At 66.5% G+C, this 55663-nt stretch carries 55 protein-coding genes (2 of these 55 running past the window's edge); 25 read left to right on the forward strand and 30 right to left on the reverse strand.

All coding sequences use genetic code 11. The features are described from left to right. The 3 genes in view from J2805_RS03485 to J2805_RS03495 are tightly spaced (at most 59 nt apart) and all read right to left on the reverse strand, a layout consistent with a single transcriptional unit that may run on beyond the window. On the reverse strand, nt 1-185 hold the 5' end (the start) of the coding sequence (locus J2805_RS03485; RefSeq protein WP_309969272.1) for an ATP-binding cassette domain-containing protein. The gene continues 760 nt to the left of window position 1, outside the view; only the first 185 of its 945 coding nucleotides appear in the window; the start codon lies at nt 183-185; the stop codon falls past the left edge of the window. A gap of 59 nt (nt 186-244) precedes the next feature. Continuing rightward, nucleotides 245-1108, reverse strand: a complete 864-nt coding sequence (locus tag J2805_RS03490) for a DUF4097 family beta strand repeat-containing protein (RefSeq protein WP_309969275.1) — start codon at nt 1106-1108, stop codon at nt 245-247. Next, entirely contained in the window at nt 1108-1623 is a 516-nt protein-coding gene (locus J2805_RS03495; RefSeq protein WP_309969278.1) for a histidine kinase, read from the reverse strand. Before J2805_RS03495 ends, J2805_RS03490 begins: the two co-directional genes overlap by 1 nt. Before the next feature lie 202 nt (nt 1624-1825). Here J2805_RS03495 and J2805_RS03500 point away from each other — a divergent pair, with 202 nt between their 5' ends. The 5 genes from J2805_RS03500 (at nt 1826) to J2805_RS03520 (ending at nt 8644) form a co-directional block, all read left to right on the forward strand. Then, on the forward strand, nt 1826-3499 hold the full coding sequence (locus J2805_RS03500) for an ABC-F family ATP-binding cassette domain-containing protein (protein WP_309969281.1): 1674 nt from the start codon (nt 1826-1828) through the stop codon (nt 3497-3499). Nucleotides 3500-3703: 204 nt separating this feature from the next. Next, nucleotides 3704-4051, forward strand: a complete 348-nt coding sequence (locus J2805_RS03505; protein WP_309969284.1) for a molybdopterin oxidoreductase — start codon at nt 3704-3706, stop codon at nt 4049-4051. After that, nucleotides 4051-6660, forward strand: a complete 2610-nt coding sequence (nirB, locus tag J2805_RS03510) for a nitrite reductase large subunit NirB (protein ID WP_309969287.1) — start codon at nt 4051-4053, stop codon at nt 6658-6660. Before J2805_RS03505 ends, nirB begins: the two co-directional genes overlap by 1 nt. Beyond that, nucleotides 6657-6974, forward strand: a complete 318-nt coding sequence (locus J2805_RS03515; RefSeq protein WP_309969290.1) for a Rieske (2Fe-2S) protein — start codon at nt 6657-6659, stop codon at nt 6972-6974. Before nirB ends, J2805_RS03515 begins: the two co-directional genes overlap by 4 nt. A 209-nt stretch (nt 6975-7183) precedes the next feature. Further along, nucleotides 7184-8644, forward strand: coding sequence for an amino acid permease (locus J2805_RS03520; protein WP_309969293.1), 1461 nt, complete (start codon nt 7184-7186; stop codon nt 8642-8644). A gap of 173 nt (nt 8645-8817) precedes the next feature. Here the strand turns inward: J2805_RS03520 and J2805_RS03525 are convergent, their stop codons facing one another. Together J2805_RS03525 and J2805_RS03530 are read right to left on the reverse strand one after the other, a co-directional pair. Further along, the gene (locus J2805_RS03525; RefSeq protein WP_309969295.1) at nt 8818-9534 is read right to left on the reverse strand and encodes a dienelactone hydrolase family protein; all 717 of its coding nucleotides are present in this window, start codon (nt 9532-9534) and stop codon (nt 8818-8820) included. Nucleotides 9535-9657: 123 nt separating this feature from the next. After that, nucleotides 9658-9834 carry a CsbD family protein gene (locus tag J2805_RS03530; RefSeq protein ID WP_011693098.1) on the reverse strand — a complete coding sequence of 59 codons (177 nt, stop codon included), beginning with the start codon at nt 9832-9834 and terminating at the stop codon, nt 9658-9660. Between the two features lie 164 nt (nt 9835-9998). Between J2805_RS03530 and J2805_RS03535 the strand changes: the two genes are divergently transcribed. From J2805_RS03535 to J2805_RS03555, 5 genes are all read left to right on the forward strand, one after another. Then, nucleotides 9999-10472: an SRPBCC family protein gene (locus tag J2805_RS03535; protein ID WP_309969302.1), complete on the forward strand. Its 474-nt coding sequence runs from the start codon at nt 9999-10001 to the stop codon at nt 10470-10472. Then, a complete protein-coding gene (locus tag J2805_RS03540; RefSeq protein WP_309969305.1) occupies nt 10472-11158 on the forward strand; it encodes a pentapeptide repeat-containing protein in 687 nt (228 codons plus the stop codon). Before J2805_RS03535 ends, J2805_RS03540 begins: the two co-directional genes overlap by 1 nt. A gap of 129 nt (nt 11159-11287) precedes the next feature. Next, on the forward strand, nt 11288-12517 hold the full coding sequence (locus tag J2805_RS03545; RefSeq protein WP_309969307.1) for a thiolase family protein: 1230 nt from the start codon (nt 11288-11290) through the stop codon (nt 12515-12517). Next, nucleotides 12517-13341: an enoyl-CoA hydratase/isomerase family protein gene (locus J2805_RS03550; RefSeq protein ID WP_309969312.1), complete on the forward strand. Its 825-nt coding sequence runs from the start codon at nt 12517-12519 to the stop codon at nt 13339-13341. The genes J2805_RS03545 and J2805_RS03550 overlap by 1 nt, the downstream gene beginning before the upstream one ends. A gap of 2 nt (nt 13342-13343) precedes the next feature. After that, a complete protein-coding gene (locus tag J2805_RS03555; RefSeq protein ID WP_309969314.1) occupies nt 13344-14261 on the forward strand; it encodes a 3-hydroxyacyl-CoA dehydrogenase family protein in 918 nt (305 codons plus the stop codon). A gap of 26 nt (nt 14262-14287) precedes the next feature. Here the strand turns inward: J2805_RS03555 and J2805_RS03560 are convergent, their stop codons facing one another. Further along, nucleotides 14288-14728, reverse strand: coding sequence for an SRPBCC family protein (locus tag J2805_RS03560; protein ID WP_309969317.1), 441 nt, complete (start codon nt 14726-14728; stop codon nt 14288-14290). A gap of 36 nt (nt 14729-14764) precedes the next feature. Here J2805_RS03560 and J2805_RS03565 point away from each other — a divergent pair, with 36 nt between their 5' ends. Then, entirely contained in the window at nt 14765-15376 is a 612-nt protein-coding gene (locus J2805_RS03565) for a GNAT family N-acetyltransferase (RefSeq protein WP_309969320.1), read from the forward strand. Nucleotides 15377-15454: 78 nt separating this feature from the next. Here J2805_RS03565 and J2805_RS03570 read toward each other — a convergent pair whose 3' ends face one another. After that, nucleotides 15455-16279: an SGNH/GDSL hydrolase family protein gene (locus tag J2805_RS03570; RefSeq protein WP_309969323.1), complete on the reverse strand. Its 825-nt coding sequence runs from the start codon at nt 16277-16279 to the stop codon at nt 15455-15457. Between the two features lie 196 nt (nt 16280-16475). Between J2805_RS03570 and J2805_RS03575 the strand changes: the two genes are divergently transcribed. Both J2805_RS03575 and J2805_RS03580 read left to right on the forward strand, forming a co-directional pair. Continuing rightward, the gene (locus J2805_RS03575; RefSeq protein ID WP_309969326.1) at nt 16476-17186 is read left to right on the forward strand and encodes a tyrosine-protein phosphatase; all 711 of its coding nucleotides are present in this window, start codon (nt 16476-16478) and stop codon (nt 17184-17186) included. A gap of 19 nt (nt 17187-17205) precedes the next feature. Next, a complete protein-coding gene (locus tag J2805_RS03580) occupies nt 17206-19773 on the forward strand; it encodes a trypsin-like serine protease (RefSeq protein WP_309969328.1) in 2568 nt (855 codons plus the stop codon). A gap of 70 nt (nt 19774-19843) precedes the next feature. On the opposite strand, the gene J2805_RS03585 is transcribed toward J2805_RS03580, so the two are convergent. The 3 genes from J2805_RS03585 to J2805_RS03595 form a co-directional block, all read right to left on the reverse strand. Continuing rightward, nucleotides 19844-21070: a globin domain-containing protein gene (locus J2805_RS03585; RefSeq protein ID WP_309969331.1), complete on the reverse strand. Its 1227-nt coding sequence runs from the start codon at nt 21068-21070 to the stop codon at nt 19844-19846. Between the two features lie 143 nt (nt 21071-21213). Beyond that, nucleotides 21214-22140 (reverse strand): anti-sigma factor, encoded by a 927-nt coding sequence (locus tag J2805_RS03590; protein ID WP_309969334.1) that lies wholly within the window; start codon nt 22138-22140, stop codon nt 21214-21216. After that, nucleotides 22127-22702: an RNA polymerase sigma factor gene (locus J2805_RS03595; RefSeq protein WP_309969338.1), complete on the reverse strand. Its 576-nt coding sequence runs from the start codon at nt 22700-22702 to the stop codon at nt 22127-22129. Before J2805_RS03595 ends, J2805_RS03590 begins: the two co-directional genes overlap by 14 nt. Nucleotides 22703-22909: 207 nt before the next feature. Between J2805_RS03595 and J2805_RS03600 the strand changes: the two genes are divergently transcribed. After that, a complete protein-coding gene (locus tag J2805_RS03600; protein WP_309969343.1) occupies nt 22910-23509 on the forward strand; it encodes a ferritin in 600 nt (199 codons plus the stop codon). 168 nt (nt 23510-23677) lie between these two features. Here the strand turns inward: J2805_RS03600 and J2805_RS03605 are convergent, their stop codons facing one another. The 4 genes from J2805_RS03605 to J2805_RS03620 all read right to left on the reverse strand — a co-directional run bounded on the left by J2805_RS03605 (nt 23678) and on the right by J2805_RS03620 (nt 26900). Further along, entirely contained in the window at nt 23678-24385 is a 708-nt protein-coding gene (locus J2805_RS03605) for a DUF4397 domain-containing protein (protein ID WP_309969346.1), read from the reverse strand. Nucleotides 24386-24491: 106 nt separating this feature from the next. Then, the gene (locus tag J2805_RS03610) at nt 24492-25712 is read right to left on the reverse strand and encodes a wax ester/triacylglycerol synthase domain-containing protein (protein ID WP_309970537.1); all 1221 of its coding nucleotides are present in this window, start codon (nt 25710-25712) and stop codon (nt 24492-24494) included. A gap of 94 nt (nt 25713-25806) precedes the next feature. Next, nucleotides 25807-26349, reverse strand: coding sequence for a flavodoxin domain-containing protein (locus J2805_RS03615; RefSeq protein ID WP_309969349.1), 543 nt, complete (start codon nt 26347-26349; stop codon nt 25807-25809). 134 nt (nt 26350-26483) lie between these two features. After that, nucleotides 26484-26900, reverse strand: coding sequence for a PaaI family thioesterase (locus J2805_RS03620; protein ID WP_309970539.1), 417 nt, complete (start codon nt 26898-26900; stop codon nt 26484-26486). A gap of 136 nt (nt 26901-27036) precedes the next feature. On the opposite strand from J2805_RS03620, the gene paaZ reads away from it, so the two are divergent. Continuing rightward, nucleotides 27037-29148 carry a phenylacetic acid degradation bifunctional protein PaaZ gene (paaZ, locus tag J2805_RS03625; protein ID WP_309969352.1) on the forward strand — a complete coding sequence of 704 codons (2112 nt, stop codon included), beginning with the start codon at nt 27037-27039 and terminating at the stop codon, nt 29146-29148. 256 nt (nt 29149-29404) lie between these two features. Then, the gene (locus tag J2805_RS03630) at nt 29405-29818 is read left to right on the forward strand and encodes a VOC family protein (protein WP_309969355.1); all 414 of its coding nucleotides are present in this window, start codon (nt 29405-29407) and stop codon (nt 29816-29818) included. Nucleotides 29819-29956: 138 nt separating this feature from the next. On the opposite strand, the gene J2805_RS03635 is transcribed toward J2805_RS03630, so the two are convergent. The 4 genes from J2805_RS03635 to J2805_RS03650 form a co-directional block, all read right to left on the reverse strand. Continuing rightward, entirely contained in the window at nt 29957-30808 is an 852-nt protein-coding gene (locus tag J2805_RS03635; RefSeq protein WP_309969358.1) for a DUF427 domain-containing protein, read from the reverse strand. 80 nt (nt 30809-30888) lie between these two features. Beyond that, complete coding sequence (locus tag J2805_RS03640; RefSeq protein ID WP_309969362.1) at nt 30889-31494, reverse strand: TetR/AcrR family transcriptional regulator; 606 nt, start codon at nt 31492-31494, stop codon at nt 30889-30891. Between the two features lie 437 nt (nt 31495-31931). Then, nucleotides 31932-33278, reverse strand: a complete 1347-nt coding sequence (gene paaK / locus J2805_RS03645) for a phenylacetate--CoA ligase PaaK (protein ID WP_309969364.1) — start codon at nt 33276-33278, stop codon at nt 31932-31934. A gap of 15 nt (nt 33279-33293) precedes the next feature. Further along, the gene (locus tag J2805_RS03650) at nt 33294-33845 is read right to left on the reverse strand and encodes a hotdog fold thioesterase (RefSeq protein ID WP_309969368.1); all 552 of its coding nucleotides are present in this window, start codon (nt 33843-33845) and stop codon (nt 33294-33296) included. A gap of 154 nt (nt 33846-33999) precedes the next feature. On the opposite strand from J2805_RS03650, the gene pta reads away from it, so the two are divergent. Next, the gene (pta, locus tag J2805_RS03655) at nt 34000-36111 is read left to right on the forward strand and encodes a phosphate acetyltransferase (RefSeq protein ID WP_309969371.1); all 2112 of its coding nucleotides are present in this window, start codon (nt 34000-34002) and stop codon (nt 36109-36111) included. Between the two features lie 79 nt (nt 36112-36190). Here the strand turns inward: pta and J2805_RS03660 are convergent, their stop codons facing one another. After that, nucleotides 36191-36484 carry a hypothetical protein gene (locus J2805_RS03660; RefSeq protein WP_309969374.1) on the reverse strand — a complete coding sequence of 98 codons (294 nt, stop codon included), beginning with the start codon at nt 36482-36484 and terminating at the stop codon, nt 36191-36193. Between the two features lie 125 nt (nt 36485-36609). Here J2805_RS03660 and J2805_RS03665 point away from each other — a divergent pair, with 125 nt between their 5' ends. From J2805_RS03665 to J2805_RS03675, 3 genes are all read left to right on the forward strand, one after another. Beyond that, nucleotides 36610-37779: an acetate kinase gene (locus J2805_RS03665; protein WP_309969377.1), complete on the forward strand. Its 1170-nt coding sequence runs from the start codon at nt 36610-36612 to the stop codon at nt 37777-37779. An 86-nt stretch (nt 37780-37865) separates the two neighbouring features. Continuing rightward, a complete protein-coding gene (locus J2805_RS03670) occupies nt 37866-38585 on the forward strand; it encodes a GAF and ANTAR domain-containing protein (RefSeq protein WP_309969380.1) in 720 nt (239 codons plus the stop codon). 11 nt (nt 38586-38596) lie between these two features. Then, a complete protein-coding gene (locus tag J2805_RS03675; RefSeq protein ID WP_309969383.1) occupies nt 38597-39016 on the forward strand; it encodes a hypothetical protein in 420 nt (139 codons plus the stop codon). 56 nt (nt 39017-39072) lie between these two features. Here J2805_RS03675 and J2805_RS03680 read toward each other — a convergent pair whose 3' ends face one another. After that, a complete protein-coding gene (locus tag J2805_RS03680; RefSeq protein ID WP_309969386.1) occupies nt 39073-39318 on the reverse strand; it encodes a hypothetical protein in 246 nt (81 codons plus the stop codon). Nucleotides 39319-39434: 116 nt separating this feature from the next. Here J2805_RS03680 and J2805_RS03685 point away from each other — a divergent pair, with 116 nt between their 5' ends. Continuing rightward, nucleotides 39435-39992 carry a GNAT family N-acetyltransferase gene (locus tag J2805_RS03685; protein ID WP_309969389.1) on the forward strand — a complete coding sequence of 186 codons (558 nt, stop codon included), beginning with the start codon at nt 39435-39437 and terminating at the stop codon, nt 39990-39992. Between the two features lie 61 nt (nt 39993-40053). On the opposite strand, the gene J2805_RS03690 is transcribed toward J2805_RS03685, so the two are convergent. From J2805_RS03690 to J2805_RS03705, 4 genes are all read right to left on the reverse strand, one after another. Further along, entirely contained in the window at nt 40054-42537 is a 2484-nt protein-coding gene (locus J2805_RS03690) for a hypothetical protein (protein ID WP_309969392.1), read from the reverse strand. Nucleotides 42538-42572: 35 nt separating this feature from the next. Continuing rightward, nucleotides 42573-43274 (reverse strand): peptidoglycan-binding protein, encoded by a 702-nt coding sequence (locus J2805_RS03695; RefSeq protein WP_309969395.1) that lies wholly within the window; start codon nt 43272-43274, stop codon nt 42573-42575. Between the two features lie 211 nt (nt 43275-43485). Continuing rightward, the gene (locus J2805_RS03700; RefSeq protein ID WP_309969397.1) at nt 43486-44688 is read right to left on the reverse strand and encodes an NAD(P)/FAD-dependent oxidoreductase; all 1203 of its coding nucleotides are present in this window, start codon (nt 44686-44688) and stop codon (nt 43486-43488) included. 4 nt (nt 44689-44692) lie between these two features. Beyond that, nucleotides 44693-44899, reverse strand: a complete 207-nt coding sequence (locus J2805_RS03705) for a hypervirulence associated TUDOR domain-containing protein (RefSeq protein WP_309969401.1) — start codon at nt 44897-44899, stop codon at nt 44693-44695. A 242-nt stretch (nt 44900-45141) separates the two neighbouring features. Here J2805_RS03705 and J2805_RS03710 point away from each other — a divergent pair, with 242 nt between their 5' ends. Beyond that, on the forward strand, nt 45142-46326 hold the full coding sequence (locus J2805_RS03710) for a metallophosphoesterase family protein (RefSeq protein WP_309969404.1): 1185 nt from the start codon (nt 45142-45144) through the stop codon (nt 46324-46326). A gap of 129 nt (nt 46327-46455) precedes the next feature. Here the strand turns inward: J2805_RS03710 and J2805_RS03715 are convergent, their stop codons facing one another. Both J2805_RS03715 and J2805_RS03720 read right to left on the reverse strand, forming a co-directional pair. Then, nucleotides 46456-48675 (reverse strand): S9 family peptidase, encoded by a 2220-nt coding sequence (locus J2805_RS03715; protein WP_309969407.1) that lies wholly within the window; start codon nt 48673-48675, stop codon nt 46456-46458. A 351-nt stretch (nt 48676-49026) separates the two neighbouring features. After that, the gene (locus J2805_RS03720) at nt 49027-50061 is read right to left on the reverse strand and encodes an arsenic resistance protein (RefSeq protein ID WP_309970542.1); all 1035 of its coding nucleotides are present in this window, start codon (nt 50059-50061) and stop codon (nt 49027-49029) included. A 198-nt stretch (nt 50062-50259) separates the two neighbouring features. Here J2805_RS03720 and J2805_RS03725 point away from each other — a divergent pair, with 198 nt between their 5' ends. Next, nucleotides 50260-50604 (forward strand): hypothetical protein, encoded by a 345-nt coding sequence (locus J2805_RS03725; protein ID WP_309969410.1) that lies wholly within the window; start codon nt 50260-50262, stop codon nt 50602-50604. A 123-nt stretch (nt 50605-50727) separates the two neighbouring features. Here the strand turns inward: J2805_RS03725 and J2805_RS03730 are convergent, their stop codons facing one another. From J2805_RS03730 to J2805_RS03740, 3 genes are all read right to left on the reverse strand, one after another. Continuing rightward, nucleotides 50728-51093 (reverse strand): response regulator transcription factor, encoded by a 366-nt coding sequence (locus J2805_RS03730; protein ID WP_309969413.1) that lies wholly within the window; start codon nt 51091-51093, stop codon nt 50728-50730. 77 nt (nt 51094-51170) lie between these two features. Beyond that, nucleotides 51171-52316 (reverse strand): LCP family protein, encoded by a 1146-nt coding sequence (locus J2805_RS03735; RefSeq protein WP_309969417.1) that lies wholly within the window; start codon nt 52314-52316, stop codon nt 51171-51173. Between the two features lie 52 nt (nt 52317-52368). Continuing rightward, nucleotides 52369-52983: an arsenate reductase/protein-tyrosine-phosphatase family protein gene (locus J2805_RS03740; RefSeq protein ID WP_309969420.1), complete on the reverse strand. Its 615-nt coding sequence runs from the start codon at nt 52981-52983 to the stop codon at nt 52369-52371. 247 nt (nt 52984-53230) lie between these two features. Here J2805_RS03740 and J2805_RS03745 point away from each other — a divergent pair, with 247 nt between their 5' ends. Together J2805_RS03745 and J2805_RS03750 are read left to right on the forward strand one after the other, a co-directional pair. Beyond that, nucleotides 53231-53875 (forward strand): hypothetical protein, encoded by a 645-nt coding sequence (locus tag J2805_RS03745; protein WP_309969423.1) that lies wholly within the window; start codon nt 53231-53233, stop codon nt 53873-53875. 161 nt (nt 53876-54036) lie between these two features. Beyond that, a complete protein-coding gene (locus tag J2805_RS03750; RefSeq protein ID WP_309969428.1) occupies nt 54037-55299 on the forward strand; it encodes a hypothetical protein in 1263 nt (420 codons plus the stop codon). Between the two features lie 45 nt (nt 55300-55344). Here J2805_RS03750 and J2805_RS03755 read toward each other — a convergent pair whose 3' ends face one another. Next, nucleotides 55345-55663 carry the 3' end of a multidrug effflux MFS transporter gene (locus J2805_RS03755; RefSeq protein ID WP_309970545.1) on the reverse strand. Its footprint extends 893 nt past the window's final position, so 319 of the gene's 1212 nt are visible here — the last part of the coding sequence; its start codon lies off the right edge, out of view; it ends in the stop codon at nt 55345-55347.

The following is a 55663-nucleotide window of genomic DNA, read 5'->3' on the forward strand; positions in this document are numbered from 1 at the left end:
CCGTCGGCGCGGATCAGGGTGGACAGGATGTGGACGATGGTGGTTTTGCCGGCACCATTAGGCCCCAGGAGGGCGAAGATGGTTCCGGCCGGCACGGCGAGGTCAACGCCGTCGAGGACTTGCTTGCTGCCGTATGCCTTGCGCAGCCCGGCCACAGTGATGGCCGCAGGAGTAGCACTTGCCATGATCTTTCCTGCCTTTGGTGGGATTTGGCCCCGGGCCGGGGCCATCAGCGGTGGGATTGCTAAGCGGTTGGAACGGGGGAGCGCCGCACGGTGATGTCGCCGTAGGCGCTGCGGGCGCGGATCTCCACTTTCGCGTCGGCCTCGCCCGGCCCGCTGGCGGCGTCGAGTCCGTTGCGGACGCGGCCGTACTTTGTGCTGAGATCCAGCCACGCGGCGCTGCCGTCGCGGACGCCGATCGCCAGTGAGCCGGCGGCGGTCTGGAGGGTGAGCGTTCCGCGGGCCACCTCGCCGACGGTGATGTCGCCATTGGAGGCCTTGATGGTGGTTGCGGCGCCGGCCCGTTCAAGGGCGACGTCACCGTTGGCGGCACTGACGCGGAGCTCGCCGGCGGCGTCCACGATATGCGTGCTGCCATTGCCGTTTTTGACGCTGGCAACGCCTTCGATTTCGCGGATACGCACCTTGCCCGAGCCGGTCTTGATCTCGGCCCGGCCCGCAACGCGTTCCACGGTCACATCGCCCATGCCTGTGTGGACCCGGAGGTCCGTGCAGTGGTCCAGGCGGACGTGGCCCATTTCCGTCTTCAGGTCCGCGGCGCCGAACTCGCCCTCGCAGCGGAGGTCACCCATGCCGGACTTCAGCTCCAGGCTGCAGCCGATGGGAACTTCCACGGTGATGTCCACGGCACCGCCGTCGCCGAACCAGCTGTAACGGCGCAGCGGACGCAGCTTCACCTGCAGGCGGCCGTCCGAATAGTCCACGGTGGTCTGCTCGGCCACCCGCGCGTCCAGGGCGCGGGTTGCCGTGCGCGGCTGCACGTTGACCACGGTGTCCGTGCGGTTGCCCGCCACGATCAGGATGTCGGCGCGGACAGACACGTCCACGATGACGGCGATTGGCTGGGGGGTCTCGAAGGTTGTCATCAGCGTGCCCATCCTGTGAAGTTCTGTTCGCCGGGGTCCCGGCGAATGGTCCGTTGCGTGGGTTGGTGGTTGAGGGCGTCCGCGACAGCCCGGATCAGCCAGGAGTTCACGGACAGGCCTTCGAGGCCGGCCGCCTCTTCGACCTGCTGCTTGAGGTGATCCGGAAGCCGAAGGGTGGTGCGGGACGTGCTGGCGCCGTCGAGGTCTTCCGCTGCGATGGTGCGCGTCGGCTGGGCCGATCGCTCCGCCACGGCCTCGTACTCGCAGGCGGCCGGCGGGTTGGTGACCACGAACTCCGGGTCGCGGCCCCTCAGCCTGACCTCCACCGAAGCCGGTGCCAGCTCCAGGGTGATCTCATTGGCGGCGTCGGACAGGGCCTCCAGGAGGACGAGCCGGACGGTTGACTCGAGCGCAGCCGTGAGGCGTTCGCTGAGTTCCCGGGCCTCAGGGCCCCCGGCTTCCGCGGCCACGTCCAGCTGGTGCTGAACGGCGGTGACGTAATGGTTGAGTTGCATGACACCATCATGCCGTCATAGTGGTGTCACGTCAATACTCCTTTTCGCATTCATGGTGTCATCATGGTGTCGCGCTTGACTGGCCCGTCTTCGCCGGGCAGTCTGGACCGATGAAGTCCTAAGCGCAGCCCTTCGATACGGCTGCATTCCCAGTACCCCCATCGGCTATCGCCATACACTGCGGACCTGCGAGGACTTTCCTTTGACTGAACATCTTTCCCTGACCGGCGTCACCCATGGCTACGGTGACCGCCGGCTTTTCACCGGCGTCGACCTCGTCATTGCGGCTGGCGAACATGTTGCCGTCGTCGGCGAAAACGGGGCCGGCAAATCGACCCTGCTCCGGATCCTTGCCGGGCTTGAACCCCCGGATGAGGGCGCGGCTGCGAGCCACGGCCGCGTCGGCTACCTCGCCCAGACCACCGGCCTGCCGGCGTCGTTCACCGTGGGCAACGCCATCGACGACGCCCTGGAATCGCTGCGCGCCATCGAGGCCGAACTGGACCTCCTGGAGGCCGGACTGGCTGACGCCGATGCGGAACAGCTGGAACGCTACGGCGACCTGCAGACCCAGTACCAGCTCCGGGAAGGCTACGCCGCCGAGTCCCGCGTGGAGGCTGCGCTGGACCGTCTCGGCCTGGGCGGCCTGGACCGGCAGCGGGCCCTGGATTCGCTCTCCGGCGGGGAGCAGCACCGGGTGGCGCTGGCCTGCGTGCTGGCTGATCCAGCGGACGTCCTCCTGCTGGACGAGCCCACCAACCATCTGGACGCCAGCGGCACGGCCTGGCTCGAGGCGCGGCTGGCAGCCCACCGGGGGACCGTCGTCGTGGTTTCCCACGACCGCACGCTGCTGCGCAAGGTGGCCGCCACCGTCATCGAAGTGGACGCCGAACGGTGCGCCGTCAATCGCTACGGGAACGGTTATGACGGGTATCTGCGGGAGAAGGCCGCCGAGCGGGAGCGCTGGGTGCAGCAGTACCGCGGCTGGCTGGATGCCATGGCGGCCGAGCGGCTGCAGGCGGACACCGTGGCCGGAAAAATGGGTTATGCCCGCCGCCGCGACGGCGACAAAATGGGCTTCGATTTCAAGGCCGGCACCTGGCAGCAGGCCGTCACCAGCAAGGTCCGCAACGCCCAGGAGCGGCTGCGCCGGCTCGAGGCCAGTCCCGTGGACCGTCCGCCGGTTCCCCTGAAGCTGGCGGTGGAGCTTCAGGCCGAGACCGGGCAGGGGGCTGCTGCGGCCGGTGACGCGGCGGGACCGGCCTTGGAGGCGCGGGGCGTGCAGGTGCTGGGCCGCCTGGGACGCACGGATTTCCGGGTGGAGGCCGGCCAGAAGATCCTGATCACCGGGCCTAACGGGGCTGGCAAGTCAACGCTGCTGTCCGTCCTGGCCGGCACCCTCGAACCGGAAACGGGCACAGTAGTGCGGCACGGCAGGGTCGGTTATTTGCAGCAGGAGCTGGAACCGCCGGCGCGTCCCGGAATGCGCCTTCTTCCCGCGTTCGCGGCCGGCCTGGGCGGCAACATCGACGAGCATGCCGAGGCGCTGCTGCGGCTCGGCCTGTTCCGAACCACCGAATTCCACGTCCCGGTGGGCAGCCTCTCCGCCGGGCAGCAGCGGCGGCTGGCCCTTGCCCGGCTCCTGCTCGGAGGGTACGGGACGATGCTTGTGGACGAGCCCACCAACCACCTGGCACCCGTTCTGGTGGAACAGCTCGAAGCGGCCCTGTCGGAATTCGGCGGAACGCTGATCATGGTCAGCCACGACCGCGCACTGGGGGAGTGGTTCAGTAAATGCGCCGCAAAGCATGCCGCCGGGAGCACCGGCGGCCCGGGCTGGCTCCGCTACACGATGGCGGAGGGCGCACTGGCTTAGCAGCAGGCGTTCCGGGCGGGTGAGCGGCGCGGGAACCGGTTACCAAAAAACGGTGAGATTTGCGTTAAAGGATCGTTACGCCCTGCCTGCAGGGCCGAAACAACGGCGGAGCAGGATGGAGGGGAGCCAGTGATTCCCACGCTCAAGTAGCGCCCCTGCGGTTCGCCGACGGGGCGTACTCAGCCGGCCGAAAGGATCTGTCCCGTGATCACCAAGAACCTTTTCCTGCAGGGCGTCTTCCCCTTCGTGGGAGCCGGACTCGAGAAGCCCGTGCCCATCCACCGGGAGCTCGCACACTTCGTTCCGGACGGAATCATCAACCAGACTTTGTACTTCCGGGGCGGCAACTCCAGTTCCGAACTGATCACGATCGTCCTGATGCGCGACGGCATGCCCATGCGGTATTTCCCCATCGGCGCCAAGAGCGACGTCCACGTGCCGCTCCGGGTGGTGGAGGACATCGAGGGCGGGTCCGTCATTGAGGTGTTCCTCCTGGCGGCCGACGGCGTTGCCGGGTACGTCGTCGTCGACCTGGGCATGGTGGAACACTGATGACAACCGTCGCGGACGAAAACAAGCGCAAGACGCAGCATCAGCGTCAGACCGGCCCCCTAGGGCCCGGCCCCCTGGGGAAGGACAAACCGAACGGCACGCTCCGGCCCAAGCACAAAACCGGCCCGGCAAAGCCGGCCGCCCGCCGTCGGCTGGTGGTGATCGGCAACGGGATGGCCGGTGCCCGGGCCGTGGAGGAGATCCTGGCCCGCGGCGGAGCCGAGCAGTTCAGCATCACCATGTTCGGCGACGAGCCCTACGGCAACTACAACCGGATCATGCTCAGCCACGTCCTCTCCGGCGAGGAAAGCGACGCAGACATCTTCCTGAACTCGCTGCACTGGTACCAGGACAACAACATCACGCTGCACGCGGGCGTCCGGGTGGAACGCATCGACCGGTTCACCAAATACGTGTTCGCCAACAACGGCCATGTGGTCCCGTACGACGTCCTCATCATCGCCACGGGCAGCCAGTCCTTCATGCCGCCGATGGACGGCCTGTACACCCCCAGCGGCTCGATCAAGCCGGGGGTGTTCACCTTCCGCACCATCGATGACACCCGAAACATGGTCCAGCACGCGCAGTCGGAGGATCACCACAGGGCCGTAGTCATCGGCGGCGGCCTGCTGGGGCTGGAAGCGGCGCGAGGGCTCCAGAGCCACGGCATCGACGTTGACGTGGTGCACTCCGGCAGCCACCTCATGAACGCCCAGATGGGGCCCGACGGCGGAGCCATCCTGCGGCGGAGCGTGGAGGCCCTGGGGATCCGGGTGCACACAGGGAGCCGTACGACAGCGGTCCTTGGCACGGACAAGGTCACCGGCGTGCGGCTGCGGGACCGGCCGGACATCGACTGCGACATGGTGGTGGTGGCCGCCGGAATCCGCCCGAACGTGGATGTCGCCGTCCTCAGCGGGCTGCAGGTGGAACGCGCCATCGTGGTGGATGACCAGCTGCGCGTGGTGGACGAGGACAGCATCTATGCCGTGGGCGAATGCGTCCAGCACCGCGGCGAGGTCTATGGGCTGGTGGCGCCGCTGTGGGAGCAGGCCGTAGTGCTCGCCAACCACATCACCGGCGCGGACTCCACCTCGGCCTACCTCGGCTCCCGGATCGCCACCAAGCTCAAGGTTGCCGGCGTCGAAGTCGCGTCCATGGGCCTGCAGGGCCCGGAGCGGGAGACGGACGAACACATCGTGTTCTCCGAACCCAGCCGCGGTGTGTTCAAGTCCATCGTCATCCGGGACAACAAGATGGTGGGCGCCACCCTGCTCGGCGACAGCCGCAAGGTGGCCTACCTGACCCAGGCCTTCGACAAGGGGCTGCCCCTGCCGGAGGAGCGGATCTCGCTGATGTTCGATCTGGGCGGCCCCGCAGAGGAGCAGGGCGTGGCCGAACTCGACGACGGCGCCCAGGTCTGCAACTGCAACGGCGTCAGCAAAAGGTCCCTCGTGGATACGGTCAAAGGCGGGTGCAACACCGTGGCCGGAGCCATGGACGCCACGCGGGCCGGCAAGGGCTGCGGTTCCTGCAAGCTGCTGGTGAAGCAGGTGGTGGAGTGGGCCGCCGGCGGCGCCGTGGAAGAGGATCCCGCCGCCAGCTATTACGTGCCCGGAATTCCGCTGGACAAGGCGTCACTGATGGCGGCCATCCGCAAACAGGGCCTGCGCTCGGTATCCTCGGTGTTCGCCGCGCTCGCCCCCGGCAGCGCCGAGGATGCGAAATCCAAGATGGGCCTCGCGTCCCTGATGAAGATGATGCTGGCGGACCAGTACATCGACGAGCGGGACGCCCGGTTCATCAACGACCGCGTCCACGCCAACATCCAGCGGGACGGCACGTTCTCCGTGGTCCCGCAGATGAAGGGCGGGGTGACGTCCGTACAGCAGCTGCGCCGGATTGCCGACGTCGCCGAAAAGCACAACATCCCGCTGATCAAGCTCACCGGCGGCCAGCGCATCGACCTGCTGGGCGTGCCCAAAGAGGACCTGCCGCAGGTCTGGGCCGATCTGGACATGCCGTCCGGCTATGCCTACGGGAAGAGCTTCCGCACGGTCAAAACCTGCGTGGGCAAGGACTTTTGCCGCTACGGAACCGGTGATTCCACCAAGCTGGGGATCGAGATCGAGTCGCGGTTCCAGGGCATCGAGGCGCCGGCCAAACTGAAACTGGCCGTCTCGGGCTGCCCGCGGAACTGCGCCGAGTCGCTGGTCAAGGACGTGGGCGTGGTGGCCGTGGAGGGCGGCCGCTGGGAACTCTACGTCGGGGGAGCGGCGGGCGCCCACATCCGCAAGGGTGACCTGCTGGCCACCGTGGATGACCCCGAGGAGGTCAAGGTGCTGACCGGCCGGTTCATGCAGTACTACCGCGAGAACGCCAACTGGCTGGAGCGGACCTACGCGTTTGTGCCGCGAGTGGGCATCGACCACATCCGCGCCGTCGTGGTGGAAGACTCGGAGGGCATCGCGGCGGACCTGGACGCAGCCATGCAGGCGTCCGTGGACAGCTATGTGGATCCGTGGACCGAGCGTGACGATCCGCTCACACCCGGGCAGTTCCGCACATCGCTGCCCCTCACGGTGCTTCCCCAGGTGCCGGTCCGATGAACGCCGGTTACAACCTTGGACCAGTGGATCAGATCCCGTTTGGTGAGGGCCGGGCATTCGGAGTGGCCGGCGAACAGGTGGCGGTGTTCCGGCTCCGCGACGGCAGCCTGCGGGCGCTGTCCGCCGTGTGCCCGCACAAGGGCGGTCCGATCGCGGACGGCACCATTGACCAGGACCTGGTCCTGTGCCCGCTGCATCAGAACGCCTTCAGGCTGGACACCGGCTGTTCCACCACCGGCGCCGAACCTCTGACCAGCTATGACGTCCAAATCGATAATCACCTGAACATTATTCTGCGAACCGCCGCAAGATAGGTGAATTTATTCGGCATATCCTCTACGAACTGTTGTCTGCGTCACGGGCGGTTCCGCGGACCTTGTAAGCTGGGTAGGCCGCGCGAACCTTCGACGCCCGAAGAGTTTATGCCCGCATAATTGTCCCAAACCAGGGATAAACCCGAATTATGTGGACAAAAGCTCCGCGTTCCGGTGCCGGCCATCCCCCCGACCCACAAGGAACAGTTGTGCCACAAAGTACCCCAACAGAACTCGTGAGTCCCACGGCGCAATCCGCCGTCGTCGACTCCACCCTCAGTGCCGAGGGCTACAAGAAGTCCCTGAGCGGCCGCCAGGTCACCATGATCGCCATGGGCGGTGCCATCGGCGTCGGCCTCTTCATGGGTGCCGGCGGACGTCTGGCCTCCACGGGCCCCGCGCTGATCTTCTCCTACGCCATTGCCGGCGTCATCGCCTACCTGCTGATGCGCGCCCTGGGCGAACTCATCATGTACCGCCAGACGTCGGGTTCCTTCGTCAGCTACGCCGGCGAAATGTTCGGCAAGAAGGGCGCGTACCTGTCCGGCTGGATGTACTTCATCAACTGGGCCATGACCGGCATCGCCGAGCTCATCGCGATCGGACTGTACTTCCAGTTCTTCTTCCCCAACGTGCCTGTTGAACTGTCCGCCATCGCGGCGCTGCTGCTGCTCGTGGGCGTCAACCTCATGAGCGTCAAGGCATTCGGTGAATTCGAGTTCTGGGCCTCCTGCCTCAAGGTGGGCGCCATCGTGATCTTCCTGGCCGTGGGCACCTTCATGGTGGTCACCAACGCCCAGGTGGGCGACGGCCACGCCTCCGTCAGCAACCTCTTCGCAGCCGAAGGCGGAATGTTCCCCAAGGGCGCACTGGTGATGATCCTGGTTCTGAATGCCGTGATCTTCGCCTACAACGGCATTGAGCTGGTCGGCATCACGGCCGGCGAAATGCAGGATCCGGCCAAGGAAGTTCCCAAGGCTATCCGCGCCGTCGTCTTCCGCATCGTGGTGTTCTACGTCGGTTCCGTGACCCTCCTGGCCATGCTGCTGCCCTCGGACCAGTACGTGGCCGGCACCTCGCCGTTCGTCACCGTGTTCGGCCAGATGGGCCTGGGCTGGATGGGCGACGTCATGAACATGATCGTCATCACCGCCGCGCTGTCCTCCTGCAACTCGGGCCTGTACTCGATCGGCCGGATCTTCCGCACCATGGCCAACAACGGACACGCTCCGGAGTGGCTGACCCGGATGTCCAAGAGCCACGTGCCGTACGCCGCCATCCTGGCCATCGGCGCCGTCTACCTCGTCGGCATCCTGCTGAACATCTGGCTGGGCGGCTCGCACGCCTTCGACCTCGCGCTCAACTCCGCGTCGATCGGCGTCATCTTCACGTGGGGCGCCATCTTCGCCAGCCAGATCGCGCTGCGCAAGAAGAAGGGCAAGGTCTCCTCGCTGCCCGCGCCGGGCGGAACCTGGAGCAGCTGGGCCGGCTTGGTGGCACTGCTCGCCATCACCGTCCTGATCGGCTTCGACACCATGACCAGCAAGACCGGCGAGGTCTTCCACCTGGGCCTCTGGACCCTGGCCACCATCCCGTTCTTCGCGCTGGTGCTGTGGCTCGGCTGGCACAAGGTCAGGAACAACGAGCCGAAGAGCGAGCTCTTCAGCTAACTTCGCAAAAGCAGTACGACGGCGGCGGTCACCTACCCGAGGTGGCCGCCGCCGTCGTTCGTCCTTTGGGGCAGCGCAAACGTACACTTGCGGCCCCTGTGATGAGCGCCGGGGAGCGCGAACGTACACTTGCGGCCCCTTCTTCTGCGGGGGGCTTAACTGTCCGTTCGCGCTTAGTCCTTCAGGTACTTGGCGAAGTGGTCCTCGATTCGCTGCCAGGCTTCCACGGCCGCTTCCGGGTCCGGCTTGATGCCCATTACCCGGAAAAGGGGCCGCAGCGGCCGGGGGCCTTCCTCGGCGTCGTTCATGAACGCGTGGCCGGCACCCTCAAACTCCTTGATGTCGTGCTCGATGCCAAGCGTTTCCAGGGTGGCTTCGAGCCTCGCCGCGGCGCCGGGGAGGGTGCGGTCCTTTTTACCGAAATTGCCCACCACCGGGCACGCGCCGAGCAGGGCTTCCTCGGGATGTCTGGGCAGCCTGCCGTAATTTACCGCCGCGGCGTCGAAGCCGTTCCTGGCGATCAGCAGGGCGAAGCCGCCGCCCATGCAGAAGCCGATGACACCGATCTTGCCGTTGGTGCGTCCAGAGTTCTCCAGCCAGGCCTGACCGGTGGCCAGGTCCTCCAACGCCTTGCCGGAGCCGGACAGCATCGACCTCATGGTTGACACCAGGCAGCTGCGCGAACCGCCGTCACTGAAGAGGTCCACAGCCAGGGTCAGGTAGCCGGCCGACGCCAGCCGGTCAGCCTGGCGGCGGGCAATATCGTTGAGCCCGAACGCCTCGTGGATCATCAGGACGGCGGGAAACGGGCCCGTCCCCGCAGGTTCCGCGAGGTAGCCGCGCAGGTTCCCGGCGGCAGGGCCCGCCTCATTGAGGTCGATGAGCGTCATCGTGCGGACCTTCCGTTGACGGTTGCTGTCACCAGAGAATCTCACACAAAGACGGCGGGCATCCCCCAAAGGAATGCCCGCCGTCGTCTCCCGGGCAGCCGCCGTAGCCGCTGCCTGGATGCCTTAGTCTCTTTTGAACTCGTCCTTCACGTTTTCGCCAACTTTCTTGGCGTCGGCAACAACCTGGTCCTTCTGACCTTCTGCGCGCAGGCGGTCATTGTCCGTGGCGTTGCCGGCCGCTTCCTTGGCCTTGCCGCCGAGGTGCTCTGCTTCGTTCTGAATTTTGTCGCCGATTCCCATGGTGTATTCCACCTTTCGTTGCCGGTAAAAAACTAAGCACCATCACAATAACACAAAGCATGCTTACTAATTCAAGGGATGCTTTGCGGCGGTTTTCCGGGAATCCCAAGATGGCGCGGCGCTGTCCGTGACGGTTGTCGGTGCTCACGGCTAGGCTCGAATGCATGGAGCACAAGACCACCCTCACGCAGCAAGTCAACGCCAGCCCGGACAAGGTCTGGGCCGTGATCTCGGACATTCCGGGCTCGGCCGCCACCCTTTCCGGAGTCGATTCCGTCCAGATGCTCAGCGAGGGCGGATACGGCGAAGGTACCCGGTGGAAGGAAACCCGCACCATGATGGGCCGGGCCGAAACCGTGGAGATGTGGGTGTCCCAGGCCGAGCCGCCGTCGCCGGCCCGCGCGGGCAGCACCACCGTCAAAGCGCTGCAGGGCGGCGCGGACTACACCTCGCGGTTCACCCTCGCCGAGCGCGACGGCGGGACGGACCTCTCGCTGACCTTCGGCGCCGAGGTGGTCAAGCCCACCCTGCTGAGCAAGATCGCGATGACCCTCTTCGGCAGGATCGGCATGAGCATCACCCGGAAGGCGCTGGCCAAGGATCTGGCCGAGATTGCGGCGAAGGCCGAGTCGCTCTGATGGCGGGGAGGCCCGCCGGGGGCAGGGCTGCGAAAGGTGCGAAGGTCACCGCGCCCCGGCTTTCGCCAGTCCGGCTGGAGGAACTCCGCGATGAGCCGTCCCCGGACTTCGAGCGGGGAGAGCGGTATGACGGCCTGAAGTTCAGCCGCGCTGATGCCGACGGCCTGGAGCTGAGCGGCACGGACTTCGCCGAGTGCGAATTCGAAGGGGTTTCCTTCAATGAAACCCAACTGCGCGGTGCAACCTTCCGGGACTGCATCCTGGGTGAGGTCTACGCCCCGGTGTTTACGGCGGCGCGGGCCACCCTGCGCGAGGTCGAGATCAGGAACCCTCGGTGGGGTTCGGCGGAGCTGTATGAGAGTGGCTGGACGTCGGTTCGGATCGACGGCGGCAAGCTGGACTACGTGAACCTGCGCGGCTCCCGGCTGACGGACGTGCAGATCAGCGACTGCATCATCAACGAGCTGGACCTCGGTTCAGTGACCGGTACGCGCGTGGCGCTCAAGAACTGCACCATCGGCACCCTTGACCTTGCCGGGGCCAATTTCAAGGATTTCGATCTCCGCGGCACCGACTTCCGCACCATCAGCGGGCTCGACAGCCTGGCCGGGGTCGTGATCGATGACTACCAGTTGAGCCTTCTCGCCCCGCTCCTGGCTGCCCATCTCGGCGTCGTGGTCCTGTAACTCCCCTTGAGTTTTGTTGACCCCTTGCGGCCGCCGTGTAATCTTTATAGAACGAACGGTCGGTAAATTAGTCGCAGGGCTCTTGCCGCCGCAGATGACAGTGCCGTTTATCGCGTGAAGGGTGTTTCCATGGCCTCAGCAACAGCAGGACCGCAGGCATTTCTGGTGGGCGGTGCCCGAACGCCGGTGGGCCGGTACGGAGGCGCGCTCTCCGCCGTCCGCCCCGACGACCTCGCCGCCCTTGTGGTCCGCGAGGCCGTTTCACGGGCCGGGCTGGACCCCGACTCCATCGACGAGGTGATCCTGGGCAACGCCAACGGCGCGGGCGAGGAAAACCGCAACGTAGCCCGCATGGCCACGCTGCTGGCGGGACTTCCGCTGCACATCCCCGGAATCACGGTGAACCGGCTGTGCGCCTCCGGGCTCAGCGCCATCATCATGGCCAGCCAGATGATCAAATCCGGAGCCGCGGACATCGTGATCGCCGGCGGCGTGGAATCCATGAGCCGGGCGCCCTGGGTGCAGGAGAAGCCGCAGACGGCCTTCGCCAAGCCCGGCGCCATCTTCGATACCTCCATCGGCTGGCGCTTCGCCAACCCGCTGTTCCAGAAAGGCGAACTCTCCCGGGACGGCAAGATGACGTACTCCATGCCGGAGACGGCCGAGGAAGTGGGCCGCGTTGACGGGATTTCCCGCGAAGATGCCGACGCCTTCGCCGTCCGCTCGCACGAACGGTCCCTCGCGGCCATCGCCGCCGGCCGGTTCAAGGACGAAATCGTTCCCGTAACAGTCAAGACCCGCAAGGGCGAAACCGTAGTGGACACCGACGAAGGCCCCCGTGCCGGCACCACCATGGACGTGCTCGCAGGCCTCCGCCCCGTGGTCAAGGGCGGCTCGATTGTCACTGCCGGCAACTCGTCCACCCTCAACGACGGCGCCTCCGCCATCATCGTGGCGTCCGAGGCGGCCATCCAGAAGCTCGGCCTCACCCCGCGCGCCCGGATCATCGACGGCGCCTCGGCCGGGTGCGAACCCGAGATCATGGGCATCGGCCCGGTTCCCGCAACGCAGAAGGTGTTGGCCCGCAGCGGGTACAGCGTGGGCGACCTCGGCGCCGTCGAACTCAACGAAGCGTTTGCCACCCAGTCGCTTGCCAGCATGCGCCGGCTTGGCCTGGACCCGGACATTGTGAACAACGACGGCGGCGCCATCAGTTTGGGGCACCCGCTGGGTTCCAGCGGCTCACGGATCGCCATTACCCTGCTGGGCCGGATGGAACGCGAAGACGCCAAGGTGGGTCTCGCCACCATGTGCATCGGCGTCGGCCAGGGCACCGCAATGCTTCTGGAGCGTGTGTAATGGCGGCCCCGGAAAGCGCGAACGGACAAAGCGCGAACGGACACTTGAGCACCCACGAGTTCCGCACCCTCCTGGTCGAGGAGCGCGACGACCGCGTGGTGGTGCTCCTCAACCGCCCCGAGGTGCGGAACGCGATCGACCAGCAGATGGTGGACGAACTCCATATCGTATGCGCCGCGCTGGAGCAGAACCCCAAGGTGCTCATCATCGCGGGCGTCGACGGCGTCTTCGCCTCCGGCGCGGACATCGCCCAGCTGCGCGAACGTCGCCGGGACGATGCCCTGCAGGGCATCAACTCCACGATTTTCGTCCGGATCGCCAAGCTGCCTATGCCTGTTATCGCGGCCCTGGACGGCTACTGCCTGGGTGGCGGCGCCGAGCTCGCCTACGCCGCCGACTTCAGGATCGGCACACCCAGCGTCCGCATCGGCAACCCCGAAACCGGCCTGGGCATCCTCGCCGCGGCCGGTGCCAGCTGGCGGCTGAAGGAGCTGGTGGGTGAGCCGGTGGCAAAGCAGATCCTGCTGGCCGGGCTGGTGCTCCGCGCCGAACAGGCCCTCGCCGTCAACCTCATCACCGAGATCCACGAGGCCCCCGTGCTGATGGACGGAGCCCACAGCCTCGCCGACCGCATTGCAAGGCAGGATCCGCTGGCCGTGCGTATCACCAAATCGGTGTTCCACGCACCGGCCGAAGCGCACCCGCTAATCGACCAGCTGGCGCAGGGGATCCTCTTTGAATCCCAGGCCAAGTTCGACCGGATGCAGGCCTTTCTCGATAAGAAGTCAACCAAGAATTCAGACCAGTCCGACGGGAAGCAGTAACCATGAGCAGCTCAGCACTTCCGGAGAACCTTCGCGGCGCCAACCTTCCCGCCGCAGACCTTCGCGGCGCCAACCTTCCCGCCTACGTTGGAGTTCTCGGCGGCGGCCGAATGGGCGCCGGCATTGCCCACGCCTTCCTGATCAACGGTGCCAACGTCCTGGTGGTGGAGCGGGACGAAGCCTCGGCCGAAGCGGCACGCGAACGGGTGGAGTCGGCCGCGGCCAAGAGCATCGAGCGCGGCGCCATGGACGGCAACCTGGACGAGATGGTCTCCCGGCTTTCCGTCTCCGTGGACTACGACGACTTCAGGGACCGCCAGCTGGTGGTTGAGGCCGTCCCCGAGGACTGGGACCTGAAGGTCACCTCGCTCCGCGGCATCGAGGAACGGCTTTCCGACGACGCCTACCTCGCCTCCAACACGTCCTCGCTGTCCGTCAACGGCCTGGCCCGCGAACTCAAGCGTCCGCAGAACTTCCTGGGCCTGCACTTCTTTAATCCCGTGCCGGCGTCCACGCTCATCGAGGTGGTGCTCGGTGAGCAGACCTCCGAGGACCTGGCCGCCGCGGCGAAAAGGTGGGTCGAGGCACTCGGCAAGACCGCCGTCGTCGTCAATGACGCGCCCGGCTTTGCCTCCTCGCGGCTGGGCGTGGCCATCGCCCTGGAAGCCATGCGCATGGTGGAGGAAGGCGTCGCATCCGCCGAGGACATCGACAACGCTATGGTGCTGGGCTACAAGCACCCCACCGGTCCGCTGAAAACCACGGACATCGTGGGCTTGGACGTCCGGCTGGGCATCGCGGAATACCTCCAGTCGACACTGGGGGAGCGCTTCGCGCCGCCGCAGATCCTGCGCGACAAGGTGGCCCGCGGGGAACTGGGCCGGAAGACCGGCAAGGGATTCTTCGACTGGCCGGCGTAAGCGCCGTGCGTTAGCTTCGGGGGAACCTAAACGGCTGCCTTGGCGTCGAGGGTGGACTTCAGTCCGTTCATTGCGGGATCCCGCAGGGACATGAAGGCAGGCTTCATCAACGGTTCGGCGATCTTGAGCAGGCCTTTGAGCTGGAACTCGGCGGTGTACGTCACCGTGCAGCCCGAGCCGTCCGGCGAGACGTCGATCGAGTCTTCGGAAATGACCGTCTTGTTTTCGCCGCGGAGCTTGATGTGGTTGCCGGTCAGGTCCACCACCTCGTAGACCAGGGACCGCCGTTTACCCCGGAATTCCGCCTCGGCGTAGTAGCGGTGTCCCACGGCAACGGGACCTTCGGTGAGCTTCTTCACCACGGGCGTGCCCGGATCCCATTCGGGCGTGTGCTCGAAGGCGGACAGGTAGGCGAAGGCTTTGTCTGCGGCGAGGGGAGAACGGACGGATCCTGCAACAGTGATCATCCCAGAAGCCTAGCTGCTGCCCCCTAGGATTGTGCCGTGACTTCTTCCATCGAACCCATCACCCTGACCGGCCAATACGTCGTCCTTGAGCCGCTGAGCCGCGCCCACCATGACGGCCTGGTGGATGCGGCCCGCGACGGCGAGCTGTGGAAGCTCTGGTACACGAGTGTGCCCACGCCCGAGGGCATGGCGGCCGAGATCGACCGCCGCCTGGGGCTCCAGGAGCAGGGCTCCATGTTGCCCTTCACCACACGCCTGATCGACCCCGCTACGGGCGGGCCCGGCCGGGTCATCGGAATGACCACCTACATGAACATCGACGCCGCCACTCCCCGCGTGGAGATCGGCTCCACCTGGAACGCGGCTTCTTCGCACGGCAGCGGCAGCAACCCGGATTCGAAGCTGCAGCTGCTCAGGCATGCCTTTGAAACGCTGGGCTGTCCTGCAGTCGAATTCCGGACGCACTGGCTCAACCACCAGTCCCGGGAAGCTATCGCCCGGCTGGGAGCCAAGCAGGACGGCGTGCTGCGCAACCACTCCCGGACCGCGGACGGCACGCTCCGGGACACCGTGGTGTTCTCGATCCTCGAGCACGAGTGGCCCATGGTCCGCGCCGGCCTGGAGTTCAGGCTCGCGAAGCAGCGCTAACCCGCCATCGATTGCTCCGTACGCGCCGTTTTGGGGCCCCAAAAGGGCAGTTGCGGAGCAATCGACGGGACGAACGCCTTACGCCGTGTAGGCGCCGGCCGCGGTGAGGGCAGCGTGGTAGGCCCGGTACCCGGCCGCGTTCGGATGGAAGTCATCCGGTCCCGGCGCAAACGGGTTGTAGTTGATCCAGGGATCGACGGAGCCAATCCCGTGGCCCAGGAAGGCTCCGGCGACGTCCACGTACTGCGCCCCCTCCGGACCGTCGGTGGCGGCTGCCCCTTCAATCACGGCGTTCAGCCCCAGCGTGAGTCCGTTCACGGTTTCCTGAAGCGAACCGGGCTCGGGTGAATGGAACAACAGTGGATAGCCGGTCACATAGACCCGGGCATCGGGTGCCTTGGCCTTGACTGCGTTGATCATGGTTACCAGGCCCTGGAACAAGGGACCGGAACCGGTCTGCGCCTCGGCAAGCGCGATCGACCGTGCCTGCAGTCCCTGCAGGCACGCGGCTTCCTGGCCCGGCGTTGTGCACAGGGCCAGCAACCCGGTGGTGTCGAGGTTGTTGCCGCCGGCCGTGATGGTCACAACCGCGATGCTCTTGTTCAGCCGTTCGAGCTGCGTGGCCACCACCACTTCCGTGGTGGATCCCTGGCACGCGGCGTTGATGGCCAGGCGCACGCTCTTCTTCTCCACCGCGTCGGCAGGATAGCTGAGTGAGCTGCGGTAGCAAGCGTCAAGATACGAACCGGCTCCTTGGCCTGCCGCGAATGAGTCACCCAGGGCGACGTAGGCCAGGGCCGGAGCGGCTGTTGCCGGCCCCGCCGCGGTTCCCAAAGCCAGTGCGAGCGTAGCCAGGCCGGCCGCGAAGGCCGCGCGCCGCCGTCGTAATATCCGGTCACCCATCAGTTTCCCCTTTGTTCTGAATTGTGCGCCGGGCTGCGTGGCAGCTGGCGGGCGGCAAGGCCGCAAGTACGCCCAAGGGTACGCCCGCGTGGGCCTGGCGAACACTGTTTGAGATACCTGTTTATTCGCCGGAACCCACCCTATTTTTCGGTTTGTACCGGTGCCGGATGTCGGGGGTCTGTGGTTAGCTGTCTGGATGGAACACCCTGGACAGCCCGTGCACTGGGACGGAGCCGTGAATGCCTGGCGCATTTCCGGCAGCGTGTTCCGGATGGGGCGCCGGGAGTGGGTCACCGAGGTCGGCTGGAAACAGGCGTACGACGACGGCGTCCGCACGGTGATCGACCTGCGGAACGCTTCGGAACACGGCCGCCGGGACACCGACCCCGAGGTGGGCGCGGACGTGCTGGCAGCGTTCGACGTGGTGCATGCTCCCACCGAAGACCCGGACCACCCGGAGTTCAGGGAACTGTGTTCCCCATACATGAACGATCCGGACGGTTACGCGGCCAATGCCAGGCTATTCCCGGACAAGCTCGTGGCCGTTTTCAGGGCAGTCGCCGCTGCGCCTGCCGGGGTGGTGATCCACTGCTCGGCCGGGCGTGACCGCAGCGGAATGATCGCGGCCATGCTCCAGGACCTCACGGGCGCCGGCGATCACGAGATCGTCTCCGGGTACCAGGCGGCCATGCGGGGAATCAACGAACGCCACCGCACGGCCGGGGTGCCCCACAAGCACGAGCGCTATCTGGAAGAACATGCCCTGCTGCCCCTGCTGGAGAAGCGGGGCGGCGGGGCTCTCGAATTCGTCCGGCGGCTGGACACCACGAACTATCTCTTGCGGCACGGGATCACCGCGGCCGAGTTGGCTGCCATCCGTCGGCTGGCAACCAGGGCGGCGACGTGAACGAAATTTGGGGGACGCTTTGACGCATCATTCCGGACGTAAACGCTTCAACCGCGCCCTGGGACTGGCGGCCGCCGGCGCCCTGGCACTCGGCTCCACCTTCCTCGCGGTGCCCGCCGTCGCGGAGTCCGGTCCGCCGGCACCTGGCCCTTCGGTGCCTGCGGTGTCCACTCCCGCGCCGGGTCCTTCGGCGCCTGAGGCGCCTGCGGTGTCCCTTCCCGCGCCGGGCGGCTCTGCCCCCGCGATCAGCGACGCCGGGCTGACTGAAGCCATCCTCCGCGACCTGGATATGACCCTTGAACAGTTCAACGCCGCCGGCGCCCAAGGGAAGCGCGCGGCCGACGCCGTACCCTCCTTGCGGGGGTTGCCCGGCTTTGCCGGGATCAGCCTGAAGGACGGCCGGATTGTGGTCGAAGGCAGCGGACCGGAGCTTGCGGCCCGCGTGGCAGAGCTCAATGCTGCCGGCGCCGGAGCCGGAGCCGGAGCCGGAGGTCAGGCGGGGAGCCCGGCGGGTGCAACCGGTGAATTCGTCCTGGTGGCACCGGCATCCAGCTCCTCTGCGGCCGCCGCTACCGCCGCCACTCAAACGCCGTCCGCCCCGGAAACGCCTGCACCGCAAACGCCGTCCGCCCCGGAAACTCCTGAGCTGGCTGCGGCCAGCACCGACCAGCTGTTCAAGGACTACGTCCGCGAAGTGGGCGCCGCCGGCCTTCAGGCCGTGGCCTACGCGAACGGCAGCTTTGTGATCCGGACCGGCGGCACAAACCAGCCGGAGACCGGCAGCGCCACCCCCTCGGTAACCCCCCTCAGCCCGACCGACGGCACCCCCGAATCCCCAGCCCCCGCGGCCTCGCCGTCCGAGTTCGTGGCGCGCTACTCGAACGTGCGCCTGGAGCAGGGCGAACCGCTGGCCCCTGAAGAGGACCTTTTCGGCGGGCAGGGCTTTGTCCTCAACAACGGCATTATCTGCTCTGCCGGCTACGGCGCCTACAGTCCGGCAGGAGATCCCATAGTGCTTACCGCCGGGCACTGCACTGACGACGGAACCCTTTCAACGGCCAACGTGGAACGTCCCGAATCGCCCACGAACAACCTGCTCGGCACTTTAGGCTTCAGCCAGTTCGGCGGCCCCGGAAACTCGTGGATTACCGGCGACGAGGCCAACCCCGGAAACATCGGCACGGACATCGCGGTAATCGAGTCCCTCCGTTCCGGCCTGGATGTCCAGCCTGCTGCTTCCCGCTGGGATGCGCCCACGAACCCCGGCTCCACCGCCGTGAAAATCATCGGAACCGCCTCGCCGTCGCCCGGGCAGGCCGTCTGCCGCTCCGGACGCACCGACGGGTGGTCCTGCGGCACAGTGGACGAGGTGGGGATCTACGTCGTGGGCGGCATCACCACCGATCCCTCCGACCTCCGCGCGTTCCGCGGCTTCCTCTCCTACTCCGTCCAGTCCAGCGGCGGCGACTCCGGCGGCCCGTGGATCAGCGGGAACTTCGCCGTCGGCACGCACTCAGCAGGCGACGCCCCCGGTTCCGTGGCGAACTTCGCCGTGGCCACCACGCTCGAGGACGCCATGACCCGGCTTCCCGGCGTTCAGCTTCAGCTGTTCCTGAATAAACCCCTACTCACGGAACCGGCCGACGGCGGTGGCGTGGCGCTCGGCCAGGCCATCACCGGGCAGATCCCCGCCGCCCCGGCATCCGCCGTCGCCGCAGGTTCAACGGTCCGCATTACGGTGCCCGGACAGGCGCCCATGGAGGTGCCCGTGGACTCCGCCGGGCAGTGGCGGTTCACCGCTCCGTCCCCGGCGGGCAGGCTGCGTTTTACGGCCGAAACCGTCAACGGCTTCAGCCACTCGGGCGCGAGCTCATTCGACGTCACGGTGCTGCCGTCCGACCTGCCCGCCCCCACCATCGCCAACCCGGCGGAGGGACAAGTCCTGACGTCGCTGGAACGCATCGAGGGAACCGGAACACCAGGCGCCACGGTGAAACTCTCCGGCAGCACCACGGGGCAGGCTGTGGTGAGCCTCGACGGCACATGGACTGTCCCGGTCACCGGCAACGCCAGGTACGGCTCGTTCACTGTCACTGCTGTACAGACCGCCCGCACCATTGCTGACAGCCCCACGGCCAGCCGGACGTTTACGGTTGTCCCGCCGGCGCCTGCGCTCACCAACATCCAGGACGGCCAGCATTTCGCCCACGATGCGGTTCCCCGGCAGATCACCGGGCAGGCGCTCAACGGCGCATCCGTGACTGTCACTGTCGACGGCGCCGCACCGGCGCAGTACCCTTCCAGCGGCACCTGGAGCGCGCCGCTGCCGCCGGGGCTCTCGGCCGGGACGCATACGGTCGCAGCCAGCCAAACGGTCGACGGCGCGGCCTCGGAACCGGTGAACGTCACCTTTGTTGTTGACCCGGCCCCCCTGATTGTTCCTGCCGGCGTCGCGCCCGCGGGTGGCTCAGGCCATTTGCCGGCCACCGGTGCCGACGGGTTGCTCACGGCCGCTGGAGTGGGAGCGGGCGTGCTGCTCCTCGGCGGTGTCGCGTTGGTCCTGGCCAGGCGCCGGTCCCGCCGCTGAGGAGGGTTTTTGTCCACTTATCGCGTCCCAACGGGGCCTTATCTCGCGATAAGTGGACAAAAACTCCAAGCTACTGGAAATCGGCCAGCCAGAGGTCAGGGCCGAACACTTCGTACTGGATGTCCTTGGCCGGTACGCCTTTCGCAATAAGCCCGCTGCGGACTGACTTGAGGAACGGCAGGGGGCCGCAGAGATAGTACTCGGCATCGTCAGGCAGATCGACGGCGTTGATGTCCATAAAACCTTCAAATTCCGGTGCGCCCCCGGTCCCGCCCGTCCCGCCCGTTCCCGGGGCAGCCGGCTCGAGGAACCATGTGCTCAACGTCGCGTCGGGCAGTTTCGCGAGGTCTTCGGTGACTTGGGCCCGCAGCGGGAAAGATTCTGCTGAGTCATCCGCGTGGAGGAGCATCACTTGGCGTCGGGAACCGGACTTCACCAGATGGGAAAGCATTCCGGCCATGGGCGTGATGCCGATGCCTGCGCTGGCCAGGACCACAGGCCTGTCCGTGTATTCCAGGACCACGTCACCGAAGGGTACCGAAAGCACCACCTCGTCGCCCACCTGAACCTCGTCGTGGAGGAGGTTGGACATCTCGCCGTCGGGTGTTGGGAGTCCATGAACCCGCTTCACCGCGAACTGCCGGTGATGCCCGTCGTCGGCCCTGGTGAGGCTGTATTGCCTGGGCTGCTGCACGCCGTCATGCATGGGCATCTTGATGGTGACGTATTGGCCGGGCAGCGACGGTTTGACGTCGCGCTCGTCGGTTCGTTCCACAACGAACGTGACCACGTCGTCGGTTTCCTGGATCCGCCGGGCAACGCGCCAGGTCCGCCAGATCGTCTCGGGCGAGAGGTGCACCGCGTTGTAGAGGCCCCGCTCCTTGTTGATGAGCATATTGGCCATGAGCCAGTAGACCTCGTCCCAGGCCGCTGCGACGTCGGGTGTGACGGCGTCTCCGAGCACGTCCACAATGGACCACATCAGATGGTCATGGACAACCTGGTACTGGTCCGGGCTCAGCCCGAGTGAGACGTGCTTGTGGGCTATCCGGGAGAGCAGGTGGTCCGGCAGCTGATCGGGTTTGTCCACGAGGAATCCGGCGAACGCGGCGATGGACCCCGCCAACGCCTGCTGCTGCCGGCCATCCGCCTGGTTCCCCCGGTTGAAGAGGCCGTCCAGCAGGTCAGGACGCGCTTCGAACATGTGTTTGTAGAACCGTTTGGCAATCTCTTCGATGTGCTCGCCTACGACAGGCAGCGTTGCCTTGATGACGGGAGAAGAGGTGTCTGAGAGCATGATGGATCCCTTCCGGTGATACCGGTTTTTAAGCAGGTGTGTTCGTTGCTCAGCACACCAAACCTAGCAGGCAGGGCCCGCCCACTTATGGGCCGATCGGCACTTCATCGCACAGGAAACTGGGTGTAGCTCCCGGCTACCGCTCAGTTTTCAGCGGCCAGCTCACCGCGTGCAATGCTGTCCGAGGAGTGGCCGGGGTTGCCGTCGAACGGCTCGTTGGAGACATCCACAATGGGGTACTCGGCCAGATCGAGCCCTTCGGGAATGGCGAAGACGCCGGGTTCGCCGTCCAGCACGCCCAGGCTGACGAGCTTGGAGAGGTCCGGCGAGATCACCCAGACCTCGCGGAAGCCGCTGACCTGCCCGTCGGACAGCTGGACCACCAGTTGGCGGGATCCGTCGGGAAGCCTTTCCACGAGAGCTTTCCCGTTGGCCGTGTAGGACTCCAAAGGCTGCAGCGGCGCCTGGGCAATGGTCACGGCCTGGGATGCCGTCGGAGTGGGAGAAGGAACCGCCTCCGGGCCTTGTCCGAGGAAATTGTAGGCGGCCCACACCGCACCGGCGCCGAGCACGATGCCCGCTGCTGCGGCCATCGCTACCCAGCGGCTGGCCGCGGAACCGGGGCGCCGATCGCGGACGCGACGACGGAGGGGCGTTGGCGGCGTTGGTTGTGCCGCCGGCGTCGCCGGCGTCGCCGGAGTCGCCGTTGACGCCGCTGTCGCTGGCGTCGCCGGAGTCAACGGCGTCCCCGGAGCCGACTTTGGCTCCGGCACGGCGCCCTCCATCGTCGTCGTCGTTGAATTGCCCCAGGAGGCCTGCCGGCTCAGAGGATCCTCCGCCTGGTCGGGGGAGAGGCCCAGCGCCTGATGGATGGCCGCCCAGTTGTGCGGGCCCGGCGTCGCCAGTTCCACTTCGGCAGGGTCGATGGTGGCCGCATGGACGGTCCGTTCCAAGGCAGCCAGGGTACCGGAGCATTCACTGCAGAACGCCAGGTGGTCAGCCTCGGCCGGTGTTACGGCGGGTTCACCCAGGGCCAGGAGGCTGAGCTGCTCGTCATCAAGATGCTTCATGGCCCACCTCCAGCCGAGTCCGCATCCGTGTCAGGCTGCGCCGGATATGGCTTTTTACGGTACCGAGCGGCAATTGCAGGCGCGACGAGATCTCATCGTGCGTGAGGTCCTCGTAGAACGCCAGCTTCATGATCGCCTTCTGTGGATCGCCCAGTCGCTCCAGCTCTTCCTCCAAGGTTATGCGGTCGGCCACCGCTTCCACGTCAGCTGCCGGCGGACCTGCTGCGAGGCCGTCACCCGCCAGCTGCCCCGCCGCATGCTCCAGCTCCTGCCGGCGCATGCGGGCGGACAGCGCATCGGCAATGGCGTTGCGGGTGATCCCTACCAGCCAGGCAGGCAGGCGGGCGGCTTCGGGACGATAGCTTGTGCGTGATTTCCAGGCGCGGATAAACACGTCCTGGGTGACGTCGTCGGCGGCTGCCCGTTCCCCCAGCGATCTCAGCGCCAGGGTGTACACCAGGGGGCTCAGCCGCCGGTAGGCCTCGGCGAGTGCCGCTTCCTGGCCGCCTGCGAACGCATGATCGAGAGCAGCGTCCCAATCGTGCGGGCCGGCAGGCGTCATGTAAGGCTCCTTCGAGCGGCAGTGAGACCTGTGGAACCACATTATGCCGTGCCCGCTGACCGTCCGCCATAGGCCGCAACCCGCAGGGTCTTGACCGCCGCCGCCGCACCGGAGCAAGCTCATCTCAGGCCCTCCGGCAATCTCGGGCCCAGACGAGCCTTTGTGCCGCAGGTCCTCAGCCTTGAACCCCGACTCGAGGAGAGCCCAATGAGCACCACCTTTAATGATCTGCTCGCCAAACAGGTGGGCAATGAGTTTGCAGCATCCCAGCAGTACATCGCCATCGCCGCCTGGTTCGACGGGCAGGATCTGCCCCGGCTGGCCAAGCACTTCTACCGGCAGGCGCTGGAGGAGCGGAACCACGCCATGATGATGGTGCGTTACATCCTTGACCGCGGCATCAAGATCACGATTCCGGGAATCGAACCGGTCCGGAACGACTTCACCTCGGCGGAGGAACCGTTGGTCCTGGCCCTGGCCCAGGAAGTCGAAGTCACGGACAGCATCAAGGAACTGTTCGCCACAGCGCGTGCGGAAAACGATCCCCTGGGTGAACAGTTCATGCTCTGGTTCCTCAAGGAGCAGGTCGAAGAGGTCGCCTCGATGTCCACGCTCCTGAACGTGGCGCGCCGGGCGGACAACCTTTTCGACGTCGAAATGTTCCTTGCCCGCGAGAGGGTGGGCGACGCCGGCGGCAGAGGCGGTCATGGCGGAGGCCACGGTCACGGCGGGCACCACCATGGCGGGGGCCATGGCGGCGAAGCCCATGACTCCGCAACGCCGGAAGCGGCGGGCGGAGCGCTCTGACGCTCGGCCGGGGGAGGCACGACGGCGGGGCGCTGACACCTGCGCGGCGCCCCGGGACCCGCGCGGGTCACGCGCGGCCGGGGCAGGCACGACGGCGGGACCGCCTTTCAGGCGGCCCCGCCGTGAGCGGTAATCAGTGATGGCGCACGTCGTTCCCGGGGCCCGGCGTCAGTGGCGTCCGCACCACCGGTCGGCGGAGTCAACAACCTGGACGGCAACAGCCAGTGTCCCGTCAGCCAGGCTTCCCCAGGCGTAGACGATCGTGTTCTTGCCGGCCTCGACGGTGACGTCGGCCGGCCCGATCACCGGCGCCGTGGTTCCGGCGGCGGCAACGGACGCCGAGACGGTTCCGGCCTCAAGCTTCAGCGTCTGCTCGTCCGGATTGCTGAGTCCCTCGATCACGGCTGTCCCGCCGGCCAGGACGTCGACGGCGGGGGCCGCGGCTACGTGCCGGACCGTCAGCTTGCCCTTGTTGTCGTTCCGCGGGGCCTTCGTGTCATTGGTGAAGAGCGTGGCCGTGGGGGTGCCATCGGCGTCGAGGTGGGCCACCGCTGTGTAGTCTCCGCCGTCGTCGAGTTCAAGGTCCACCGGCCCGATCACGGGGTTGTCGGCGCTGGTGGCGTCCGCGGCGGTGATGGCCACCTCGTAGTCGCCGGCGGCGAGCTCCAGCGGGCCGGCCAGGCTGCCGGGCGTGAAGTCATCCAGGGTGAGGTTCCCGTTCACCCAGACGTCCACTGTCAGGCCGGGAACGCCGTGCAGGACCGAGAGCTTCGCGGGGGCATCGTCGTGGTGCCAGCCGCCGGCCTGAGCCGGGGTCGCGAAGGTCAGTGCAGCCAGAAGCGACAGTGCTCCGGCGGCGTAGGTTGTTTTGCGCATTTCAAACTCCTCAAAGGGACGCCCTGTGACGGGCTGGTTTGTGCTTACGCCCTTACTACCGGCGGGAGTCCCTCTTTGGATGCAAACTCATGAAATTTTTTTGGGTTCACGAGCCCAGCCGCGCCAGTTCCTCGCCCACAGCCCGCGCGAAGACTCCTCCGGGCACGTTTTCCGCGTCGAAATGGATGCCGCAGTGGAGCCGGCCGGCGTAGGAGACGGCCGCGACGCCGAGCCGGACGTTGGCAGCGAGCACGGCAACCGGCCAGATCGCGACGACCGGGGCACCCGCGAGGCGAAAGGTGCCGACCGGGCCTGGCACGTTGGTGACGAACCCTGCGACGAGATGCTGCCTTCGAGCCACGCGGTCCATGATGCGTGCGCCGATCGGGCCGCGCATGAACTCGAGCGTTCCCTGCTCCCTCGCCTGCACCTTCTCCTTCCGGGTCTGTTCCGCGATAAGCCGGACGCGTTCGTCGGGTTCGAGCTCGCCGAGCGGCAGCCGCACGAGCATGACCCCGACTTGGTTCCCCGCTGTCCCGCGGCGCTGCAGCGCGACCGGCACAGAGACGGGCAGCCGGGCCGGGATCCGCTCTCCGGCTGCGGACAGCACCGCCCGGTAGCCCAATGCCACTGCAGCGAGCAGGGCGTCATTGACGGTGGCACCGAGCGGCCGAACATGCGTCTCGAGCGCAGCGAGGTCGGCGTCCATGAACACAACCCCACGACGCGGACTACGCTCACCGAGCAACACCGTGGGACCGACCTCACGGCCGCTCAGGGTCATCCGCATGCGGCGCAGACCGAAGCCGAGCTGTCCGAGGACATGCCGTAGGTCGCGTCGCGGTGCCCGCCTCGGCGCCAGGACACGAGGCACGTGCGCCGGCGTCCCCGGCGATTCCACGGGGTCGAAGAGCTGCTGTACGATCGCTGACGCCGCCATCCCATCGGCGACAGCATGGTGGATGCGCAGCACGACCCCGATCCCACCTACGGCCGCACCCGGCACCACCAGAATCTCCCAGTAAGGACGATCCAGTCCCAGCGGCGCACTCATCAGTTCCCCGCACGCCTGCTCGAAGCCAGCGAACCCATCGACGGCCTCAACGAGCCGGATGTGGTGCTCGAGGTCGGGCGCCGCCTCAACCCAGCGGTGCCGGCGGCCCGCGGCGACAGCCATCTTCCGGAGGTGCGGCAGCGTCGCTATCCGCTCACGAAGGGAGGCGCGCAGGGCGGTCAAGTCAGGTATGCCATCGGGACCGACGAAGCCGCCCGCCGTCAGCAGACCGGCGACTACGAAAACGTTGACCTGGCCGGCGTGGTCAAGCACCAAGTTCGCCTCGTCGACCGCGGCGAGCCGGTGTGTCGCCGGGCGCATGGAAAAAGGTTAGCAGCCGGTTCTGCCAGCACGTGAGGGCCGGAAGCTATGGCGTGACGCTGCCTGAAGACGTGGAAGCAGGTCTAGCGAGTTGGGCTGTAATTTGATCCGTCCAGGTGTCGACAGCAGCCCAGTTCCGCAAGTCCCCGAATCGGCCACCAGTAAGCCGGAACAAAACCCGGAGCGGTGCTGGCATCTGGTCGGACTGGTAGACACCGGAGAAGATCTTGTGGTCCCGAAGCGGAACTTCCTGGGGCAGAAATCCTCTTAGGCGTTTCTGCTGCAGTGCCGCACCGCGCCTGCGGAACGGCTTTGGCAAGGCGTCGGCCATCCCTACGTTGAAGGCCCAGACGGGTCGTTTGGCCAGCTCGGGTGCAAGGCGGGTGAAGAACAGCGCGGCCGGGGGCAGCCACGCCTGGTTGTGGATGGCGCTACCGACTATGACAGCTTCGTAACCGGAGACAGAATCGACCTCCTCCACGGACCGGCACTCGACCGCGCCCAGTGCAACCGAAATACGTGAGGCCATGTGCTGGGCTATGTCCGCGGTGGAACCCAGCTCGCTTGCATAGGCAACAAGAACAGTCATAACGAGGCCTCCTTCCCTTCTCAGTCTCATAGAAGCTGAGCCGGTTCGAACGTGCCATTGGTCCCGACACAGGCTAGGTCCAATCGTTTCGACACGCGAACCGGCGTCGTTGTCGGCCGCGGCTCCGCGTCGCGTCAGTTTTTCCGGTCCATGAGCAGGTTGGTGATCCTGAGCGTGCACAGCCGCTGCCCCGCTTCGTTGGTGAGCAGGACCTCGTGCGTGGTCAGCGTTCCGCCCAGGTGGATGGGCGTGGCCGTGATGGTGATCTGGCCTTCCCGCGCGGACTTGTGGTGCGTGGCGGACACGTCAACCCCCACGGCGGTTTTCCCCAGCGTGCTGGCGTGGATCACGGCGGCCCACGATCCCACGGCCTCGCCCACAGCCAGCGACGCACCGCCGTGCAGCAGACCGAACGACTGCCGGTTGCCTTCCACGGGCATCGTGGCAACAACGCGCTCCACTGATTCCTCGACGATTTTCACGCCCATCTTCTCGTCGAGTTCGCCGAGCGTGATCTTCCAGAGTTCGGGGCTGGTTGTTTCGGGCTGCATGGCCACCTGTCTTTCCTTGGTCTTCTTCTAGTGTGCAGCAAGGCACATTCATGTACTGTAGACATATTACCGAACGGACGGTCAGTAATGCTCTGGCCGTGAAGATCTTGCCCCCCGTTGGAAGGACCCGTCAACGATGACCACCACAGCAACTGCTCCGAAATCCTCGCTGGACACTGTTGAGACAGTCCCCAGTTTCGTCCGGGACTCCTGGTGGACGCCCGACGCCGGTGCAACGGCTTCCGCCGTCCCCGTCCTGGACGCCAGCACGGGAGAACTCCTGGCGAAGGTGAGCACCGAGGGACTGGACCTTGCCGACGTCGTGGATTACGGACGCACCACCGGCCAGACGGAACTCGGCACGCTGACCTTCCACCAGCGCGCCCTCAAGCTGAAGGAACTGGCGCAGTACCTGAACGCGCGCCGCGAACACTTCTACGAGCTGTCCGCCCAGACCGGTGCCACCAAGATCGACTCCCTGGTGGACGTCGACGGCGGCATCGGCGTGCTCTTCACGTTCGGCTCCAAGGGCCGGCGCGAGCTGCCCAACTCCCAGGTGGTTGTGGACGGTCCCATGGAGGTCCTCTCCCGGGACGGCTCCTTCGCCGGTGAGCACATCTACACGCGGATCCCCGGGGTGGCCGTGCAGATCAACGCCTTCAACTTCCCGGTCTGGGGCATGCTGGAGAAGTTTGCGCCCGCGTTCATCGCCGGCGTTCCCACCATCGTCAAGCCCGCCACCCCCACCGGATACGTGGCGGCAGCCGTGGTCAAGGCCATGATCGAGTCCAACATCCTGCCGAAGGGGTCCCTGCAGCTCATCTCCGGCTCGGCCCGCACGCTCCTGGACCACCTCGACTACCGCGACCTCGTGGCTTTCACTGGCTCCGCATCCACGGCCAACTCGCTGAAGTCGCACCCGAACGTTGTGCAGGGCGGCATCCGCTTCACTTCCGAGACCGATTCGCTCAACGCCGCCATCCTGGGCCCGGACGCGGTCAAGGGCACGCCGGAGTTCGACGCCTTCATCAAGTCCGTGGTCACCGAGATGACCGTCAAGGCCGGCCAGAAGTGCACCTCCATCCGGCGCACCATCGTGCCCCGTGAGCTGGTGTCCGACGTCGTTGCCGCCGTGGGTGCCCGCATCGAGGAACGCGTTGTGGTGGGCGATCCCCGCGCCGAGGGCGTCACCATGGGTGCCCTGGCTTCCCTCGAGCAGTTGGCCGACGTCCGCGCCGCTGTACAGTCCATGCTCGACGCTGGCGGTGAGCTCGCCTACGGCACGCTCGATTCGCCCAAGGTGACCAAGGCTGACGGGGGAGTGGGCGTCGTCGAAAGCGGTGCCTTTATGTCCCCCGTGCTGCTCAGCTGGGCGGACGCGGAGGCCGAGGAAGTCCACTCGCTGGAGGCGTTCGGACCTGTTTCCTCGGTGATCGGCTACACCGACCTTGCCGACGCCGTCCGCCTCGCCGCCCGCGGCGGCGGCTCCCTGGTGGCCTCGGTGTGCACCAATGATCCCGCTGTGGCGCGGGAACTGGTCACAGGCATCGCCGCGCACCATGGCCGCGTGCTGATGCTCAACCGCGAGGACGCCCGCAGCTCCACCGGCCACGGCTCACCGGTGCCGCACCTGGTCCACGGCGGCCCCGGCCGTGCCGGCGGCGGCGAAGAACTGGGCGGCATCCGCTCCGTGATGCACCACATGCAGCGCACCGCCATCCAGGGCTCGCCGAACATGCTCACTGCCGTGACAGGCGTCTGGCACACGGGCGCGGACCGCAACTTCACCGTGGAGACCGAGGGGACGCATCCGTTCCGGAAGTCGCTGGAGACCCTGCACATCGGCGATGCCGTCCGGTCCGAACTGCGCCAGGTCACCCTGGAGGACATCACGGCGTTCGCCAACTCCACCGGCGACACCTTCTACGCGCACACCAACCAGGCGGCCGCCGAAGCCAACCCGTTCTTCCCGGGCATCGTGGCGCACGGCTACCTGCTGCTGGCCTGGGGTGCCGGGCTTTTCGTGGAGCCGGCCCCCGGCCCCGTCCTTGCCAACTACGGCCTGGAGAGCCTGCGCTTCATCACTCCAGTGGCAGCAGGCGACTCCATCAGGGTCACCTTGACGGCGAAGAAGATCACCCCGCGCGAGACCGACGAGTACGGCGAGGTTGCCTGGGACGCCGTGCTGACCAACCAGAACGACGAAATCGTCGCGACCTACGACGTCCTCACACTCGTGGAAAAGTAGCCCAGCCCGACCCTCTCTCACTTCCGGGGCGCTTTACCCCCGACGCTCTCTCACTAGTCGGGCCCTTCACCCCGACGCTCTCTCACCTCTGGTGGGTTTTCTCCCAACGCTCTTTCACCCCGGTGAGAGAGCGTTGGGGTTTGGGCGGCGGGATGTGAGAGAGGGTTGGGGTTTGGGCGGCGGGATGTGAGAGAGGGTTTCGTAAGATCTTTCTGCCCTGCTCCGGCGTAAAATTTTCAGCGTAGGAGGTGGCGAAATGACCCTAGTATTGAACACAGCCACAACCGTCCTGCCCGTGGATGACAAAGAGCGTGCCCGTCGTTTTTACGCGGAAACTCTTGGACTTCCCCATCGTGGCGTGGCAGACGACGGAAGCGAATTGTTTGGCAGCGGCGACGGACCCATGCTGCAGTTGATGCCCGTGACGGATGGCAGGCACTCCGAGCACACGACACTCAGTTTTGAGGTCAGGGACATCGAGCGGACCGTTGATGAAATGGAAGCCCGCGGCGTCCGGTTCCAGGATTACGATCGCCCTGATCTGAAGACTGGCGAACACCACATTTGTACTACCGATTCCGAAAAATGCGCATGGTTCATGGACACCGAGAACAATATTCTCTGCGTTCACGAAAGCCTCGGCATGCAGCAGGCCGAGTACCAGCTCTAGCGGCTGTGGCCCCGCCGGACGATCACTCCGAAGACCGAACCGGCAAGGGCGAAGAAGACGGGCGTTCCGGCTCAGCGGGACGCCTTATCTTTTGCCCGCCCCTATCCTTTGCCTGGGCCTCACGGCGAATCCGGTACCTTACGGCGAATCCGGTGGCGTCGCGGACCACGGCGTGACCGGACGCTCCTGCCTGACACCGTCCACGGTGATGTCCACGCGCTCATTGAAAAAGCTGAGCAGTCCCTGGATCTGCGCGGCGTCACGGAACCGCTGATCGTACATCCACGCGATGTTCCGCCCGCTTTCGGAGTGCGGATAGGTCCAGTAACTCGCCGTGCCCTTGTACGGGCACACCGTCTTCTTGGTGCTGGGCTCCATGAGGTCCAGCCGGACGTCCGCCGGCGGAATGTAGTAGCGCACCGGCAGCATGGTTTCGTACAGCAACTGGGCGCCGTTCGTGGTGGCCAGCGTGACGTCGTCGAGCCTTACGTCAACGGTGAGCGACGACGCCCGGATGTCCACCCGGTGGAACGGATCGCGGGGGTGGCCGATGATTTCCTCATCGTCCTCCATCCAGTCGAACGCCTTGAAATCCAGCACCACGTAGCCGGCGAAATCGGGGTCATCCGGCCGGAAAGCCGCCTGGGGGAGCCGCACCCCGGAGGTGACGACGTCGAACTCCTCGCCGGGCGTCGTGTGCCGGGAGAAGCCCGTCCGCGGATCCAGCGCCGGCGGTGCGTCCAGCATGATCTTCACGCCGTACTCGGGGGCCTGGCCCGGTTCCTGCCGCGGCGGCGAGAGTTCGGCCTGCAGATCGACTTCGGGGACGGCGTAGATGGGGGTGATGCGCTTGGGCTCCCATACCAGGAGCGCGTACAAAGTGTCGACGATCGTGTTCCCGCCCACCATGGCACGGACCCGTTTGGCGGTGGGCTGGTAGCGCAATTGGGGAAACGTGCCGAAGATGACTTCGGATAACTTCGTGGCCATGACTACAGGGTGATCGCGCCAATTCCCGCCGTCAATGACTGCCCTTTACGGCCTTGGATAGACCGTGGGGGAGGACCGCATCAGTGAGGTGCGTTGAGCCCCTTGAATGCCATAGTGATGACGTCGTCGGCCAGTTTTTCCGGGGAGAGGGAGCCTCCGGGCTTGTACCACTCGACGATTGAGTTAATGGTGCCGAACAGCAGGCGGGTGACCGTCCGGGGGTCGATGTCCTCGCGGAGGGAGCCTTCGTCGCGGGCCGCGGAGATCAGGGCCGCCACCTTGTGGTCGAAGGTGCGCCGGCGTTCCATCGCGTCCCGTTCGATGTCCGTGTTGCCGCGCAGGCGTAGCAGCAGAGTGACGAACGGAAGGCGTTCCACCAGCACGGAGATGGTCTGGCGGAGGACGAACTCCAGGCGCGCTTCTGCGCTTCCGGAGGTGGCGTCCGGCTGGTCCAGGATCGCCTCGAGGCCTCCCAGTGCGTGGTCAAGGGCGAGCTTGAGGAGGTCGCCCTTGGATGGCACGTGGTGGTAGATGGCTGACTTGGAGATGCCCAGGTTTTCGGCAAGAATGCCCATGGACGTGGCGTCGTAGCCGTGGCGGTTGAAGACCTCGACGGCGATCTGCAGCACCGACTGCTGGTCGTATCCCGGGCGGCCGCGCTTGGTGGGTGCATCTGTTGTGGACATACCGGCTATTTTCTCATGAACGTTCGGTCAACCGGCGTAACTGGTTATTAAGCGGCCGAATAAGCGGCCGAAAAACCCCTTGCCTGCGGGGTTTGCCGGTGCTAGAAATTTTGTATCAGGAACTTACCGGTGCGGGGGCCGGTTCAAACAATGGAACAGCTTCACTGACCGGGACTTCACAGACCGGGACGGGATCAGGCACATTGGGTTGCCCGGTTGACGGTTAGCCATCGGCACGTCACAGCGCTGTCGCGCATTGGCAGCAGTGCACTGAATGCCTTCCCGAAAAGATGGTCCCCGGCTGCCGTAGCCGGGGACCATCCCCATGTTCGGGCCCGGCGCCGGGGTACAGGGCCGTAAGTGTCCGCTCGCGTTGCCCACCAGGGCCGTAAGTGTCCGCTCGCGCTGCCCACCAGGGCCTCAAGTGTCCGTTCGCGCTATCCCTTCGGGCGCATGTCGTAGATCCGGCGCAGCTTGCCGCTGGAGCGCTCGAGCGAACCCGGCTCCACGATCTCCACCGTGCACGAAGAACCCACGTGGATCTTGATCTGTTCGCGCAGGGTGCGTGCCGCCGTCGTGCTGTCCGCGGAGGTGACGTTCTCGCGGCATTCGATTTTGACCGTCAGCTGGTCCATCCGCTGACCTTCGGGCCTGGTGAGCACAAGCTGGAAGTGCGGGCTGAGCTCGGGAATGCGGAGGGCGATCTCCTCGATCTGCGAGGGGAACAGGTTCACGCCGCGGAGGATGATCATGTCGTCGCTCCGGCCGGTGATGCGCCCCATCCGGCGGTGTGCGGGACGCGCGGTGCCCGGAAGCAGGCGGGTGAGGTCCTTCGTGCGGTACCGGATGATCGGCAGGGCTTCCTTGGTGAGCGAGGTGAACACCAGTTCGCCGTGCTCGCCGTCGCCCAGGACATTCTCCTTGCCGGGCGCCGGGTTGAACGGGTCGATGATCTCCGGGCGGAAGTGGTCCTCCCAGATGTGGCTACCGTCCTGGGTCTCCACGGCTTCGCCGGCCACGCCGGGTCCCATGACCTCGGACAGGCCGTAGATGTCGCAGGCCTTGATGTTCATGGTGACCTCGAGCTCGTGGCGCATCTCCTGGGTCCACGGTTCAGCCCCCAGCACGGCGTACTTGAGCGACGTGGAGGTGGGGTCGATGCCCATGTGGGCCATTGCGTCGGCGATGGTGAGCAGGTACGTGGGCGTGGCCAGGATGACGTCCGGTTCGAAGTCCTGGATCATCTGGATCTGGCGTTCGGTCTGGCCGCCGGACATCGGGATCACGGTGCAGCCCAGCGCTTCGGCGCCGGCGTGGGCGCCCAGCCCGCCGGTGAAGAGGCCGTAGCCGTAGGCGTTGTGGACCTTCATGCCCGGCCGGACGCCGGAGGCGCGGAAGCAGCGGGCCACGAGCTTGGCCCAGTCGGCGAGGTCCTTCTTGGTGTAGCCCACCACGGTAGGGCGTCCGGTGGTGCCGGAGCTGGCGTGGATCCGGGCCACCTCGTTCTGCGGCACGGCGAACATACCGAACGGGTACTCCTGGCGCAGGTCGTCTTTCGTGGTGAAGGGGAAGTTGCCCAGGTCCGCCAGTTCGCGGAGGTCCGCGGGGTGCACGCCGGCTTCGTCGAACTTGCGCTTGTACAGCGGGACGCGGTCGTAAGCGTAGGCGACGGTGTGCTGGAGCCGGGTGAGCTGCAGGGCCTCCAGTTCGTCGCGGGACATGGTTTCTTCGGGGTCCAGTACGGCGCCGGTGGCGGAGGCTGGTTCGGTGGCGTGGAGGGTCATCTGGGTTCCCTGTTTCTATTTCTTGGAGATGGTGCGGCTGCGGCCGCGGAACTCGGCGATGAGCTCGCCCGGTGTTTCGGTCTCGGCAGCGTCCGCGGGGGAGCCTGCGCTGGTGCTTGCGGCGGCATGTGCGGGGGAACCCGCTTTGGTGCCTGCGGTGGTGCCTGCGGCGTGCGGGTCTGCGGCGTAGATCTGGATGTCGTACAGGCCGCTGCGGCCCGAATGGGCGCGGCGATTGGCGACGGCGGTGATCACCTGGCCCTTGAAGGCCGGCTTGAGGAAGTTGATGTCGACGCCGGCGGCCACGGTGATGGTGTCGGTCTCGGTCCCCGCTGCGCCGGGTGGCGGGCCGGCGGGGTTGCAGGCCAAAGCGAAGGCGGTGTCCCCGAAGGCGAAGATCATTCCGCCGTGGGCCATGCCGAAGCCGTTGAGCATTTCCTGCCGGAGGGTCATGCGGATGGTGGCATGACCGTCGTCCAGCTTGAGGACTTCGATGCCCATCCATTCGGAGGCGTAGTCGTCCTTCAGGATTTGGTGGGTCGCCCCGGGAATGGTTAGTTCAGCCATGCGTCATTGCCTCCAGCTTTATTTACCGAATGTTCATTAGGTAATCCCATTCTGGGGCATCCTGTCAAGAGCCGGGGCCCGGATCGCACCCGGCGCCAACAAGTGAAAGTATGGGGAGACGGAGCACCACCACGTCACAACCTAAGGGCGGATCATGGCCAAGGGGATATACGTCAGCGCGACCACACCGGGATCCGGGAAGTCGCTCATAGCGCTGGGTCTGGCGGACACGCTGCACCGGCATGCGGACCGAATCGGCTTCTTCAAACCGGTGGTCCACGGCAGCGACGCCACGGCGGATCCCATGGTGGCCCTGATGAAGGCCCGGTTCGACCTGGACGACGAGCGCTGCCGAGGTGGACTGACATTTGCGGAGGTCCGCGGCCTGCTGGCGGAGGGAAACCGGGCGGAGATCGATGCCCGCTGCGTGGAGATCTTCGCCGAAATGTCACGCCACTGCGATGTTGTGATCGTGGAGGGGACGGACCTCACCGGCCAGGATGCCGCCGTCGAATTCGACCTCAACGCGCGCCTCGCGAACAACCTGGCCGCCCCCATCGTGGCCGTGGTGGGCGCCAAGGGGCTGAGCGTCGCGGAAGCGGCAGACGCCGTCGAGGTTGCCCGCAAGGAGCTGGCGGCGGAACGCTGCAGCCTGCTGGCCATCATGGTGAACCGCGCCGATCCCGAGGACGTGGACGGCATCGCCGCCGCCGTGAAGCCGGGCGCCTCGGGCCGGCCCGTGTATGTCTTCCCGGAGCTGGAGGACATCGCCCGGCCCACCACCGGCGAGGTCGCCACGGCCCTCGGGATCCGGCAGGTGGCCGGCCGGCAGGACATGGAACGCGACGTCCACTCCATCAAAGTGGCGGCCATGAACGTGGCCAACTTCCTGCACGTGCTCGACGACGGCGCGCTGGTGATCGTCCCGGGTGACCGTGCGGATGTGATGGTCGCATGCCTCGCGTCGTCGTTCTCTCCGGAGTTCCCGGTGCCGTCGGCACTGATCCTCACCGGCGGCCTGGCCCCGGACCCCAACATCTACTCGCTGCTGGCGCAGGCGCCGTTCCCGGTGTTCGCGGCCCCGGACGATACCTACACCACGGCCAAGCGGGTCTCCGAGGTCCGCAGTGAAATCTGGTCCGGGCACCGGCGCAAGGTCGCTTCGGCCGTGGGGCTGTGGGCACGGTGCGTGGATGAGGCCGAGCTGGTGGAACGCCTGCACCTGCCGAGGCTGGAGCGGATGACGCCGCTGCGGTTCCTGCACGACCTTATTGAGCGCGCCCGGCTGCAGCGCCGGCACATCGTGCTGCCCGAGGGGAACGACGTCCGGATCCTGCGGGCCGCCGAAATCCTGCACCGGCGGGACGTCTGCGACCTCACCATCCTGGGCAACGAATCGGACGTCCGCGAGCTGGCCTCCACCCAGGGCATCGACATTTCCGGGATGAACATCGTGGACCCGGCCACGTCGGAGCTGCGCCAGCAGTTTGCCGAGAAGTACGCGGAGCTTCGCTCGCACAAGGGCGTGGACCTCGCCCGCGCGCTGGAGGTCATGCTGGACGGCAGCTACTTCGGGACAATGATGGTGCAGCTGGGCGTGGTGGACGGCATGGTGTCCGGTGCCGCGCACACCACCGCCCACACCATCCGCCCGGCGCTGGAGTTCGTAAAGACGCGCGACGGCGTGAAGATCGTTTCCTCGGTGTTCCTGATGCTGATGCCGGATCGGGTGCTGGTGTACGGCGACTGCGCGGTCAACCCGGACCCGAATGCCGAGCAGCTGGCGGACATTGCGCTGGCCTCGGCCGAGACTGCCGCGCAGTTCGGCGTGGATCCGCGCGTGGCCATGCTCTCCTACTCCACCGGCGGTTCCGGCTCCGGCCAGGCGGTGGACAAGGTCCGGCAGGCCACCGAAGTGGTGAAGACGCGCCGCCCGGACCTCGCCGTCGAAGGCCCCATCCAGTACGACGCCGCCGTGGACGCCGCCATCGCACAGTCCAAGATGCCGGGCTCGTCCGTCGCCGGGCAGGCCACGGTGTTCGTCTTCCCGGACCTGAACACGGGCAACAACACCTACAAGGCGGTGCAGCAGTCCTCAGGTGCTGTCGCCGTCGGGCCTGTGCTGCAGGGGCTCCGCAAGCCGGTGAACGACCTGTCCCGCGGCTGCACCGTGGAGGACATCGTGAACACGGTGGCCATCACGGCCGTCCAGGCGCAGTCCGTAGAGCCCGCCGCCGAGCCGGCACCCGCGGCCGCACACGCGTAGCCGCTGCGCCTGCGGCACCGGCACCGGTGCGGGAGCCGCTGCGGCGGCACCGGCGCGGCGCCTGCGGTACCGGGGGCGGTCAGCTGTTCTCCGGCTCGGCAGGGCTGTCGGGATCTTCCTGCTTGGCCGGCTCATCAGACAGGCCTTCCGGCGTGAGGTCCAGGTCTTCCGGATTCTCGGGCGGTTCGGGAGCCTCGCCCACCTCGGCGGCCTTGACGTTGCCGGTGTCATCCAGGGCTGGGTTCGCGCCTTCGACGCCGGTGGGATCCGGCTTCTTGGTCCCGGCAGTTCCGGACGTGGTATCCGGCGACGTGGTGCCCGGCTCCCCGCCGGCCGGCTGGGTGTTCTCTGGCTGAGTGGTGTCGTTCGGCACGGAAGTCCCTCTCTCTGCGTTGGTGCAACGTGTCCGCCGACTCTAGGCGCCGGCCGCAGCATTCGCAATGACGCTACGATCGAACTTCCACCGACCACCGCAGCAGCCAAGGCTTAGGAGGCCCAGTGCTCGTCCTCGTCATCAACTCCGGTTCGTCCTCGCTCAAGTTCCAGGTGCGCGATGTGGAATCCCACAGCGTCCTCACGGAGGGGCTGATCGAAAAGATCGGAATGGGCAACGGCGGTGGAGGTGACGGCGAGATCGAGGGCCCGCGCGATCACGCCGAGGCGCTGGAACAGGTGGACGCCGCCATCCACGAGGTGCTGGGTGACCGGAAGCTGGACGCCGTCGGCCACCGGGTGGTGCATGGCGGTGAGCGCTTCGGCGAGCCCGTGCTGATCGACAATGAGATCACCCGCGCCATCGAGCGGCTCAACCCGTTGGCCCCGCTGCACAACCCCGCGAACGTGCTGGGCATCCGTGCCATCGCCAAGAAGTGGCCGGACATGCCGCAGGTTGCCGTGTTCGATACCGCCTTCCACCGCACCCTGCCGGAGCACGCGTGGCGCTACGCCGTGCCGGATTCGCTCTACACCAACCACGGAATCCGCCGCTACGGCTTCCACGGCACCTCGCACGAGTACGTGGCCCACCAGGCTGCCGCGCTGCTGGATCTGCCGGTGGAAGAGTTCGACGGCGTGATCGCCCACCTGGGGAACGGCGCCTCAGTCACGGCCATCCGCGGCGGAAAATCGGTGGACACGTCCATGGGCTTCACGCCGCTGGAGGGTCTGGTGATGGGCACACGCTCGGGCGACCTGGACCCGTCCATCCTGGTGTTCCTCAGCCGGGCCGGCTGGTCCACGGAGGACATCGACTCCCTGCTCAACCGCGAATCCGGGCTAAAAGGACTCGCCGGGAACAACGACATGCGCAGCGTCGTGGAGGCTTCCGAAGCCGGCGACGCCCGGGCGGCCACGGCGCTCGCCGTCGCGTCTTACCGGCTGGCCAAGTACATCGGCGGGTACCACGTGGCCGTCGGCGGTGCCAAGGCCCTGGTTTTCACTGCCGGCATCGGCGAAAACTCCCACCAGTTCCGCACTTTGGTGGGGGAGAAGCTGGGGGCGCTGGGCATAGAGCTCGACGCCGGCCTGAACAGTGAGCGGTCCAAGGAACCGCGCGTGATTTCCACCGCGGAGTCGCTCATCCCGGTCCTGGTGGTGCCCACCGACGAGGAGCGCGCCATCGCGGAGGCAACTGCCGCCGTCGTCGATTCACAGGGTGCTTCGGACTAAGCTGGACATACGCGCACAACGCGTGATGGTTTCACCGGACGGGCCTTCCGACTGGGCCTGCCGGGCGACTGGCCGGAGGATGGTCCATGGCGAAGAAGCTCCCCCTGGATGAGCTCTCCAGCGCGATCGGCAGGATCCGCCGCCTGCTCCTGACCGAGGAAAAAGTCGACGCCGCCGTCGAACAACTGGCGCGGGCCATCAAGGACTCCGTTCCCGGCACCATCGGAGCCGGGGTGTCCATTCTGGATTCACGGGGCCGCCGGACCAGCTACGGGGCCACCGACCGGGTGGTGGAGCAGGCGGATGCGCTGCAGTATGAACTCGGCGAGGGCCCGTGCCTGACGGCCTGGGCCGCCGAGGAGCCAATCCTGGTTGACGACGTCCGCACCGATGAGCGCTGGCCGCGATGGAGCGCGGCCGTCGAGCAGTTGCCCATCAGATCGGTGGTAAGCGCGCCGCTCGTCGCGGACAAGGAAAGCCTCGGCGCGCTGAAGGTCTATGCCGCGCTTCCCTCCGTCTACTCCCCAGCCGCACCTCGCCTACTGGAGCTGTTCGCCGCCCCGGCAGCGACTCTGCTCGCCCACATTCAAAGCAGTGAGCTGCCGCTGCAGATCAGTGCAAACCTTCAGGCGGCCCTGGAAAAGAGGGACCTGGTCAACCGTGCCTGCGGGATCCTGATGCAGCGGCACGGGATTGGGCAAGAGCGGGCCATGTCGAAGCTGATGGACCAGGCACGCCGGAGCCGCACGACACTCGCCCAGGCCGGCAGCGACCTCATCGCCGGAATGCCGGCCGACCAAGGCTAAGGGCGCGCACCATGGGCTTCGACCCCAATGAACCCGAGCAGCGGCGAAAGCTCCGGGACGCGCTGAAAGCCGCGGACATCACACGCGGGGAACTCTGGCTGAACTACTTCAGCATCGGCGGCAGCGTGGGCGAATACGAGGTCGAAGCATATCTGCAGGGCCTGCTTTCCCTCCCGCCCATCCAGCGGGACCTGCTCGCCATGGCTGCCAATGAGCTCATCGAGGCCCTTCCCCGTCTCTATGCGCCGTTCTCGGATGACCCCGACCTCACCGAACCCGGCCTCGCCGGACCTAACCTCGCCGGACCCGGCCGCGGTCGGGACACGGGCGACGACGATCGCGAGACCTACAGCCGCGGTCAGGACACCGATCAGGACACCCACAGCCGTCCCGGCCCTGACGATTACACCGATCCGCCCGCGGACAAGTAACTGGCCTGTGCCGCGACAGGGCGTTTGGCGGGCCAACGGGCCGTTTGGCTGGCGGCCTATTCCTCGGCTGTTTCCCGGTCCTGCCGGGTCCTCCTGCGAACCAAGTCAAGTATGGCCAGCAGCCCGGCGAGGGGAGACAGGACCGCGGCGCCATAAACGAAAAGCAGCCAGACCAGTGTTGCCAACGGCGGCTGGCTTTTGCTGAGCAGTGACAGGCCGCCCAGCATCGCGGCGACCCAGAAGATCAGCACTGCCGCCAACACGGCGGCAGCGGGAAAGTACTGGTTTCGGATTATTTTCATCACGGGCTTCACACGCGCCTCACCTTCCAAATGCAACCTCTCCATTGTGGGATCAGCCTGCCTGGGAGCTGTAGGGCCGGAATACCGTAGCGCACGCAACGTATTACGCTCGAACCATGCCGGATATCAGACTGCCCATCCGCACCGACCGCCTGGTTCTGCGACGCTTCGAAGCCGGCGACCTCGATGCCTTCCACGGGTACCACTCCCTGCCGCTTACTGCCCGGTTCCTGCCCGGGCCGGCCAAGAGCTACACGCAGTGCATGGAACGGGTGGGCAAATACGCCAACTTTGCCTTTGACCGGGAAGGAGACTGGGTGGCGTTGGCCATCGAAGTGGCGGACTCGCCCGGCCTGATCGGCGAGGTGGTCCTGAAGTGGCTTCCCGGCCACGGCCAGGGCGAGGTGGGCTGGAGCCTGGCTCCCGGTGCACGGGGCCACGGCTACGCCACTGAGGCTGCGGAGGCCATCCTCAAGCTCGGGTTCGAGGGCCTGTCCTTTCACCGGATCGACGCCAAGCTGGACGAGCAGAACGCCGCCTCGGCCGCCGTCTGCGAACGGCTGGGCATGCGCCTCGAGGCCAAACTCGTGGACAAGTGGCGTTACAAGGGCGAATGGGCCACGGAAGTTGTCTACGCCATGCTCCGCGACGAATGGAACGCGCGGGCGCAGTGATCCGGCGGCTAATCGGGACCAGTGAGCGGGCCCGGCAGCGGTGACCGATGAGCCCGCCGTCTTAGCCCCCAGTGGCGGTCGCCAGCGGGGTAGGGGATGCCGGGGCTATCTGGGTGGGCGCGACCGTCGGCTCGGTGGTAGCTGGAGCCTGTTGCGGGGTGCTGTTCGCCGGTGCCGGTCCTCCAGGCGGCGGAGCTGCGGGAGCGGGTGTCGGCGTCGTTGTTCCCGACGGCACGGCAGCCGGGGCGGTGGCTCCCGGCGAGGGAGCCTGGCTGGATCCGGGGGACGTTCCGGGGGTTGCGGTGGAAGTTGTGGAAGGCGTCGCGGGGGTCCCATTGCCCCTGGTGGCGCTCGGGTCACTCTGGACGATCTGCATGATCTGGTCCTTGAACGCGTTCAGGCGTCCCTGGATTTCGGACAGCGGGACGTTCTGCAGGTTCCGCCCGAACTCGGCAATCTCCGCCCACAGTGCGTTCAGCCTGGTCATGCCATCGTCGCTCAGGGGGCCGTCCAGGGTGAGTACCAGCTGGTTGGCCAGCGCGTACGTCAGGCAGCGGACGCAGTTGTAGTTCGCCGCCGCGGACAGGTTCTCAGGCACGATCACGTCCGCCTGCCCTACGATCAGCACCACCTGGAAGCCCACTGCCACGGCGGCGCAGTCGGTGCAGCTGGCGAAGGCGTAGGCCTCGTTGGCGGTGTCCACGGTTTCGCCGTCCTCTGCCCACACCAGGGCGAAAGCGACGTCGTACACTACGGACCCGTCCTTGGTGTTCACCGCAAGGGCCTGGTTGCCGTCCTCCTTTGGGGCAGCGGGGCGGTCGAAGGGGAAAACCCACGACGGCGCCGTGGCAGCACCGCCGTCGGCACCCGCAGCGCCGGCGCCGGCTGTGTCCGTGCCGGCTGAACCGGTGCGGGGCACCAGGACCATGCTGAGCTGTGGCTGTTCACGCGTTGGCGTCGCGGCACCCGCAGGCCACAACACCACGGTCTTCCCGGCTTGGCCATCCCGCAGCCCCGAGTACGATGCCGTCGGAAACACGGCGGTGGTGACGTCGGCAAGGGTGCCGCGTTCGTACGGCTGCACCGGCCGGTAGGTGTCCGTTCCCGGCCACCAGGCCCAGGCCAGGCCGGCGGTCACGGCTGCGACTGCGGCCATCGCGGCTCCCCGCTGCAGGGTCTTGCCGCGGGTCTTCTGCCAGAGCACGGTGGTCAGTTGCCGGACCAGCCGCAGCAGGATGTAGAAAATGCCCAGGACCGGAAGGGCGACGGCGGCGATCGCCAGCGCGCGTACCGCGGCGCCGGCGACGTCGCCGGCGGCCAGGCTCTCGGACAGCTGCGATTGCTGCTTCAGGATGCTGGCCCAAGCCGTGCCTAGGAGCCGCGGCAGCGAAATCACCATCGCGACCAGGCTGAAGACCAGCAGTGGAACGGTCACCAGCACCCAGGCAGTCACCACGGCCCGTGCCCACGGTTTGAGGACCTGGGCCGCTGGGTCCGTCCGGCGCCACGGCAGCAGCCCCAGCAGTGTCGGCTTGATGCGCTGGAAGAGGTCCGGGACGCCGGTGGCATCGGCCAGGATGTGGTAGCCGTCGAACCGGACCAGCGGCAGCAGCTGCCGGACCATCTGGAGGATCTGGGTGACCACCACCAGCAGCAGCGCGTCCAAGCCCATGGCCCACCACACGCCCATGATGGCCACGGCCACGATTGCGTTGAAGTACAGCCCGCCCAGGTCTGTGCGGATTCGGCCGGTGCGGCCCAGCCGATAGGAATCGGTGACATCAGTGAAGAATGCGGGCCAGATCAGGTAGAGGCCGGCACCCATGGCTCCCGGCGTGGCTCCGCCGCGGCGTGCGGCGGCGGCGTGGCCGAACTCGTGGAAGCCGGCGGACAGGACCGTCACGACCAACACCAGCAGCACCAGGGCCGGATTGGCGAAAGCGTCGTGGGTTGCGGATCCGAGTCCCTTGACCATCAGGACCCACCAGCACGCGGCGGCGAAGGCAGCGCACACGGCCACCACGATCAGCGGGTTGAACAGCACCGAGAAGGGAGCCGTCAGCTTGCGGGTGCGTTCCGGATCGGTCACCGTGTAGCGGAAGCGCATGCCCAGCAGCGGGTCGGCCTTCTTCACCGCCGGCTGCGATCCGTCGGCCAGCCGAAGCAGTCCCAGCGGAAGCAGTTGGGAGCTGACCAGTGTGCGGATGTTGTCCTCGCTGACCAGCTTCCCGAAGCGGTCGCTGGCATGATCCGCGATCTGCCCGAGGGTGCGGCGGCCGTCCACCGCTTCGAGCACCAGATACAGCAGGCGTGTCAGCTGGATGGCCTGGCCATCTGCCCTGCGGACCAGCGAGGGCGGCTCACGGTAGCCGGAACCGTTCGTTTCACCGATCAGCTCAACGCCGTCGGCCCGGACGGGCACGTCAGGCAGAACGTCTTCGGGCGGGCCGCCGCGGCCGGGCTCGACGGACTCTGGGGACGCTGCGGACGCAGGTGAAGGCGGCGGGTCGTCCAGCCGGGACGGCCCGCCGTGCACTGTGCTCATTAGGGCGTGCTCATGTGGATGTCGGCGTCCGGACTCTACTGCCGCAGATCGGACTGCTGGTCAGCGGAGGCGGTGGCTTCTCCGTCGATGTTCTGGCTGATGATGGCGTCCTGCTGGGCCACGGCGAAAGCGTCACTGTCGATGGAGCCGATGTTGGCGGCCACGGCGGCGTCGATCGGCGCGGCCACGTTGGCGTTGGCGGCCACGGCTCCGTTGATCGGGGCCGCGATGTCGGCGTCGGCAGCGAGATCCACGTTGACGTTCAGGAGGTCCCCGTCCAAGGCCGCGGACGGATCCACCGGCAAGGCGCCGACGTCGGGCGTTGTTCCCTCGGGAAGGGTGCCGTCAAGGACCTGGCCCTCTGCAGTGTCCGGAGTGCCGCCGTCAATCGTTCCCCCGTCCGCGGTGCCTGTCCCCTGGTCAATGACGCTGTCCTGCGTGGAGTCTGCCGTGGCGTCAGCGGTGATGCCCTGCTCGATGATGACGCCTTGGTCAGCAAGGGCCTGGGCTTCGGAGCCGTAAGAGAGGATGTTCGCTGATGCCGCCGCGTCGATCGGGGCAGCCACGTTGGCGTTGGCAGCGACGGCGAGATCGATCGGTGCCGCGGCATTGATGCCCAGGTCCAGGTCGGCGTTCAGGTCCAGCACGGAGGCCACTTCCTTGTCCGGGAGCGCCGTTCCGCCCTGCGCCATCAGTTCTTGGTCGGTAAGCGGGGTCAATCCATGTTCAGTGCTCATGCGAAACTCCAGTTCCGGCACGGTCGCCGCTGCCCCCAGTGAGCAGTTCCTACACCGATGTGCCTAACGCCAGACAATGGTAAGCATGGTTAGCATATTTTGGTAGCGCACTCGGATGTCTCGCTGATCGGGCCTCGTATTTCGGGCCTCACATTTCTCCGAGGCCGAGGCCGGGGCCGGAGATGCGGCGGCGGCCGCTCCCGTCGCCTGCTCAGGCCCGACCCTTGAGGATCAGGTTCCAGTACACCTGCGGAAAGATGTCGCGGTCCACAACCCAGGATGCCCGGCTCTCCTTCCACGTGGGGATGCGCGGGATGGTGGGCATCGGCTGGTACTGATCGTCGAACTCGGCGAAGACCACGGTTGACCGGGATGAGGTGAACGGGCACACGGCGTAGCCGTTGTACTTCTCCGTAAGTGGTGCTCCTTTGCGGGCCGCCACGAGGTTCTTGGCCAGCACTTTGGTCTGCTTCCGCAAGGCTCCGCCGCACTTGGAGTTGGTGGTCGCGGCAGCATCGCCGAGGGACCAAACGTTCGGGTAGCGCACGTGCCGGAGGGTTTCCGGGTCCACCTGCACAAAGCCGCCGGCATCTCCCGGCGCAGGCAGGTCCGTGCTCTTGAGCCAGTCCGGCGCCGATTGTGGCGGAACCGCATTCAGCACGTCGTAGCCGAGTACTTCAGTGGTGCCGGCGGCGTGGTTCCTGATGTGCGCCGTCTGGCCCGCTGCGTCGACGGAAACCAGTTCGCTGTAGAGCCGCAGCTCTATGCCGTATTCGGCCACTTTCCGGTCCAGCTCCTCATCCACGCCGGGGACGCCGAAAACAGTGGGGTAGGGCTGGACCATCACCACGCGGATGTCATCGAGGACGCCCTGTTCCCGCCAGTAGTCGCAGGCGAGATACATGGGCTTTTGGGTGGCTCCTCCGCACTTGATGGGCCCCGCCGGCATGGTGAACACCGCAGTGCCCGCCTTGAGGCTGCTGAGCAAGGTCCAGCTTTTCGGTGCCAGCTCGAACTCGTAGTGGGAGGCGCCGTGCGGTGAGTGGACGGCGTCGGCCAACCCGGGAACCTTGTCCCAGTCCAGCTGCAGGCCGGGGCAGAGCACCAGCTGTCCGTAGGTCACGCTGGCGCCGGAGGCAAGCGTCACGGTGTTTGCGGCGGCGTCGATGCCGGTGGCGCCCTCCTGGATCCATTTCACTCCCGGCGGGGTTACCGAGGCTTGGGACCGGATGGCCTCCGAGGCTTTGGCGCGGCCGCCGGCGATGTGGGAAAACAGGGGCTGGTAGAGGTGGTGGTCCTTGGGCTCGGCCACGGCCACGTCTTTGACACCGTAGCGGTGCAGCCGTGCAGCCAAGGAGATTCCGGCGTTTCCGCCGCCGATGATGAGGACGTCGTGGTGATCCTGGGCAGGCACGGCCCTAGTCCTTCTCGGTCAGGGCGGATGCCTTGTGGGCGGCGCGCGCACCGGTCTTGGCAGACTCCACCACATACTGCGGTTCGTCCTCGCTGGCGCGGTGCGTGTTTCCGTCCAGCTCGAAGTCGCTGGTCTTCTTCTCAACGATCTTGCCGTGGGTTGGTCCCTGCGGGGTGCTCCATTCCACTGACGTTCCCTTGCATAGCGACATGTCTTCTCCTTGGGTTGGACCCGGATTGGAAGGGCGGTGCACACAATAGTAAGCATGGTTAGTTTCGTGCGCCACGGGTTCCTGGCGCTGGGCGCTGGGCGCCGGAGTTCCGGATCCGGGGTGATCCACCTGCGGCAACGGGACGTTCACCGTGTGTTTCAGGGCCGGACGCTTCCCTCTCCTACTGTCGGGTGCTGAAGTGCGGCCCGGCAGTGAGGCCGATTCGGCAATGAGAGGGAACGATGAACACGAGTATCCACCAGCCCAAACTCAGCAGGCGCGCGGCGTTGGCCGCCGCCGGGACGCTTGGGGCGCTGGGAATCACCGTGGCCGCTGCCACTGGGAGCCAGGCAGCGCCCGGCGCGAAGGCACCCAAGCCGAGTCTCGTCTTCCGCCCTGACGGCAAGTTCAAGATCGTCCAGTTCAACGACACCCAGGACGACGAGCAGACGGACCGCCGCACCATCGAACTCATGGACCGGACCCTGGATGCGGAGAAGCCGGATTTTGTGGTGATCAACGGCGATGTGATCAACGGTGGATGCGACTCCGAGCTGGACGTCAAACAGGCGCTCAACCACGTGGTCCGGCCGATGGAAAGCCGGCAGATCCCGTGGGCCGTGACCTTTGGCAACCACGACGAAGATTCCGCGCAGAAGACGGGAATGACCGAAGCCAAGATGCTTCAGTTCCTGCAGAGCTACCAGTACAACGTGAACGCCGACTCCATGCCGGGCCTTACAGGTACGTCCAACTCGCAACTGCTGGTGCAGTCCTCCCGCACCAAGGCACCGGCCTTTGGCCTCTGGCTCATCGACACCGGCCGCTACGCCCCGGACGCCATCAATGGCCAGGATTTCTCGGGCTACCCGGACTGGGACTGGGTACGCATGGACCAGGTCACCTGGTACCGGAACCAGTCCATCGCCACCGAGCAGAAGTACGGCAGGAAGATCCCGTCCCTCATGTGGGGCCACATCGCGCTGCATGAGCACCGCAACATGTGGTTCGCCAGCCTGGACTCGCGGACCGAGGCTGATCACACCCGGGCACTGGCCAAGCACAACATCGTGGGTGAGCGTAACGAAGACGAGTGCCCCGGACCCATCAATTCCGGCCTGTTCAGCGCCTTCCTGGAACGCGGGGACGTGCTCGGGTACTTCGTGGGGCACGACCACGTCAACACCTACGTGGGCAACTACTACGGTGTCCAGCTGGGCTACGCACCGGGAACAGGGTTCGGTGCCTACGGCCTGTCCGGCGCTGAGCGGAACCGGCTCCGCGGCGCACGCGTCTTTGAGCTGGACGAGAGCCACCCGGGAATTTACAAGGACACCAGGCTCGTGTTCGCCAAGGACTTCGGCATCGACCTCACGGCCAACGACCAGCCCATCGTGCCCAAGCCACTGGAGCCGGCCCAGAGCTAACCCACCCGTTTGCCAACTTTGGCCGCTATGCACGTCGCATAGCGGCCAAACATGGCAAATCGTCCCGAGCCCCGGGGTTTCGGCAGGCTCACCCCAGCCCGCCAACACCCCGTGCCCGCCAGCAAGAACCTACTTAACCCCGGCCCCCGGCAGCAGCTCCACAGCTCCCACGGAGTCGGCCACGAAGGCGTAGTCCCAGGCCCGCTCGCGCCACTGGACGTACCGGCCTGATGCTCCGCCGTGCCCGCCGTCCATCTCGATCTTCATCACAATCGGCTCCGTCCCAGTGGAAGCAGACCGCAGGGCCTGCACCCACTTGGCCGGCTCCACGTAGAGCACCCGCGTGTCGTTGAACGAGGTCACCGCGGCGATCTTCGGATAGGCCAGTGCGCCAACATTCTCGTACGGCGTGTAGGACTTCATGTACGCGTACACCTCGGGGTCCGTGATGGGGTTGCCCCATTCCTCCCACTCGAGCGCGGACAGCGGCAGCTCCGGATCCAGGATGGTGGTCAGCGCGTCCACGAACGGCACGGCGGCCACAATGGCGGCGTATTTCTCCGGCGCCAGGTTGGCCACGGCGCCCATCAGCAGCCCGCCCGCGGAACCGCCCATCGCCGCAATCCGCGAAGGCGAAACCCACCCGGACGAAGCCAGCCAGTCGGTGGCAGCCACGAAGTCCGTGAAGGTGTTCTTCTTGTTGAGCTTCTTGCCGTCCTCGTACCAGTGCCGGCCCAGCTCGCCGCCGCCGCGGATGTGCGCAATCACGAACACGATGCCGCGGTCCAGCAGCGACAGCCGCGGGATGCCGAAGCCCGGGTCCATGCTCAGCTCGTAGGAGCCGTACCCGTACACCAGGCCCGCCGCGGAGGAATCCCGGGCAACCGAGGCATGCCGCAGCACCGACAGCGGGATCCGGGTGCCGTCAGCCGCCGTCGCCCATTCACGCGTGGCGACGTAGTCGGCGGGGGAGTACCCGCCCAGCACCGGGCTTTCCTTGCGGAGCAGCAGTTCTCCCGCCGGCGAAGCTGCGGTGGGCAGAACAAAGTCGTAAACGCGCGACGGCGTGAAGTAGGACGTGTAGCCCATCCGGATCACGGGCGCCTCATAGTCGGACCCTGCCACGCCGGCCGTGTACAGCTCCTCGTCGAACGCAGGCTCCACCGGATCGCCCTGCGAGGCTGTGCCCAGCCCGGCCAGCGCCAGCACCTGGACGCGCTCGATGGTGTCCTTGCGGATGGACACAATGACGTGCGTTGCGGTGACGCCCGCGCCGTTGACGCGCACCTGGTCGGAATGCTCGACGACGGTGGTCCAGGCCTGCTCGGCCAGCGGCTTGGCCAGCTCGGCCGGGTCCACCAGCGACACCATGGAGTTGATGGCGTTCCGGTTGTGCGTTACCAGGATCTTCTCGGTGCCGGCCAGCAGGAAGGGCTCGGCCTCGTACAGGACGCGTTCGTCGCGGGAGATTACGGTGCTGAGTCCGGCGTCGTAATCATCAAAGCGGAGCAGCCGCGTCTCGCTGTACTCCGAGCAGCCGATGCTCAGCACCAGGTGGCGCCGGTCCGAGGAGAGGTCGAAGCCCAGCCACATGGCGACGTCGTCCTCCTGGTAAAGCACCTCATCCTCGGCGACGGGCGTGCCCAGCACGTGGGACTTCACCTGGTAGGGGCGCCAGGCGTCGTCCACCACGGTGTAGAACAGGCGTGTGCCGTCGGGGGAGAAGGAGACCCCGTAGAAGATGTTCTCGATGACGTCCGGCAGCATTTCCCCGGTGCGCAGGTCCTTGAAGCGCAGCGTGAAGCGTTCGTCGCCGGCGTTGTCCACGGCGTAGGCATAGAGGTTGCCGTCCACGGTCACCGCGGTCCCGCCCACGGCGAAGAACGGCTTGCCTTCGGCTTCGACGTTGCAGTCCAGCAGGACTTCTTCACCGGAAAGTTCGACGCCGGCCTCCACCGCCGGGGGTGTCCAGTCCGCCACCGGGTTCCCGGTGTTCTGGGCCTTGACCCGGCACTGGATGCCGTACTCCTTGCCCTCGACGGAGCGGGTGTAGTACCACCAGCCGTCCTTGCGGTTCGGAACAGACAGATCCGTCTCCTGCGTGCGTCCCTTGATCTCCTGGAAGATGGCTTCGCGGAGCGGCTCCTGGTGGGCGGTGACGGACTCCTGGTAGGCGTTCTCGGCCTTGAGGTGCTCCACCACTTCCGCGGATTCCTTTTCGCGCAGCCATTCGTAGTTGTCCACGAAAGTGTCGCCGTGGTGAATACGCTCCGTGGGGACCTTCCGGGCTACGGGGGCGGCGGCCGCTGGGGTGTTGTCGGCAGGATGCTGCACTGAAGTCTGGGTCATTGACTCAATATATAAAGCTATTCCGCCGGGGGCACCCGCGTTCGCTACCGGGGTATAGAGTGGTCCGCTTTCGCCGTGCGTAGCGCCGTGCATACCGCGTCACTTCTGCAACTTAAAGACAAGTAGCTGTCACTCAAGAACGGAATGACAGCTGTAAATAGTCTTTAGGAGTCGGTTAGCGGACATCCCGGTCCCCCTGGGAAGACTCCGCTAAACCGATACTTGGCCCGGACATCGTTCCGGATCACGTGAGCTGGGCCGGCGGTGACAAGCCTTCTGAGACCGAGGCTTCCCCAGGCGCCGCCGGCCCTTAGCTCACGTGAATTGCCCCAGTCGAACCGAATGCCACCCTCAGCGCCGGAGCCGCGAATCGGCTGGCGCCAGCAGGGGCAGGAAGCGCACGTAGGCAACCATGCCAACCAGTTCCACCAAAGTCTGGGTGACCACCACCAGCGAGGCCAGTGCCAGAGGTTCGGGGAGGGCCAGCGCCAGCGGAAGCACCACCAGGGAATTGCGGGTGGCACCGCTGAACACCACTGCCCGGGTTGCCGGGACGTCCAGGCGGGCGGCCCTGGCGGCGAGGAGGCCCAATGGCACCATCACCAGCAGGAAAGCCGCGTAGAGCGGCACCACGGCCAGCAGCGATCCCAGTTCCTGGCGCACGCCCACGATCTGCGAGCCCACCACCACGGCCAGCGTCGCCATCATGAGCGGAACCATCAGGGCCTGCATGGCGGCCATGACCCGGCGCCCGGCGACGCCAGCGTGCAGAAGGCGCGCGGCGGCAGTGCGGAAAAGGCGCCCGACGGCGGGAGGCCCGACGGCGGCAGGGTCACCTTCCCGCCGGGCGAGCCACTGCGTCAGCGCGGCCAGCGCCAGCGGGACAATTATGAGCCACACCAATGCCTGCACAAACGGTGACGAGTCAATCGCCGATACCAGGCCTGGGCCAACAAAGATCAGCAGATACACCGGCAGCAGGACCATCTGGACGAGCATCAGCACAGGCGCCGCGGCGAGCAGCCGGTCGCTGGCCCCGCCGGCCAGGCCGGTGAACACAATAACGTAGTCGATGCAGGGGGTCAGGAGCACCAGCAGCACGCCCACCAGCAATGCCTGATCCCCGGCAACAAAGCGGCTCAGTCCGAACGCCACCAGCGGCACCACGGCGAAGTTGAGCACCAGCACGGCGGCCAGGAACCGCACGTCACGTGCGGCCCGTCCCAGCGATGCGAACGGGATGCCCAGGAACGTGGCGTAGAGCAGCAGCCCCAGCACCGGATTGATGGCACGTTCCAAGACGGCACCCGAGCCCGGCGCCAGGAAACCCGCGGCGCCGCCGGCCACGATTGCGGCGAGATACAGGCCGATCTGGTGGCGTTCCATCCGTGCCACTAACGTCCCGATCCTCACCGGCTCCATCGTAGGCGACCCTTTACCCCACGTCCCAGCGGGGTTCAACAACCCGCGCCGTTCATAACGCCACTCCACTCGCATGTGACGCAGGGTGTTGCGTAGGTCACATTAGGCCCATAGGCTAAACGAGGTCGCAGCGTCGCGGCCATGCATGAATAGGGGAAGCACTTGAACGACAAGCTCAAGGTTCTAGTCCGGCTCGACCTCGATTGTGGTGAAGCAGAAGTAGCAGCGCAGGGTCATGTGACGGCTCAAAGCCTCCAGGCACTGTATGTAGTTGTAAAGCGCGCCAACCACCTGAAAGAAGGACTCCACCTCGTTGTGGATGTAAGCCACGCACGTGTCGAACCGGCTGCAATGGAGCAGCTGCAGGCATGTTCGAAATCGCACCACCTCCCGGCGTCAATCGACCCGCTCCAGTCAGAATGCAACATCAGCGTCCTGGCGCCCGCGTCAATGGGCTCCGAGACGCCCGTCGGAATGAGGAGCCGGGCCATGAGCCTGGCCGCCTAAGCGGCAGCTCCGGCAGCGCTCAGTAAATCCGGCAGCACTCAGTAAATTCCATCACCTTGCTCCACGAACCAGCTGTGTAGGCACCTAATCGCCTGCAGGTGGTACCGATGTGGTGTGCCCCGGCTAACTGGCCGGGGCCAAGGTGTGGACCAGATCCTGCAGGTCCCGCAGCCGGAATGGCTTGGTCAAATACGCGCTCGCGCCCGATTCCAGGGCGGTGAGGCGGTCCACCGGCTCGGCGCGGGCGGAGATCACCAGGATGGGCGCCTGGGAGACTCCGCGGAGGGCATGCAATACGTCGTTGCCCTGGAGGTCGTGCAGGGCAACGTCCACGGTGACCAGCTCAAGGTCACTGTCCCCGGCCACGGTACTGACGCCGGCGGCGCCGGTGGACTCGGTTGTCACTTTGAAGCCGGCCCGGGACAGGGCAAGTGAAAGGAGGCTCCGGATGTCCGGATCCTCCTCAATCACCACGCAATGCGCGTGCATTCCCATCAGCTCCCCAGCCCCTGCAGTTGGCCCTTAGTTTACGCCCAGGGCGCGCGGGGAGTTGCTATTGTGAACGCTCAATTACCGCCCTGGAAACCGTTGGCCGCCACGTAGTCCGCCAAGGTGCCGTTGGCGAGGGCTGCGGACACCGAGGCCACCGCAGCGGGGTTCTGGAAGACGATTGACTGCCCGGTGGTGCTGAAGCCGAAACCGCCGTCGGGGAGCCGGAAGAACACGGCGTCCTCCGGCCCCACTTCGCGCAGGCTGAAGGCGAGCCGCACCAGGGTCTCCGGCGTGAAGCCCGGGTCCACCAGCACATAGGGCCGGAGGGTGTTGACCAGCAGCATCGCGGTGGCGGGGTTGCTGACCGTGCCCTCACTCATGAACTTGCCGATGAAGGCTTTCAGGAACGTCTGCTGGTTGCGGATCCGCTGGAAGTCGCCGTCAACGAATGCGTAGCGCTCGCGGACGAACTCAAGGGCCTGGCCGCCGTCGAGGTGGTTGATGCCGGGAGGGAAGTAGTGGCGGGTGTCGTGCGTGGAGGTGAAGGGAACGGTGACGTTCACGTCCACGCCGCCCAGGGCGTTGGTGGCGTCCCAGAATCCCTTGAAGTCAATCACGGCGGCGTGGTCGATGTGGGTGTTGAACAGGGTTTCCACGGTCCGGACCATCAGCGGGGTGCCGCCCAGCTCCAGCCCGGCGTTGACCTTAGCCTCGCCGTAGCCGGGGATGTTGACCCACAGGTCGCGCATGAGGGAAATGCCGTAGACCTTCTGCCGGTCGGCGGGAATGTGAATCAGCATCAGCACATCGCCGCGCTGGTCGGCTGGCGTTCCCGCGGACGCTTGGGCATCTTCGGCTCGGAAGTCCCCGCGGCTGTCGCTGCCGATCAGCAGGATGTTCAGGGCAACGGGCGGCGGTTCAGGTGCCGGTGGCGGTGGGGGTGGCGGCGTTGGAGTCGGGGTGGGGGACGGAGCCTCCGTTGACGGCGGCGCTGTGGCGCCTTCCGCCGTCGCAGCACCGCTGGCGGTGGGGGCGGGCGTTCCGCCGCGTCCCACCTGCGAGAAGGCGTACGCGGTGCTGCCCAGGGCGATCACCAGGACCATGGCCAGGACCGCTTTGAGCCAGGTGGGCTGCCGGCGCAGCCAAGCGGGAAGCCATGCGGAAATTCCCTGCGGCGGCCTGTTCTCAGCTGCCCTTTCCGGATCAGACTGGTTGTCCATAACCGGACGGTACCACCGCGGACACGGAAAAGAACGACGCCGAAGGTCCTGATTATGTGGGCGTGTTGAGCCGGGCGTAGCGGAGGATGGTCAGGATGGCCGGGGCCAGTTCGTCCTCCATCTGGCGGTAGACCTCGGGGTCCCGTTTGTAGGGGTCGATCACTTCGTTGTCGGCACTGTCCGCGGCCAGGGCGAGGTGCCGGACGGAGGCGAGGCGGGCGGACAGCCCGCGCCAGAGCGTGCCGGCGTCGGGCGCCTTTTCACTGGGGGCTTTTTCGGCGGCGGCGTCGCGTTCCTCGAGCGCTTCCAGCATCCGCGCGAACTCACGGATGGTGAACGTGCGCTTGAGCAGGGAGGCATCCAGCTGCAGCACCTCGCCGCGGTGCTTGGACGTCATGGTCAGCACGATGTCCGTGTCGCGAAGGATCTTGGCGGTCAGCTGCCGCGCGGCAAACGCCTTGTCCGTACCTCCGTACATCCGGACGATGTCCGCGGAGAGCGGCTGGATGGGATCACCCACCATGGCGCGGGTGCCGGCGCTGCGGACTTCGAAGGCGCCGGGCAGGACCTGGTCCAGGCCGGCCTGCAGCAGGCGTTCGGCCACGGGGGAGCGGCAGATGTTTCCCGTGCAGACTGTCAGGATCCGTACGGGCGTTGGCGATTCCACAGTGAGTGCTCTTTCCGGAGTTGCTGGCAGATCGGTGCGATCCCGGATATTCAACTTAACACGCAGGGCACCTCCGGCCCGGGGGTGAATCGCCCAGGGGCCTCCGCAGAAATTGACTGAGTCTTGCGGGTCGGCTGAGCGAAACCAGAGGCGCAGTGTGCACAGTGGAGTCAGCCGGTGAAGATCCCGGTCACAGCAGCTGGGTGGTCCGTCAAGGATCCCCAACCGAATGCTACGGGGGACGAAGATGTCAGAACTCGCATATCGCACCACGGAACCTGCCGGAGCCACCCGCAGCAGGACGACGTGGGACGGCGCATGGTCCGTCCCGGCCATGCCGGCCGTTATGACAGCGCCCGCCGCACCGGCCCCGGCAACCCCGCTCCCGGTAACGACAGATTCGGCAACGCAGGCTTCGGCCGCGCTGGTTTCAGGCATTCGGGCGATTCCTTCGCTCGCGCATCCCAATGAGGCCGGCCACCTGCGGCCCGCCGTGAAGGTGCCCGTCACACTCAGCCTGCGGGGACTCGGCTACCTCGCCGGTACTGTGAGCGTCCAACTGACCCTGAGCCCGGTAGTGCCGGTCACGTCGCCTTTGCAGGGACGCCGGCCTGCGCCGGTCACCGGCGACCTGCTGTTGACGTTTTCATCCATCGGTATGGGCGCCAGCGTTGCCACCAGGCACGACCTCAGGAGCGGCACGTTCACGGCGGATTTCGTGTACGCCGCAACCGCGGGCCTCACACAGGTGGACTTCGCCATCGACGGCTACGGATACTGCGGCGGGAACAAAGACCACCGCGACTTCTCGGTGACCGCGGTGGTCACTTTCCAGGAGCACGGGAAGCAGGCGCCGACCGTTCTGGCTTCCAGTTCCCTCATCAGTCTCTAGACCAACGCTTTGGTGCGGGGCGTTTTGCTCCGCAACTTCGCTTTCGCGTTGCCACAGCAAACCTTGAGCGAATCTTTCGAATCGCTTGTGTGAACCTTTGGGGCCGTTGGGAAGAGTAGGCGAAGCGCAGAACAGCAACCGGCTTGGCTTGAGGGAGCGTCATGAACGGTGGGGACAAGGAACGCGGCGGGGAACCGCAGCCTGAGTGGAATTTCTCAAGTGCGTGGGATTCGCGCCTCTTTGAGGATCTGCTCAGCGGCGGGGACCTGCTGTGCATCGATGTCCTGGGCACGCAGTTCTCCGTCCGCTGGGGCCGGTCGGTCACGGAGGAGCAGCGGCAAAGCATGCGTTCGGCCTGGGCCAGGTGTGCCAGCAGCGGGGCTCCTACGCTGCCGCCCCTGCCGAAGGAACCCACGGAATCCCTGCCGTTTTCTGCTTCCGTCTCGTATCTGTCGATGTACGACGGCGGGACCTTCCCCCTGCAGGCAGCGTCCTTTGCGGAGCTGGCTGAGGTCCTCACGTCCCGGCTCACCGCCGCCGCCATCCTGGAGAACGCCGGTGAGCTCATGATGCTGCACGCCTGCGCGGTGGCCTCGCCGGAAACCGGGGCCGTGGTGGCGCTCGTGGACAAGTCCGGAACGGGCAGGACAACCGCAGCCTTGGTGCTGGCACGGACGTACGGCTACGTCTCGGACGAGACTGTGGCCATCGGCCCGGACGGCTCCGTGGTGCCCTACCCCAAACCGTTGTCCGTAAAGCAGGAGTCCGGGGCAGCCAAGCAGCAGGTGGGTCCGGATGAGCTGGGGCTCCAGCCGGCCCCGGCCAAGCCGGTCATCCAGTCCATTGTGTTGTTGGACCGGGTTGGCGCGGACCAGGGGGCGGAGCCGGGCGCGGATGGGCAGGACCATGCCCCCGTCCTGCGCCAGCTGCCGCTGGCTGACGCACTGTTTGCCTTGATCCCGGATTCATCCTCACAGGGTGAAATCGACCAGCCGCTGCAGTCGCTGTGCCGGCTGATCGACCGCGTGGGGGGAGTCTGGCAGGTGACGTATTCGGAGGCTGCGGACCTGCCGAAGGCACTGGAGCCGCTGTTTCGGAAGCGGCGCCGCTCGAAGCCTGAGTGGGCAGCCGTTGGGCTGGAGGCCGAGTCCGGGCCCATCCCGGACGGGTGGTTCCGGCGGGTGGAACCAATGGACGCCGTGGCGGTCGGCGACGATCTGCTGGTGATGCTGGACTCGGAAATCGTGCGGCTGAGCGGGATCGGTCCGGCCGTCTGGGAGGCCACGGCAGCCGCGGTCCCGCCGGACCACTTGGCCGAGGAAGTCGGTGCCCGGCACGGCCGGCAGGAAGGCTACCAGGCCGCCGTCGCCGCGGCCGCGGAGCAGCTCATCGCCAAGTCAGTTTTGGAACGGGGCAGCGACTAGCCGCCAAGGTTCCTGACCGCCGCCCGAGGCTGGCCAGGGACCTCGTCAGCTACTGGAAGAGCGGGGGACCCTGACCAGCGCCAGGCTGAGTGCAGCCGCTCCTGCGGCAACGGCTGCGACAATGCCGAACGGAACCGGATCGTCGGCCCCGCCAATCCCCACCAGCGGTGCGGCGAGGCCGCCGAAGGCGAACCGGGCCAGTCCCAGCAGCGACGACGCTGTACCTGCGATGTCGGGATAGTCCTTGAGCGCCAGTGACGTGGCAGGGGGACTGGTCACGGCCACGCCGCTGACCATCGTGAACAGGGACAGGATGATGGCGATCAGGGGCAGGTGCAGGAGCGCCGTCGCCAGCAGGCCCAGG

Origin of the sequence: Arthrobacter oryzae, from assembly GCF_031454875.1 — a bacterium.
GTDB lineage: Bacteria > Actinomycetota > Actinomycetes > Actinomycetales > Micrococcaceae > Arthrobacter > Arthrobacter oryzae_D.

Bases quoted from the DNA above. Each gene is read 5' to 3' on its own strand.
- J2805_RS03605 (WP_309969346.1), bottom strand. From the start codon at position 24,385: ATGCGCAAAACAACCTACGCCGCCGGAGCACTGTCGCTTCTGGCTGCA.
- J2805_RS03555 (WP_309969314.1), top strand. From the start codon at position 13,344: ATGAGCAGCTCAGCACTTCCGGAGAACCTTCGCGGCGCCAACCTTCCC.
- J2805_RS03560 (WP_309969317.1), bottom strand. From the start codon at position 14,728: ATGATCACTGTTGCAGGATCCGTCCGTTCTCCCCTCGCCGCAGACAAA.
- J2805_RS03730 (WP_309969413.1), bottom strand. From the start codon at position 51,093: ATGCACGCGCATTGCGTGGTGATTGAGGAGGATCCGGACATCCGGAGC.
- J2805_RS03715 (WP_309969407.1), bottom strand. From the start codon at position 48,675: ATGACCCAGACTTCAGTGCAGCATCCTGCCGACAACACCCCAGCGGCC.
- J2805_RS03675 (WP_309969383.1), top strand. From the start codon at position 38,597: ATGGGCTTCGACCCCAATGAACCCGAGCAGCGGCGAAAGCTCCGGGAC.
- J2805_RS03545 (WP_309969307.1), top strand. From the start codon at position 11,288: ATGGCCTCAGCAACAGCAGGACCGCAGGCATTTCTGGTGGGCGGTGCC.
- J2805_RS03630 (WP_309969355.1), top strand. From the start codon at position 29,405: ATGACCCTAGTATTGAACACAGCCACAACCGTCCTGCCCGTGGATGAC.
- J2805_RS03750 (WP_309969428.1), top strand. From the start codon at position 54,037: ATGAACGGTGGGGACAAGGAACGCGGCGGGGAACCGCAGCCTGAGTGG.
- J2805_RS03515 (WP_309969290.1), top strand. From the start codon at position 6,657: ATGAACGCCGGTTACAACCTTGGACCAGTGGATCAGATCCCGTTTGGT.
- J2805_RS03570 (WP_309969323.1), bottom strand. From the start codon at position 16,279: ATGGGTGACCGGATATTACGACGGCGGCGCGCGGCCTTCGCGGCCGGC.
- J2805_RS03685 (WP_309969389.1), top strand. From the start codon at position 39,435: ATGCCGGATATCAGACTGCCCATCCGCACCGACCGCCTGGTTCTGCGA.
- J2805_RS03575 (WP_309969326.1), top strand. From the start codon at position 16,476: ATGGAACACCCTGGACAGCCCGTGCACTGGGACGGAGCCGTGAATGCC.
- J2805_RS03735 (WP_309969417.1), bottom strand. From the start codon at position 52,316: ATGGACAACCAGTCTGATCCGGAAAGGGCAGCTGAGAACAGGCCGCCG.
- J2805_RS03705 (WP_309969401.1), bottom strand. From the start codon at position 44,899: ATGTCGCTATGCAAGGGAACGTCAGTGGAATGGAGCACCCCGCAGGGA.
- J2805_RS03635 (WP_309969358.1), bottom strand. From the start codon at position 30,808: ATGGCCACGAAGTTATCCGAAGTCATCTTCGGCACGTTTCCCCAATTG.
- J2805_RS03680 (WP_309969386.1), bottom strand. From the start codon at position 39,318: ATGAAAATAATCCGAAACCAGTACTTTCCCGCTGCCGCCGTGTTGGCG.
- nirB (WP_309969287.1), top strand. From the start codon at position 4,051: ATGACAACCGTCGCGGACGAAAACAAGCGCAAGACGCAGCATCAGCGT.
- paaK (WP_309969364.1), bottom strand. From the start codon at position 33,278: ATGACCCTCCACGCCACCGAACCAGCCTCCGCCACCGGCGCCGTACTG.
- pta (WP_309969371.1), top strand. From the start codon at position 34,000: ATGGCCAAGGGGATATACGTCAGCGCGACCACACCGGGATCCGGGAAG.
- J2805_RS03530 (WP_011693098.1), bottom strand. From the start codon at position 9,834: ATGGGAATCGGCGACAAAATTCAGAACGAAGCAGAGCACCTCGGCGGC.
- J2805_RS03590 (WP_309969334.1), bottom strand. From the start codon at position 22,140: ATGAAGCATCTTGATGACGAGCAGCTCAGCCTCCTGGCCCTGGGTGAA.
- J2805_RS03490 (WP_309969275.1), bottom strand. From the start codon at position 1,108: ATGACAACCTTCGAGACCCCCCAGCCAATCGCCGTCATCGTGGACGTG.
- J2805_RS03525 (WP_309969295.1), bottom strand. From the start codon at position 9,534: ATGACGCTCATCGACCTCAATGAGGCGGGCCCTGCCGCCGGGAACCTG.
- J2805_RS03615 (WP_309969349.1), bottom strand. From the start codon at position 26,349: ATGACTGTTCTTGTTGCCTATGCAAGCGAGCTGGGTTCCACCGCGGAC.
- J2805_RS03650 (WP_309969368.1), bottom strand. From the start codon at position 33,845: ATGGCTGAACTAACCATTCCCGGGGCGACCCACCAAATCCTGAAGGAC.
- J2805_RS03585 (WP_309969331.1), bottom strand. From the start codon at position 21,070: ATGCTCTCAGACACCTCTTCTCCCGTCATCAAGGCAACGCTGCCTGTC.
- J2805_RS03670 (WP_309969380.1), top strand. From the start codon at position 37,866: ATGGCGAAGAAGCTCCCCCTGGATGAGCTCTCCAGCGCGATCGGCAGG.
- paaZ (WP_309969352.1), top strand. From the start codon at position 27,037: ATGACCACCACAGCAACTGCTCCGAAATCCTCGCTGGACACTGTTGAG.
- J2805_RS03745 (WP_309969423.1), top strand. From the start codon at position 53,231: ATGTCAGAACTCGCATATCGCACCACGGAACCTGCCGGAGCCACCCGC.
- J2805_RS03550 (WP_309969312.1), top strand. From the start codon at position 12,517: ATGGCGGCCCCGGAAAGCGCGAACGGACAAAGCGCGAACGGACACTTG.
- J2805_RS03710 (WP_309969404.1), top strand. From the start codon at position 45,142: ATGAACACGAGTATCCACCAGCCCAAACTCAGCAGGCGCGCGGCGTTG.
- J2805_RS03690 (WP_309969392.1), bottom strand. From the start codon at position 42,537: ATGAGCACAGTGCACGGCGGGCCGTCCCGGCTGGACGACCCGCCGCCT.
- J2805_RS03540 (WP_309969305.1), top strand. From the start codon at position 10,472: ATGGCGGGGAGGCCCGCCGGGGGCAGGGCTGCGAAAGGTGCGAAGGTC.
- J2805_RS03640 (WP_309969362.1), bottom strand. From the start codon at position 31,494: ATGTCCACAACAGATGCACCCACCAAGCGCGGCCGCCCGGGATACGAC.
- J2805_RS03535 (WP_309969302.1), top strand. From the start codon at position 9,999: ATGGAGCACAAGACCACCCTCACGCAGCAAGTCAACGCCAGCCCGGAC.
- J2805_RS03595 (WP_309969338.1), bottom strand. From the start codon at position 22,702: ATGACGCCTGCCGGCCCGCACGATTGGGACGCTGCTCTCGATCATGCG.
- J2805_RS03495 (WP_309969278.1), bottom strand. From the start codon at position 1,623: ATGCAACTCAACCATTACGTCACCGCCGTTCAGCACCAGCTGGACGTG.
- J2805_RS03695 (WP_309969395.1), bottom strand. From the start codon at position 43,274: ATGAGCACTGAACATGGATTGACCCCGCTTACCGACCAAGAACTGATG.
- J2805_RS03720 (WP_309970542.1), bottom strand. From the start codon at position 50,061: ATGGAACGCCACCAGATCGGCCTGTATCTCGCCGCAATCGTGGCCGGC.
- J2805_RS03600 (WP_309969343.1), top strand. From the start codon at position 22,910: ATGAGCACCACCTTTAATGATCTGCTCGCCAAACAGGTGGGCAATGAG.
- J2805_RS03620 (WP_309970539.1), bottom strand. From the start codon at position 26,900: ATGCAGCCCGAAACAACCAGCCCCGAACTCTGGAAGATCACGCTCGGC.